45 protein-coding genes (1 of these 45 running past the window's edge) are annotated in these 57671 nt (G+C 64.8%); 21 read left to right on the plus strand and 24 right to left on the minus strand.

Annotated elements, in window-relative coordinates:
* Positions 1–395 precede the first annotated feature (395 nt).
* Both F3H95_RS10680 and F3H95_RS10685 read right to left on the minus strand, forming a co-directional pair.
* On the minus strand, positions 396–1601 hold the full coding sequence (locus F3H95_RS10680; RefSeq protein WP_149745957.1) for an MFS transporter: 1206 nt from the start codon (positions 1599–1601) through the stop codon (positions 396–398).
* A gap of 31 nt (positions 1602–1632) precedes the next feature.
* The gene (locus F3H95_RS10685; RefSeq protein ID WP_149745958.1) at positions 1633–3114 is read right to left on the minus strand and encodes a carboxylesterase family protein; all 1482 of its coding nucleotides are present in this window, start codon (positions 3112–3114) and stop codon (positions 1633–1635) included.
* 99 nt (positions 3115–3213) lie between these two features.
* On the opposite strand from F3H95_RS10685, the gene F3H95_RS10690 reads away from it, so the two are divergent.
* Positions 3214–4116 (plus strand): LysR substrate-binding domain-containing protein, encoded by a 903-nt coding sequence (locus tag F3H95_RS10690; RefSeq protein WP_149745959.1) that lies wholly within the window; start codon positions 3214–3216, stop codon positions 4114–4116.
* Between the two features lie 25 nt (positions 4117–4141).
* Here F3H95_RS10690 and F3H95_RS10695 read toward each other — a convergent pair whose 3' ends face one another.
* The 9 genes from F3H95_RS10695 to F3H95_RS10735 all read right to left on the minus strand — a co-directional run bounded on the left by F3H95_RS10695 (position 4142) and on the right by F3H95_RS10735 (position 15950).
* Positions 4142–5986: a heavy metal translocating P-type ATPase gene (locus tag F3H95_RS10695; protein ID WP_244617973.1), complete on the minus strand. Its 1845-nt coding sequence runs from the start codon at positions 5984–5986 to the stop codon at positions 4142–4144.
* A gap of 537 nt (positions 5987–6523) precedes the next feature.
* The gene (locus tag F3H95_RS10700; RefSeq protein ID WP_142880638.1) at positions 6524–8251 is read right to left on the minus strand and encodes an ABC transporter substrate-binding protein; all 1728 of its coding nucleotides are present in this window, start codon (positions 8249–8251) and stop codon (positions 6524–6526) included.
* A 65-nt stretch (positions 8252–8316) separates the two neighbouring features.
* Positions 8317–8601 carry a DUF2160 domain-containing protein gene (locus F3H95_RS10705; RefSeq protein ID WP_142880639.1) on the minus strand — a complete coding sequence of 95 codons (285 nt, stop codon included), beginning with the start codon at positions 8599–8601 and terminating at the stop codon, positions 8317–8319.
* 21 nt (positions 8602–8622) lie between these two features.
* Complete coding sequence (locus F3H95_RS10710; protein WP_142880681.1) at positions 8623–9459, minus strand: carbohydrate ABC transporter permease; 837 nt, start codon at positions 9457–9459, stop codon at positions 8623–8625.
* 55 nt (positions 9460–9514) lie between these two features.
* On the minus strand, positions 9515–10384 hold the full coding sequence (locus F3H95_RS10715; protein WP_149745960.1) for a sugar ABC transporter permease: 870 nt from the start codon (positions 10382–10384) through the stop codon (positions 9515–9517).
* Positions 10385–10386: 2 nt separating this feature from the next.
* The gene (locus F3H95_RS10720; RefSeq protein WP_149745961.1) at positions 10387–11457 is read right to left on the minus strand and encodes an ABC transporter ATP-binding protein; all 1071 of its coding nucleotides are present in this window, start codon (positions 11455–11457) and stop codon (positions 10387–10389) included.
* Positions 11458–11469: 12 nt separating this feature from the next.
* The gene (locus F3H95_RS10725; protein ID WP_149745962.1) at positions 11470–12552 is read right to left on the minus strand and encodes an ABC transporter ATP-binding protein; all 1083 of its coding nucleotides are present in this window, start codon (positions 12550–12552) and stop codon (positions 11470–11472) included.
* An 83-nt stretch (positions 12553–12635) separates the two neighbouring features.
* On the minus strand, positions 12636–14405 hold the full coding sequence (locus F3H95_RS10730) for a thiamine pyrophosphate-binding protein (protein ID WP_210248552.1): 1770 nt from the start codon (positions 14403–14405) through the stop codon (positions 12636–12638).
* A 42-nt stretch (positions 14406–14447) separates the two neighbouring features.
* On the minus strand, positions 14448–15950 hold the full coding sequence (locus F3H95_RS10735) for an FGGY-family carbohydrate kinase (RefSeq protein WP_149745963.1): 1503 nt from the start codon (positions 15948–15950) through the stop codon (positions 14448–14450).
* A gap of 215 nt (positions 15951–16165) precedes the next feature.
* On the opposite strand from F3H95_RS10735, the gene F3H95_RS10740 reads away from it, so the two are divergent.
* Together F3H95_RS10740 and F3H95_RS10745 are read left to right on the plus strand one after the other, a co-directional pair.
* Positions 16166–17875: a glycerol-3-phosphate dehydrogenase/oxidase gene (locus F3H95_RS10740; protein ID WP_149745964.1), complete on the plus strand. Its 1710-nt coding sequence runs from the start codon at positions 16166–16168 to the stop codon at positions 17873–17875.
* Between the two features lie 22 nt (positions 17876–17897).
* Positions 17898–18668 carry a GntR family transcriptional regulator gene (locus tag F3H95_RS10745; protein ID WP_149745965.1) on the plus strand — a complete coding sequence of 257 codons (771 nt, stop codon included), beginning with the start codon at positions 17898–17900 and terminating at the stop codon, positions 18666–18668.
* Between the two features lie 66 nt (positions 18669–18734).
* Here F3H95_RS10745 and F3H95_RS10750 read toward each other — a convergent pair whose 3' ends face one another.
* From F3H95_RS10750 to F3H95_RS10785, 8 genes are all read right to left on the minus strand, one after another.
* Entirely contained in the window at positions 18735–20273 is a 1539-nt protein-coding gene (locus F3H95_RS10750; protein WP_149745966.1) for a hydantoinase/oxoprolinase family protein, read from the minus strand.
* Positions 20270–21346: a DUF917 domain-containing protein gene (locus tag F3H95_RS10755; protein ID WP_142880647.1), complete on the minus strand. Its 1077-nt coding sequence runs from the start codon at positions 21344–21346 to the stop codon at positions 20270–20272. The genes F3H95_RS10750 and F3H95_RS10755 overlap by 4 nt, the downstream gene beginning before the upstream one ends.
* Positions 21347–21424: 78 nt before the next feature.
* Complete coding sequence (locus F3H95_RS10760; RefSeq protein WP_149745967.1) at positions 21425–23017, minus strand: ABC transporter substrate-binding protein; 1593 nt, start codon at positions 23015–23017, stop codon at positions 21425–21427.
* Between the two features lie 70 nt (positions 23018–23087).
* Complete coding sequence (locus F3H95_RS10765; protein ID WP_149745968.1) at positions 23088–24209, minus strand: DUF917 domain-containing protein; 1122 nt, start codon at positions 24207–24209, stop codon at positions 23088–23090.
* A complete protein-coding gene (locus tag F3H95_RS10770; RefSeq protein WP_149745969.1) occupies positions 24202–25758 on the minus strand; it encodes a hydantoinase/oxoprolinase family protein in 1557 nt (518 codons plus the stop codon). Before F3H95_RS10770 ends, F3H95_RS10765 begins: the two co-directional genes overlap by 8 nt.
* A gap of 17 nt (positions 25759–25775) precedes the next feature.
* Positions 25776–27422, minus strand: a complete 1647-nt coding sequence (locus tag F3H95_RS10775) for an ABC transporter ATP-binding protein (RefSeq protein WP_149746203.1) — start codon at positions 27420–27422, stop codon at positions 25776–25778.
* Between the two features lie 2 nt (positions 27423–27424).
* The gene (locus tag F3H95_RS10780) at positions 27425–28306 is read right to left on the minus strand and encodes an ABC transporter permease (protein WP_142880652.1); all 882 of its coding nucleotides are present in this window, start codon (positions 28304–28306) and stop codon (positions 27425–27427) included.
* Entirely contained in the window at positions 28306–29334 is a 1029-nt protein-coding gene (locus F3H95_RS10785; RefSeq protein WP_149745970.1) for an ABC transporter permease, read from the minus strand. Before F3H95_RS10785 ends, F3H95_RS10780 begins: the two co-directional genes overlap by 1 nt.
* Positions 29335–29471: 137 nt before the next feature.
* Between F3H95_RS10785 and F3H95_RS10790 the strand changes: the two genes are divergently transcribed.
* The 6 genes from F3H95_RS10790 to F3H95_RS10815 all read left to right on the plus strand — a co-directional run bounded on the left by F3H95_RS10790 (position 29472) and on the right by F3H95_RS10815 (position 39322).
* Entirely contained in the window at positions 29472–31835 is a 2364-nt protein-coding gene (locus tag F3H95_RS10790; protein WP_149746204.1) for a LuxR family transcriptional regulator, read from the plus strand.
* A gap of 150 nt (positions 31836–31985) precedes the next feature.
* Positions 31986–32771: a DUF6683 family protein gene (locus tag F3H95_RS10795; RefSeq protein WP_210248553.1), complete on the plus strand. Its 786-nt coding sequence runs from the start codon at positions 31986–31988 to the stop codon at positions 32769–32771.
* Positions 32772–33220: 449 nt separating this feature from the next.
* On the plus strand, positions 33221–34417 hold the full coding sequence (locus F3H95_RS10800; protein WP_149745971.1) for an efflux RND transporter periplasmic adaptor subunit: 1197 nt from the start codon (positions 33221–33223) through the stop codon (positions 34415–34417).
* A 12-nt stretch (positions 34418–34429) separates the two neighbouring features.
* On the plus strand, positions 34430–37561 hold the full coding sequence (locus F3H95_RS10805; RefSeq protein WP_149745972.1) for a multidrug efflux RND transporter permease subunit: 3132 nt from the start codon (positions 34430–34432) through the stop codon (positions 37559–37561).
* 2 nt (positions 37562–37563) lie between these two features.
* Complete coding sequence (locus tag F3H95_RS10810; RefSeq protein WP_142880656.1) at positions 37564–38274, plus strand: response regulator; 711 nt, start codon at positions 37564–37566, stop codon at positions 38272–38274.
* Positions 38264–39322, plus strand: a complete 1059-nt coding sequence (locus tag F3H95_RS10815; protein ID WP_244617974.1) for an ATP-binding protein — start codon at positions 38264–38266, stop codon at positions 39320–39322. Before F3H95_RS10810 ends, F3H95_RS10815 begins: the two co-directional genes overlap by 11 nt.
* 25 nt (positions 39323–39347) lie before the next feature.
* Here F3H95_RS10815 and F3H95_RS10820 read toward each other — a convergent pair whose 3' ends face one another.
* Positions 39348–40868, minus strand: a complete 1521-nt coding sequence (locus F3H95_RS10820) for an MFS transporter (protein ID WP_149745973.1) — start codon at positions 40866–40868, stop codon at positions 39348–39350.
* Between the two features lie 87 nt (positions 40869–40955).
* Between F3H95_RS10820 and F3H95_RS10825 the strand changes: the two genes are divergently transcribed.
* Positions 40956–41504 (plus strand): TetR/AcrR family transcriptional regulator, encoded by a 549-nt coding sequence (locus tag F3H95_RS10825; protein ID WP_142880658.1) that lies wholly within the window; start codon positions 40956–40958, stop codon positions 41502–41504.
* 15 nt (positions 41505–41519) lie between these two features.
* Here F3H95_RS10825 and F3H95_RS10830 read toward each other — a convergent pair whose 3' ends face one another.
* Positions 41520–43328 carry an SLC13 family permease gene (locus F3H95_RS10830; RefSeq protein ID WP_188134357.1) on the minus strand — a complete coding sequence of 603 codons (1809 nt, stop codon included), beginning with the start codon at positions 43326–43328 and terminating at the stop codon, positions 41520–41522.
* A gap of 291 nt (positions 43329–43619) precedes the next feature.
* On the opposite strand from F3H95_RS10830, the gene F3H95_RS10835 reads away from it, so the two are divergent.
* The 11 genes from F3H95_RS10835 to F3H95_RS10885 all read left to right on the plus strand — a co-directional run bounded on the left by F3H95_RS10835 (position 43620) and on the right by F3H95_RS10885 (position 54780).
* Positions 43620–43904: a hypothetical protein gene (locus F3H95_RS10835; RefSeq protein WP_149745975.1), complete on the plus strand. Its 285-nt coding sequence runs from the start codon at positions 43620–43622 to the stop codon at positions 43902–43904.
* Between the two features lie 47 nt (positions 43905–43951).
* Positions 43952–44410 carry an Rrf2 family transcriptional regulator gene (locus F3H95_RS10840; protein ID WP_142880661.1) on the plus strand — a complete coding sequence of 153 codons (459 nt, stop codon included), beginning with the start codon at positions 43952–43954 and terminating at the stop codon, positions 44408–44410.
* 49 nt (positions 44411–44459) lie between these two features.
* Entirely contained in the window at positions 44460–45833 is a 1374-nt protein-coding gene (locus F3H95_RS10845) for an FAD/NAD(P)-binding protein (RefSeq protein WP_149745976.1), read from the plus strand.
* A 576-nt stretch (positions 45834–46409) separates the two neighbouring features.
* Complete coding sequence (locus F3H95_RS10850; protein ID WP_149745977.1) at positions 46410–48038, plus strand: TIGR04028 family ABC transporter substrate-binding protein; 1629 nt, start codon at positions 46410–46412, stop codon at positions 48036–48038.
* A 58-nt stretch (positions 48039–48096) separates the two neighbouring features.
* Complete coding sequence (locus tag F3H95_RS10855) at positions 48097–49041, plus strand: ABC transporter permease (protein WP_149745978.1); 945 nt, start codon at positions 48097–48099, stop codon at positions 49039–49041.
* Positions 49038–49910, plus strand: coding sequence for an ABC transporter permease (locus F3H95_RS10860; RefSeq protein ID WP_149745979.1), 873 nt, complete (start codon positions 49038–49040; stop codon positions 49908–49910). The genes F3H95_RS10855 and F3H95_RS10860 overlap by 4 nt, the downstream gene beginning before the upstream one ends.
* Entirely contained in the window at positions 49907–51556 is a 1650-nt protein-coding gene (locus F3H95_RS10865) for an ABC transporter ATP-binding protein (protein ID WP_149745980.1), read from the plus strand. Before F3H95_RS10860 ends, F3H95_RS10865 begins: the two co-directional genes overlap by 4 nt.
* The gene (locus F3H95_RS10870; RefSeq protein ID WP_149745981.1) at positions 51553–52590 is read left to right on the plus strand and encodes a putative FMN-dependent luciferase-like monooxygenase; all 1038 of its coding nucleotides are present in this window, start codon (positions 51553–51555) and stop codon (positions 52588–52590) included. Before F3H95_RS10865 ends, F3H95_RS10870 begins: the two co-directional genes overlap by 4 nt.
* Positions 52591–52611: 21 nt before the next feature.
* A complete protein-coding gene (locus tag F3H95_RS10875; protein ID WP_149745982.1) occupies positions 52612–53211 on the plus strand; it encodes a CMD domain protein in 600 nt (199 codons plus the stop codon).
* A 13-nt stretch (positions 53212–53224) separates the two neighbouring features.
* Positions 53225–53827: an alkylhydroperoxidase domain protein gene (locus tag F3H95_RS10880; protein ID WP_149745983.1), complete on the plus strand. Its 603-nt coding sequence runs from the start codon at positions 53225–53227 to the stop codon at positions 53825–53827.
* Between the two features lie 89 nt (positions 53828–53916).
* Positions 53917–54780 carry a VOC family protein gene (locus F3H95_RS10885; protein WP_149745984.1) on the plus strand — a complete coding sequence of 288 codons (864 nt, stop codon included), beginning with the start codon at positions 53917–53919 and terminating at the stop codon, positions 54778–54780.
* A gap of 145 nt (positions 54781–54925) precedes the next feature.
* Here the strand turns inward: F3H95_RS10885 and F3H95_RS10890 are convergent, their stop codons facing one another.
* The 3 genes in view from F3H95_RS10890 to F3H95_RS10900 are tightly spaced (at most 30 nt apart) and all read right to left on the minus strand, a layout consistent with a single transcriptional unit that may run on beyond the window.
* Positions 54926–56188 (minus strand): SfnB family sulfur acquisition oxidoreductase, encoded by a 1263-nt coding sequence (locus F3H95_RS10890; protein ID WP_149745985.1) that lies wholly within the window; start codon positions 56186–56188, stop codon positions 54926–54928.
* A gap of 8 nt (positions 56189–56196) precedes the next feature.
* Complete coding sequence (locus F3H95_RS10895) at positions 56197–57465, minus strand: SfnB family sulfur acquisition oxidoreductase (protein WP_142880672.1); 1269 nt, start codon at positions 57463–57465, stop codon at positions 56197–56199.
* A gap of 30 nt (positions 57466–57495) precedes the next feature.
* Positions 57496–57671: the end of an LLM class flavin-dependent oxidoreductase gene (locus F3H95_RS10900; protein ID WP_149745986.1), read on the minus strand. The gene runs 1231 nt beyond the window's last position; only the last 176 of its 1407 coding nucleotides appear in the window; its start codon lies beyond the right edge, outside the window — the gene reads right to left on this strand; its stop codon occupies positions 57496–57498.

Genomic DNA, 57671 nt, shown 5'->3' on the forward strand with positions numbered 1-57671 from the left:
GCCGCTCAGATCGGGGCTGATCGTGGTGCTGTGTAGTGACTGCTGCGGACATTTCTACTTTGCAGCACAGCGGACATTCCAACTCCTCCGCCACAGGCAAGTGGGAGGGTACATTCTATTTCCAAGTGCGACTTGCGAATGATACCAATGGGTTATCACTCGCAAGAGCGCTGCAATGAATCGCACGATGAGCAATCATCCGATCATCAGCCTGACAGCGACAGGCTGACACATTCCCGGCTCTCTCCGAAAGGCCCGGCGATTGCCAAGCTACACCACACGGCGGGCCACGATCTTTCCGCGTAGGAGGAAAGATCTCTTAGCGGGTACCATAGCAGAGATTGCCGCGCAGCATCGTCAGGCCTCGGTCGGCCCTCAACGGCCCTGATGCGGGGTCAGGTTGTGGCGCGGGCGCTTTTCACGAAGGCCGGAAGCAGCAGGATGGCTGCAACCGCCGGGAGGGCCGCAGTCAGGACGATCTGCTGCGGGGGCCAGCCGGAGGCCAGAACGAGGCCGCCGACACCCGGACCGGCAATCGAGCCGAGCCGTCCCATGGCGGCCGCCCAGCCAATGCCGGTGGTGCGCAACGCGGCCGGATAGAGGGCAACGGCCAGCGCGCTCTGCGCCACACAACAGGGAATGAACCCCATGCCGATCAGGATCACCAGCGGCATGATCGCCGCCTCGGAGACGCCGACCAGACCGAAAAGAAGCACCCCGACAAGACCAAGGGTTGCGGAAACCAGCAGGGTCGTCGCCGTGTGGATGCGGGCCGACAGCAGGATCAGCAGCACGTCGCCGATCAGGCCGCCCATGGCGAAAGCCGCCGCAACGGCCGGTGCCTTTTCCGGGGCGAGCCCGATCTGCAACGCCAATGTCGGCAGCCAGGAGGTCAATGCATAGGCAATCAGGAAGACGAGGAAGGCAAACAGCCAAAGCATTGCCGTGGCACCGCCCAGCCCCTTGCCAAACAGCGCGGAGACGGCGTTGCCGCCCGAGGCGTGCCGTAGGCGCGCTCCGTCATCGCGAATGGCGATGGCAATCCAAGGCAGCAGCAGAAGCGGCAGGACACCGCCGACGATGAAAATCGAGGTCCAGCCGGCATGCGCCATCAGTGGACCACCGGCAATGCCGGCGAGGACACCCCCTGCGGAAATGCCGGTCGCGATAATCATAGCGGCCGTTGCGCTCCTGCGTCCCGGCATCAGGTCGGCGGCTCTGGAAATTGCAACGGGCAAAGCGCCGCCGAGACCGAGCGCCGTAATGAAGCGCAGGGCGGTGAGACTGACAATGTCGCCTGCCAGCACCGTGGCAAGCGAGCCCAACCCGAACAGAAGCACGCTGCCGAGCGCCAGGGAGCGCGTACCGAAACGCAAGGCCAGCGGCCCGCAGGCCATATAGCCGATGACGGCCCCGACACTGGTGGCCAGAAACACCGGAACCATGGCTGCGGGCGCCATGCCCCAATCCCTTGCAAGGATCGGGGCAACGAAGGTGATTGAGATCGTGTCGAAGCCGTCAAGTGTCACGATCAGGAAGCAGAGGAGCATCGTGGCAAGCACGGGCTCCTTGCCGATGGCAGTCCTGTCATTGTCTCTCATGTCATTCCCCTCTCTGTTTTTATGAATGACGTCAGATGCTTGCGTAGGCTTGCACCCTCCTGTCGAAGTGCAGTCGCGTACCGTTTGCCCCATAGGGCGGCCAGGCCGGATGGTCTTCGGCTTCAGGCGAACCGGTGCGCACAAAGCGCATCAGGGCACCCTGGAAGATGCGCGACAGGTCCTCCAGTTCGGCAGGGTCCGCACCGATCACCGAAGCCGCCTGCGCGCCGGTCCAGGTCTCGACATTGCCGAACAGGAAAGGAAGGTCGAGGCAGTGGCAGGCGCCCAGGTCCGCCAGGGGCGCCTGCCAGTCGAATTGATACATGTAGGAGCGCGCACCGTGACGGGCCTGGGCATCGGCAAAGGCAGCGCTCGGTGCACTGAAGGATTCGTCGGCGCGCAGGTCTGCCAGGATGGCGCCAGGCCGGGAAGGCGCGCGGCGGGCACGCGCCGCAGCCAGTGCCTGACCGGCCCCCTCCCCGAACACGCGGACAAACTCGGCCTGCAGGTTTTCCTCGGTGAAACCCGCAAACAGCGGGTTGCCCAGTGCGAAGGAGCCATATTCCTCGCGGGTGATGCCGATGATCGTGTCGCACCATGCCCCCTCCCCGTCGAGGATCGCATCGATCGGGTCACGTGCGATCACGTCACCATCAATGACCGGCATGAAGGGCGGCGCGACATCACCGGGCACCGGCGAGGCCGGCAGGTTCTGCTGCAGCAGCCGCAATGCCTCAAGGAAGCGCTCTGCCGGCAGCGTGCGCAGTTGCTCGAGATCGGTGGGATCGAGCCCTAGCGCCTGCAGCATGGCACGGGCGACCGGAGGCGCCTCCTGCGCCCTGCGCAACTTCAGCCCCAGCGGTGCGCTCATCAGGATCGCCCGCTGGAAAAGGCCCTTGCAGACGGGATTGGCGAGCATCGCGGCGATGCTGTAGGCGCCCGCGGACTGGCCGGCCACCGTGACAGCCTGCGGATCGCCGCCGAAGGACGCAATGGCCTGCCGGACCCAGCGCAGCGCAGCGATCTGGTCGCGAATGCCGAGATTGGTCGGCGCAAAGCCCGGCTGGGACAGAAAGCCGAGCGGACCCAGCCGATAGGTGACGGTGACGACGACACAGCCGCTGTTCTTCGCCAGCAGCGCCCCATCATAACAGGGCAGCGACCCGCCGCCGGTCATGAAGGCGCCACCATGCAGGAAAACCAGAACAGGTGCAGAGGCACCCGGTGCTACGGGCGACCAGATGTCGAGATGCAGGCAATCCTCATCCATCTGCATCGGATAGACACCCATCACCGCATCGAGCCGGGACGGCAGCTGCGGGGCAACATGTCCGATATCGAAAGCATCGCGCACGCCCTCCCAGCGCATGGGTTCGCCAGGCAGCGCATAGCGGCGCTCGCCGGTGGCGGGGCTTGCATAGGGAACGCGATGGAAACTGGCGATGTCGTTCTGCCGGATCCCCCTCAGGGAGCCGAAGGGTGTTTCAAGAGTGATATGGTTTGTCGTCAGCATGGGCGTGATCCATCCATTTGGGTTATTGGATAATAGCCACGACTTTCTCGTCCGTGTGTTCTATATTCAGGATCTTATCGTCCCGAAAAAGAGACAGAAATGAATGGCCTTGATGACATGTATCTGTTTCGAAAGGTTGTGGAATGCGGCGGCATATCCGCTGCGGCGCGGCGTCTCGGCGTTGCCAAGTCAACGCTGGCACGGCGGGTGGGTGAGCTGGAGACCCGGCTTGGCCTGCCGCTCTATCATCGAGACAGCCGCCGCTTCGGGCTGACGAATTTCGGTGCCGAGTGCTATCAGCACTGCGTGCGTCTCGCCAACGAGGCGGACAAGGTTCTCGCGCTGGCCGAGCGGGCGCGGGCCTATCCGACCGGCGTGCTGCATGTGGTCTGCCCACCCGTCATCGGCACGGCCATCGTTGATGCGCTCGCCGTGGAATTCGCCGCCTCCGTTCCGGATGTCCGCCTGCATCTGGAGGAGACCATGGGCATTTTCGACCCGCGCGAAACCATGGCCGATTTTGCCATCTATCCGAGCTTTAGCCCGCTTGCCGATACCAGTCTCGTGGCACGCAAGATCATGACCGCACCCTATATCCTGGCGGCGCGCCCGGATGTTCTGGAAGGGCGTGCCATTCCAAAGAGCCCGGACGAGTTGCAGGGTCTTCGCTGCATCGGGCTTGGCAGTCGGGGCACCGAATGGAAATGGCGGTTTCGCAAGGGAAGACACGTGCAGACGCATCGCTTTGCACCGGTATTCACCACGACGCTTCCGAGCGCGCTGCTGAGTGCAGCACGCCAAGGCCTCGGCATCGCCTCCCTGCCAGTCGCGCTCTGCCGTCGTCCCTTCGATGAAAAGCAGCTGATCCCGCTGCTGGAAGACTGGGCGCCAGACCCCGTCACGATCTACGCGGTCTATCCGAGCTCGAATGCGCTTTCGAACGCTGCCCGGCAGTTTCTCAATCTGCTTCTGGAGCGCCTTCCGAAACTGATGTCGGCATGACAATGGCGGAAACACGGAGATGGCATCATCGAAGCGCGCGCAGGGCGTTCAGGATCACCGCCACATCGATCGCCTCCTGCGTGAGAGCACCCTCCACGGGGGGAAGATAGCCGAAGCCTGCCAGCGCCATGGCGGCCAACGACAGGCCGAGGCCTGCGACCACGCTTTGCAGCGCAATCGCCCGGCTGCGGCGGGCAATTGCCATGGCCTTCACCAGCGGCGCGAGTTCATCCACCAGCAGCACGACACCGGCAGCCTCGGAGGAGGAGGCCGTGCCATGCGCGCCCATGGCCACACCGACGTCAGCGGCGGCAAGGGCGGGTGCGTCATTGACGCCATCGCCCACCATCATCACCGGGCCGTTGGGGATTTCATCGCGCACGGCGAGCACCTTGGCTTCGGGCGAGAGATCGCCAAGCACGCGGTCAAACCCCAGTTGCTCACCAACCGAGCGCACGATGTCGCCACGGTCGCCTGACGCAAGCACGAGGCGCCGACAGCCCGTCTGCCGCAAGGCATCGAGCATCGGCCGAGCATCGGCGCGGATCTGGTCCTGCAGCAGGATGAGGCCCGCAAGCCTGCCCTCGATCGCCACAGCCACCGTCAGCGCGCCGGGGTCGATGCCTTCGAGAAGGTCATCCGGCGCGGCCTCTGCGGTATGCCCGGTCACAAAATCAATGCCGCCGAGGGCAACACGCCGTCCCTCCACCCGCCCCGCAAGGCCGCTGCCAGGCGTTTCCACCACATCGGCCGGTGCAGACAGGGCAAGGCCCCGTGCCTCGGCCGCCTTGACCAGCGCTGCCGCGACCACATGGCCCGATGCCTGGTCGAGACTGGCGGCCGCTGTGAGGATCTCCGCTGCCTCGAAGTCCTTGCGTGCGCGGATGTCGGTGATGACCGCCTGCCCGTGCGTCACCGTTCCGGTCTTGTCGAGGATCACCGTTCTGACCCGCGACAACGCCTCCAGCACGCCACCCCCTTTGACCAGCACCCCCATGCGCGCCGTGCGCGACATGCCCGAGATCAGCGCGACGGGCACTGCAAGGATCAGCGGACAGGGCGTGGCCACGACGAGAACGGAGAGTACGCGGATGACATCCCCGCTCAGAAGCCAGGTCACCGCGGCAATCGCGAGCGTCAGCGCAAGGAAGCCGATGGCATAGCGGTCGGCCATGCGCACCATCGGCGCCTTGCTGACCTGCGCCGCCTCGACCAGCCGCACGATGCCGGCATAGGTGCTTTCGGCGGCCGGGCGGATCGCCACAAGCTGGAAGGCCGCACCGGTACAGGCCGAACCGCTCAGCACCTCAGCCCCCTCCTGAAACGTCTGCGGCAGGGATTCGCCCGTCAGCGCCGAGAGGTCGAGGACGGCCACCGCGCTGCCCACGCGCCCGTCGACCGGCAGCACATCGCCCTGGCGGATCAGCAGGCGGTCGCCCGGACAGATCGCGGCGATCGCCACCTGTCGCAGCCCCTCCCCCTCGAAACGCATCGCGGTCTGCGCCACCCGGCCCATCAGCGCCGTCATCTCCCGGCGGGCGCGCCCCTGTGCAAAATCCTCCAGCACCTGTCCACCGGCATACATCATTGCCACCACGTTGGCCGCAAGCGGCTCGCCGAAGGCAAGGGCTGCCGACATCGACAGCGCCGCCACGATATCGAGGCCGACATCGCCCCGACGCAGCGAGAGGATGATCTGAACGAACAGGCCGGCAAGCACGGGCGCGGTCGCCGCAGACCAGGCCCAGCCTGCGGCAATCGCCTGCCCGTTCGAGACCAGGAAGCCACCAGCCACCAGCCCCGCTGCAGCGCTGCCGATCAGGATCCGCGATTGCTGGCGACGCATCAATTCCGCGACATGCAAGGACATTGGCACCTTCCTGCGCCCCCCTCGGCGGCATCCGTGAATCGGAGCGATCGCGCCTGACATTTGTCCGGAAAAGGAGGATCGCTGTCCCGACAAGACAAATGAAACCAAGGCAATCTGGCGTCTATCGGGCCCAATGCGAACCCGGCAGAGTCCAAGCATAGCGCCAATCCATCGCGTCCGTTCGAACCCATGTCAAACGCCAGATGAATGTGCTGCAGGTGTCCGATCAGGCGAAAAGGCTATTTCCACGGAGAGAGGGGATGGCCTCCCCCGACAGACAGGCTTCGGCAAGCGAAGGAGCCCCGGCACGCGGCAGGCGAGCCACCGATACCGGTCATGGCGTCCCGACGAGGGAAGATCTTCGGCGCAAAATGGTACCGAAGGACGGCCCGCGCGCCCGGGCGCACGACATCAACCAGAATGCGGGGTCAGGGTCGGCAGACCGCCGTCACGTCATGCCTGTTGCGCCCGCATTTTGGGACAGCCCGCGGACAGGTGGCCGGCACCAGAATGCCGACCACCCGCGTCCTGGGCGACTTACTTCTTAGTCCAGCTCTTCACCAGCTCGTCATAGTTGACGGTGATCGGCTTTTCCTTCTCGTTCTTGATGGCAAGCTGCGGGGCAAGGTTACCCTTCTTCACCGCGTCGTCATGCCAGTATTGCAGGTCGTGCTCCTTCTCGAGCTTGGGGCCCAGATCGCCCTGAACCTTGGCACGCTCGATGCGGGCCATGACCTTTTCCTGCTCGGCGCAGAGCGAATCCATCGCCTGCTGCGGGGTCTTGGTCCCGGCCGCCGCATCGCCGATCGCCTGCCACCACAGCTGGGCAAGCTTCGGATAATCCGGCACGTTGGTGCCGGTCGGCGACCACTGCAGGCGGGCGGGCGAGCGGTAGAATTCCACCAGACCGCCAAGCTCCGGCGCACGCTTGGTGAAGCTCGGATGGTCGAGCGTCGACTGGCGCACGAAGCTGATCGCTGTATGGCTCTTCTTCAGGTCGACCGTCTTCGATACGACGAACTGGGCATAGAGCCAGGCGGCCTTGGAGCGGTCGAGCGGCGTCGACTTCAGGATCGTCCACGAGCCGACGTCCTGGTAGCCAAGCTTCATGCCCTCCTTCCAGTAGACGCCGTGCGGCGACGGCGCCATGCGCCACTTCGGCGAATTGTCCGCGTTGACGACGGGCAGGCCGGGCTTGACCATGTCGGCGGTGAAGACGGTGTACCAGAAGATCTGCTGGGCCACCTCACCCTGCGCCGGAATGGGGCCGGCTTCGGAGAAGGTCATGGACTGGGCCTGCGGAGGGGCGTATTTCTTCAGCCATTCCAAATATTTGGCGATGGAGTAGACGGCCGCCGGGCCATTCGTGTCACCGCCACGGGCAACGCAGGAGCCGACAGGGCGTGACTTCTCGTCAACCTTGATGCCCCATTCGTCCACCGGCTTGCCGTTCGGGATGCCCTTGTCGCCATTGCCGGCCATGGAAAGCCAGGCATCGGTGAAGCGCCAGCCGAGCGAGGGATCCTTCTTGCCATAGTCCATGTGGCCAAAGACTTTCTTGCCGCCGATCTCGCGGCCGGTGAAGAATTCGGCGATATCCTCATAGGCCGACCAGTTGACGGGAACACCGAGGTCATAGCCGTACTTGGCCTTGAAATCGGCCTTGTTCTTCGGGTCATTGAACCAGTCGTAACGGAACCAGTAGAGGTTGGCGAACTGCTGGTCCGGCAGCTGGTAGAGATCGCCATCCGGTGCTGTCGTAAACGACGTGCCGATGAAATCCTTCAGGTCGAGGCCGGGATTGGTGACGTCCTTGCCTTCGCCTGCCATCCATTTCGTGAGGTTGCGCACCTGCTGATAGCGCCAGTGCGTGCCGATCAAATCGGAATCGTTGACATAGGCATCATAGACGTTCTCGCCGGACTGCATCTGCGTCTGCAGCTTCTCGATGACATCGCCTTCACCGATCAGGTCATGGGTGACCTTGATGCCGGTGATCTTTTCGAAGGCCGGCGCCAGCACCTTCGATTCGTAGTCATGCGCGGTGATGGTTTCCGAAACGACGCGCAGCGACATGCCCTGGAAGGGCTTTGCCGCGTCCACGAACCACTGCAATTCCTTTTCCTGCGCGGCTCGGTCCAGGACGGACATGTCCTTGATCTCGCTGTCTAGGAACTTCCTGGCCTCCTCCATGCCGGCGAAGGCGGATCCCGCCGCCAGAACCAGCGCAATCATGCTTGCTGATGCCATTATGTGCTTCCGCATGTTTTCCTCCCATTGCGTTGCACGACTACCCCTCCCCGGCGACGTCCCGCCGCCGGCATACCTCGCTACACGAAGCGGAAAACGCCGATGGCGTAGACAACCGAGAGAGCGAGGGCCCACCACAGGCTCGGACCCACGAGACCGAGCCATGCGATATTGATGAACGCGCTGCCGAGCAGCGAAATGAACAGGCGGTCGCCGCGCGTCGTGGTCATGCGCAGGATGCCGTAGCGCGGGCTGCCGCCGGGCGAGACATATTCCCACACGCCCATGCCAACCAGCAGCACCGCTATCGAGATGAAGAAGGCCGCCGTCTCCCAGGTCCAGGCCATCCAGCTGAGATCGATCATGGTCTTGATCCTCCCCGTTTCCTAAACGCGGCCCAGGGCAAAGCCCTTGGCGATGTGATTGCGCACGAACCAGATGACGAGCGCGCCTGGAATGATGGTCAGCACGCCGGCCGCCGCCAGCACGCCGTAATCGAAGCCGGTGGCAGACGAGGTGCGCGTCATCGCGGCGGCAATCGGCTTGGCATCTGTCGTTGTCAGCGTCCGGGCGATCAGCAGTTCCACCCAGGAGAACATGAAACAGAAGAAGGCGGTGACCCCGACCCCGGAGGCGATCAGCGGCATGAAGATCCGACCGAAAAAGCGCGGGAAGGAATAGCCGTCGATATAGGCGGTCTCGTCGATTTCCTTCGGCACGCCCGACATGAAGCCTTCGAGGATCCACACCGCCAGGGGCACGTTGAACAGGCAGTGGGCGATGGCGACCGCGATATGCGTATCGATCAGCGCGAAGGCCGAATAGAGCTGGAAGAAGGGCAGGATGAACACGGCCGGCGGCGCCATGCGGTTGGTCAGCAGCCAGAAGAACAGGTGCTTGTCGCCGAGGAAGCGGTAGCGCGAGAAGGCATAGGCCGCCGGTAGCGCCACCACGATGCAGATCACCGTGTTCATGACCACATAGGTCATGGAATTGAAGTAGGTCTCGTACCAGGAGGGATCGGTGAAGATCACCATGTAGTTTCGCAGCGTCGGCTGTTCCGGCCAGAGGCTGAGCCCGCTCAGGATCTCGTTGGTCGTCTTGAAAGACAGATTGACCAGCCAGTAGATCGGGATGATCAGGAACAGCACATAAGCCGTCGGAATGAGCCAGCGGAACGACCGGCGGGCGCGGCGGCTGTGAATGCTGTGTGCCTTCGCCATTGCATCGACCGGAAAGGGAGCCATCGTCTGGGTGTCATGCGTCATGCGGAACTCCTCAGGCGCGATCTTCATCGGGCTGCGTGGTGACGGTGTAAAACACCCAGGACACCAGCAGGACGATCAGGAAGTAGATGATGGACATGGCCGAGGCCGGACCGAGGTCGAACTGGCCGACGGCCATCTTGACGAGGTCGATGGACAGGAAGGTCGTGACGCTGCCCGGACCGCCGCCGGTGACGACGAAGGGCTCGGTGTAGATCATGAAGGAGTCCATGAAGCGCAACAGGATGGCAATCTGCAGCACGCGATTGAGCTTGGGCAGCTGGATGAAGCGGAAGACGCTCCAGCGCGAGGCGCCGTCGATCTTGGCGGCCTGATAATAGGCATCCGGGATCGACATCAGGCCCGCATAGCAGAGCAGCACGACAAGGCTCGTCCAGTGCCAGACATCCATCAGCACGATGGTGAACCAGGCATCCAGCGTGTCGCGGCCGTAATTGTAGTCGAAGCCCAGCCAGGTCACGACAGAACCGAAAAGGCCGACATCGGTGCGGGCAAACAGCTGCCAGATCGTGCCGACCACGTTCCACGGAATAAGCAGCGGCAACGACATCAGCACGAGGCAGACGGGAACGCCGATGCCGCGCTTGGGCATGTTGAGCGCAATCACGATACCGAGCGGGATCTCGATGGCCAGCACGATGGCCGAAAGCAGCAGGTTGCGCGCCATGGATTCCCAGAAGCGGTCCGAAGCGAGCACCTGCTGGAACCATTCCGTTCCGGCCCAGAAGAACTCGTTGTTGCCGAAGGTATCCTGAACCGAATAGTTGACGACCGTCATCAGGGGGATGACGGCAGAGAAGGCCACCAGCAGAAGCACCGGCAGCACGAAGAACCACGCCTTGTTGTTCCAGGTCTTGTCCATCGTCAGGCTCCGAGTTCGACGCGCCACGAATTGGCATAGAGGTTGATGCCGCCGGGCAAGAACTGCACATGCGGCGTGGCCGGCAGCGGTTCGCTTTCGTCGGCAAGTGCCGCGATTTCCCGGCCCTCCAGGAGCGCGCGCACGATGCGGTGGCGGCCGACATCCTCGACCTTGCGGATCTGCACGGGAATGCCGGTCTCGCTGATCCGGGTATATTCGGGCCGCACACCGAGATCCGTGCGGCCGGCCGGCAGGCTGCGGGCAGACCCCGGCAGCGTGACGGCGTGCGGACCGATATGCGCGATCTCGCCACTGACCTCCACCGGCATGAGATTCATGCCGGGCGAGCCGATGAAATAGCCGACGAAGGTGTGCATGGGCCGTTCGAACAGTTCGGCCGGCGTGCCGATCTGCACCACCTGCCCCTCATACATCACCACCACCTCGTCGGCGAAGGTCAGCGCCTCGGTCTGGTCGTGGGTGACGTAGATCATCGTATAGCCGAAGCGGCGGTGCAGCTTCTTCAGCTGCGAGCGCAGCTCCCATTTCATATGCGGATCGATGACTGTCAGTGGCTCGTCGAACAGGATGGCGTTGACATCCGCCCGCACCAGCCCGCGCCCCAGCGAGATCTTCTGCTTCTGGTCGGCGGTGAGACGGCGCGCCTTGCGGTGCGCGCGTTCCGAGAGCCCGATCATGTCCAGCGTCTCGCGCACCTTCACGTCGATCTCGGCCGGATTGACACCGCGATTGCGCAGCGGAAAGGCCAGGTTCTCATAAACGCTCATGGTGTCGTAGACGACCGGGAACTGGAACACCTGGGCGATGTTGCGGTCCTGCGTCGACAGGTGCGTCACGTCGCGCCCGCCGAACATCAGTCGCCCGTGCGAGGGCTCGAGGAGGCCGGAGATGATGTTGAGCAGCGTGGTCTTGCCACAGCCGGAGGGGCCGAGCAGCGCATAGGCACCGCCGTCCCGAAAGGCATGGTTGATCTCGCGGAGGGCGAAATCCTCGGGCTTTTGCGGATTGGGGCGATAGGCGTGGCGAAGTCGGTCGAAGCTTATTTCTGCCATGTCCCGTCTCCTTTACGCAGCCTTGGCGGTCCGGTGTTCCACGGCATGGCCGTCAGCACCGAAGATCAGCAGGTTCCTCAGGTCGAAGCCGAGCCGGATCACCTGCTCGGGATCGTATTCCCGCACGCCGGCGGCAAGGATGACCCAGCGGGCATCGGCAAAGGCCACGTGGATGAAGCTTTCCGAGCCGGTAATCTCGGTCACGTCGACCCTGGCATCCAGCGCCACCAGGGCCGCCCCCTCTGGTTCGACGACGAGGTGATGCGGCTGCAGCGCGATCGTGTAGGCGCCGTCCGGCAGATGGGCGAGCGTGTCGGGTACTGGCACCGAAAGCAGCCCGCCATGGGCGAAAAGATCACCGGTCTTGTGCACGCTCAGCGTATTCAGGGGCGGATCGGCAAAGGTTCTGGCGCTTGTCAGATTGACCGGGTGGCGGAAGACCTCGATCGTGCGGCCGAACTGCGCGATCCGCCCTTCATGCATCACCGCCGTGTTGCCGCCCAGAAGCAGGGCCTCCTGCGGCTCGGTGGTGGCATAGACGAAGATCGCCCCGGTCTCGGCAAAGATCTTCGGCAGTTCCTCGCGCAGTTCCTCGCGCAGCTTGTAATCAAGATTGGCGAGCGGCTCGTCGAGCAGCACCAGCCTTGCCTGCTTGACCATGGCCCGGGCAAGCGCCGTTCGCTGCTGCTGGCCGCCGGACAGGCTGAGAGGGGTACGGTCGAGATAGGGCGTCAGCCGCATCAGCTCGGCGGCCCGCTTCACGTCCCGATCGATCGTTGCCCTGTCGACACCCTTCACCCGCAGCGGTGAGGCGATGTTCTCATAGACCGTCAGAGACGGGTAGTTGATGAATTGCTGATAGACCATCGCCACGTTGCGCCGCTGAACCGGCACGCCCGTGACATCCTGGCCATCCACGTGGATCGTTCCGGCCGTCGGCACATCCAGTCCCGCCATCAGGCGCATCAGCGATGTCTTTCCTGCCAGCGTCGGCCCGAGCAGGACGTTCAGCGATCCGCTTTCGAGCGTCAGCGAAACATCGGTGATGTGTCTGGACACACCCACGGACTTGGAAACATTCCGCAGTTCAAGCATGCCATCCTCCTCCCAAAGGTGCCGGCGAACCGGCGGCAAGCGAATCTGGCCCCTCCTCCTCCCGAAGGAGCCAGAGCCCTACGTTAGAGATCTGGCGAAATCTTCCAATCCCTTAATTTGTAAACCGTGCCCGGACGCGGACGAATTTCGCCGCCCTCCTTCATCCGCCGCTTGAAGCTGTGGATCGGCGTGGCAAGGTCGTTGATGCGGAACTCCACCACCGAGGGACCGTCATGGGCAAAGGCACGGTCGAGCGCGGGCTCGATCTCGTCGGGCGTCTCGACGGCAATGCCGAGCAGGCCGAGGCCGGCACTGGCCGCGGCAAAGCTCGGTCTTGCGCTCTGCGTTTCCAGAAGCGCCGACTGGACATTGCCGAAATAGAGCTGCTGCCAGAGCTGGATCCAGCCGAGACGGCCATTGTTGAGGACGATGTTGACGACACGCTGGTTCTGCTGCAGCTGCGTGGCAAGCTCGCCGATCGTGTAGGAGAAGGCCCCGTCGCCCGACACCGTCACCACCCGTGCATCGGGCCGCGTGGCGGCGGCCCCGATCGCGCCGGGAACGGAGTAGCCGAGCCCCCCCTGCCCGCGGGCATAGAGAAACTGGCGGCCGGGCTTGCGGGCCGGAATATAGCCGCCGATCCAGCCGGCCGAGAAGCTGGCATCGGAGACGACGATATCGTCCTCCTCCAGCCGCTTCGCGACCGCCGCCATGATGCGCGGCGGCGAAAGCGGGATTTCCTCGGACTCGATCTCCGCCTGTTTCGCCCGTTCGCCCGCGGCCTTCACCTCGGTGATGCGCGCCCGCCAGTCGGCATTCTCGTTTGGCCTCAGGCCCGCAGCCAGAAGCTTCACCGTCTCGCGAATGTCGCCATAGAGCGAGACCGTCGGGCGGAAGGTGCGACCATGTTCCAGCGGATCGGCGTCGATTACGATCGTCGCCTGCTCGGGAAGCGGCAGGGTCCAGTTCATCGCGGTGTTCTGGCTGGCCTTGGAACCGCACCAGATGACAAGATCGGCCTCCTTGATCAGTTCGATGGCAGCCCAGGAGCCCAGCGGATTGAGGATGCCGGCGGCATAATCACGCGTCTCCGGCACCGAGCCCTTGCCGGAGAGCGAGGTGACGACCACCCCGTTCAGCCGGTCGGCAAGTGCGGTCACGTCCAGGGCCGCATCCGAACCGTGCACGCCGCCGCCACACACGAGCGCCGGCCGCTTGGCCCTGGCGATGAGATCGAGCGCCTTCGACACCTCGGAAGCGACCGGCACCGAGCGCAGATAGGGAATGTGGATCGAGCGGTCGTCCACCAGCGGCTTCAGCAGGTTCTCGTCCCATTCGGCATCAAAGACATCGTGCGGAATGATGACGGCGACCGGCCCCGGCCGGGGCGCGACCGCCGTACGGAAGGCGGTGCGCAGGATCTCCGGCAGCGCGGTCACCGAGGGCACCAGCCAGGCATTCTTGGAGATGGACTGGAAGAATTTCAGCTGGTCGAAGCCCTGGCTCGCAATGCCCTTTTCCTTCAGCGTCAGCCAGTCGAGCGGCAGTTCGCCGATGATGCCGACCATCGGGATCGAGGCATTGAGGGCTTCCAGAAAGCCGGCGGAGAGCAGGTTGGCGCCGGGACCGACGGTTACGTCGCAGACCCCCGGCTTTCCCGTCAGCCGGGCATAGGCATCCGCCGCGTAGGCGGCATTGCGCTCGTCGCGCATCAGCACGTGGCGGATCCGGTCCGTGCGCCGCGAGATGCCGTCATGGAGAGCGGTGGTCTGGCCGCCGGGCATGCCGAACACAAGTTCGACCCCGGACTGCGCCAGCATTTCAGAAATGAGATCGCCGATATGCGCCATCATGGTGTCCAATCGTCATGGGAAGATCAGGTTGCGCGGCCCGCGTCAGTGAAGGGCCGCCAGGTTTTCGACCACGGACTTGTAGGCCGTGAGTTTGCGAGCCATGGCCCGGTTGCGCTCCAGGCGCGGCTCGTAATGGCGGGACACGCGCACCATGCGCCGCGCCGCTTCGCCAAGATCCGGGTGATGCCCAAGAGCCACGGCAGCACAGATGGCGCCGGCCTTGGCGCCGAATTCGCTGCCGTCGGCCACCTCCACCCGCATGTCCAGCGCATCGGCGAACATCTGGCACCATTGCGCGGATTTCGACGCGCCGCCCGCCATGCGGGCCACCGTCGGCCGGCGGTTGGCCTCCGGCGGCAGCAGGCGGTCGATATCGGTCTTGTGGGCGAAGACCACACCCTCGAAGGCGACGCGCAGCACGTCGCCCAGCGTGTGGCGGGCGCAAAGCCCGAGGATACCGCCCGGCACATGCGAGGGGCCGCCATAGAGAAAGGGCAGAAACAGGATGTCGTTGTCCCGGTCCAGCGCTTCCGCCACCAGCCGGTTGCCCACCTCGTAGATGGAGGAACCCATGGCCCTGGCCCGGGCGCCCTCGGCTTCCAGCAGCGTGGAGAAGATCCACTCGACATTGCTGGCCGAGGTGGCCGCCCCTTCGGTTGCGATGAAGCGGTTGCCAATCGGAAACGAAGACTGGATGAAGGGCGGTGGCGCCGTCAGCGGCTCGTCGAGGATGATCGAATTGATGCTGAAGGTGCCGGCGACCACCGAAATGGAGTTCGGATCGGTCACGCCGGAGGCAAGCGCCGAGCCCGTGACATCCACCACGCCGCGGATGACGGGCGTGCCGGCCTTCAGGCCCGTTACCTCCGCCGCCTGCTCCGTTACATAGCCGGCGACCGCGACGGAAGGTCCGACCTCCGGCAGCTTTGCCAGCCAGCGCGACACCCCACCGACATGGAGCGCCTGATCCGCATAGCGATGGTTGACGAGGTCGAAGATGCCGGCAATGCCGCCATCGGTGGGGTCGGTCGACACCTTGCCCGTCAGCCGCGCCCGGATGAAATCCTTGCAGAACAGCACCGTGTGCGTGCGGTCGAACAGATCCGGCTCATTGTCGTCGAACCAGCGCAGCAGCGGAATGGCGTGCGTGGCAAACATGCGCGCCCCGATCAGCCGGTCGATCTCGGCCACCTCCCCCGTCAGGCGCATGGCCTCGATCAGGTCCAGCGTGCGGGTATCCGTCGAGACAAGCCCCGGCCGCACCGGATTGAGATCGCGATCGACGAAATAGGCCCCTGCCCCGTAGCCCGACGGCGTGACGCCGGCAATATCCTCCGGCGGCGTGCCGGTGATCTCGAGCAGTTCGCGGATGGCGGTGCAGGCGGCTGCCCACATCGCGTCCGGATCCCGTTCGGTAAAGCCCGGGCGGGGAAACTGCATCCGGTTGGGGCTGCTGCGGCAGGCCAGTTCATTGCCGCTGAGGTCGAACAGTGCCGCTTTGGTCATAGTTCCACCGGCGTCGATGCCGATGAGGCGCTCGCGCATGGCATTCTCCTCCCATGTTCCGGAGTGGCTCCTCTCCGCCCCGGTCGTCCCTCTGATGACGAAATTTGTTTCCGTCAGATCCCTTGCTTGAGGCAAGGTTGTTATAATAAGTTGAGGCTAGGCGAGTTGATCTGAGCTGTCAATACGTCTCGCATCACTTGTTGAAGGAGGTCGACAGGCGGTGCTGCAACGGGAATGCCAGAGGGAGGATGAGCATGAGAACACGGGCGCAAGCGCTGGACGCACTGGAACGGGGAGAGAGCGGCGACATCCTGATCATCGGCGGCGGCATCAACGGGGTCGGCGTGTTTCGCGATCTCGCCGCGCAGGGGGTCGGGGCAACGCTTGTCGAGATGGGAGATTTCTGCAGCGGCACGTCGGCCGCCCCCTCGCGTCTCATCCATGGCGGCCTGCGCTATCTGGAGCAGGGCGAGTTCAAGCTGGTGCGGGAATCGGTGGAGGAGCGCGACCGGCTGCTGAAGAACGCGCCGCATCAGGTGCGGCCGATCCGCGTATGGGTGCCGGCCCTGTCCTGGGCGGGTGGCACGCTGCAGGCGGCCTTGCGCTTCCTGCGGCTGATGAAGGATCCCGGCCCCAAGGGCGCGCTGATCCTGAAGCTTGGCCTTACCATCTTCGACGGCTTCAGCATCCGCGATCGCTCGATGCCGCGCCACAGGCTGGTGCCAAGACGCCAGGCGTTTGCCAAAGTGCGCGGACTGGCAAACGAGATCCGCATCGTCGCGGAATATTTCGACGCCCGCATCGACAGCCCGGAGCGGCTGACGCTTGAACTGGTGGACGATGCCGAGGCCGCCTGCCCGGAAAGCCTTGCCATTCCCTATCTGAAGCTCGTCGGCGTCGAGGGCGATACCGCACTTCTTCAGGATGTGCTGTCAGGCCGCATCATTCGCAAGCGCTGCCGCTTCATCATCAACTGCGCTGGCGCCTGGATTGACCATGTCGACCGGGATCTCGGCATCGGCGAAGGGCTGGTGGGCGGCACGCGCGGCTCGCATCTCGTACTGAAGCGACCCGATCTCGCCGCTGATCTCGGTGATGTCATGCTGTATTTCGAGACACCCGATTTCCGCGCCTGCCTGATCTACCGACTCGATGCCGATCACGTGCTGCTCGGCACCACCGACATTCGCACCGAACATGCCGGCGACAAGGAAACCTCCGAGGCGGAGATCGACTATCTGTTCGATGTGATCAGGACCGTGCTGCCCAAAGCCCGCCCCCGGCGGGAGGACATCGCCTTTGCCTATTCGGGCGTGCGCCCCCTGCCCCGCCAGGCCGCAGGCGCGGCTGGTTCGATCAGCCGCGACCACACGTTTCGCACCTTCGAGCCGACGGGCACGCGCACGGTGCCAGTGCTGACGCTGATCGGCGGCAAGTGGACCACCTACCGGGCCTGCGCCGAACAGATCGTCGATCTCGTCCTGCCACGGCTTGGGCAAGACCGGAGGGTGACGACGGCCGACCTGCCGATCGGCGGCGGAACGCGCTTTCCGCGCGATCCCGCCGGTCTTTCGGCACTCGCCACGGAACTGATGCGGACAGGCGCGCTTGGTGCCGGGCGGGCCGAAAGACTGCTGAAGCGCTACGGCACGCGGGCAGTCCGCATGGCGGCCAGCCTGCGTGGCGAAACCCCGCTCCGGTCGGCCGCTTGCTATTCGCGGGAGGAGATCCTATGGATCGCGCAGAACGAGCGCGTCACCCGTCTCGACGACATGATCCTCCGGCGAACCCTTATGGCCTTCGAGGGCGTGGCGAGTGAAGCCTGCCTCATGGAGCTGGCGGATCTTCTGGCCCCCGCCCTGTCCTGGTCGCCGGAGCGATGCCAGGCCGAGGTGGACGCAACGCGCCTGCTGCTGGAAAACCGGCATCGCGCCCGTCGGCAGGTCAGCCTGGAGGACGCCTGATCGCCAAACAAGGGGTACGCCCGTGTCCGACCCGTCCGTCGAAGATCCCGTCGTTCACGACCGCGCCCCCAAAGTGCCGCTCTGGCTGCAGCTGAAGACCGCCATTGCCGACATGATCGTCAAGGGCGGCATGCGCCCGGACGACAAGCTGCCGAGCGAAACGGAACTCTGCAACCAGTTCGGCGTCTCGCGCATCGTGGTGCGCCAGGCGATGAGCCGTCTGGTGACGGAAGGGCTGGTGTATCGCCATCAGGGCCGGGGCGCCTTTGTGGCCAAACAGAGCGAGGACAGCGATTTCGTCGGTCGCATCATCGGCTTTTCCGGCGATATCGAGCTGCGCAACCATACCGTCAGCCGTTTCATCCTGACGGCCGACATCCGCGACCCCGATCCCCGGGCCGCCAAGGCGCTGGGCCTTGGTCCCGGCGAGCGGGTCGTCTTCCTGAGGCGTACGATGAGCGTCGATGGCGTGCCGCGCATTCTGGTGGAAAGCTCGCTGGTGGAAAGCCGCGTGCCCGGCCTGCTGCATCATCCGCTGGAAAACCGCTCGCTCTATGCGATGCTGCTCGAACATTATGGCATCCAGTTCGAGGGCGCCGAACGCTGGATCGAGGCAGCCAGCGCCAGCAAGGAAGAAGCGCAACACCTGAAGATCAGCAAGGGAACGCCACTCATCAAGATCGAGTCGCGCTCCAGCGATCGTACCGGCCGCCATATCGAATATTTCTCCGCCCTCTACCGCACGGACAGCGCCCGCCTGCACTTCACCATCCGGCCGGAACAGGGACGCTGAAAAGCAATTGGCGGGTTTGCGCGGAGAACGCCGATCTGCCGGCGCCGCCCGCAAGGCACACGAGGATCAGTCGAAGGCGATATCGCCGATGACGCGCACACGCACGCGCCGCGCGCCGCCCGGCAGATAGGCGATCGGGATATCCTCGATCTCCAGCGTTTTCAGGCTGTCCAGCGCCGCACCGGAGGCAACCGCGGCATTGCGGGCGCCGGTTTCGGCCGCCGCCAGCGCCGCCTCGCGGCTCATGCCGGAAAACACCTGATCGACCTCGCCCGAGACCTGCGCCATGGCTGCGCCCAGCGCATTGGCGACACCGGCATTCTCCACCCGGACAACTTCCGAGGCACCCGGCACCTTGTCCGGGATCAGGAAGGCGCCGCCGCCGACGGCGATCAATGGCACATCCTCGGCAGAGGTCTTCATGCGATCGAAATTGTCGGCCACCATCTCGCTGATCCTTGCGAGCGTGGCCCGCACGAGATCCGGATCGAGCCCTTTCACCCGATCCCGGTCACCCATCTCGACAATGCCGGCGGCGACCGCGATATCGGAGGTGGTGAGCGTCGAACCGCCGAACACCTTCGCTTCGGTGAGAATGCGGTAGCCGACGGAGCGCGGGCCGATTGCGCCGGTGTCCGGGTTGATGATGGTGCCGCCGCCAAGCGCGATCGGCAGCAGATCCGGCATGCGGAACAGCGTGCGCACGCCGCCGATATGCACGATGTTGTTCGCTTCGCGCGGAAAGCCGCCGATGAGGCAGCCGATATCGGAGGTGGTGCCGCCGACATCCACCACCATGGCATTCTCGAGCCCGGTGAGGAAGGCGGCGCCGCGCATGGAATTGGTCGGGCCGGAGGCAAAGCTGTGCACCGGATTGGCCGCCGCGACATCCGCCAGCGCCACCGTGCCGTCGTTCTGCGTGAGATAGAAGGGGGCGGTCACGCCGATCTCCGACAGTGCATCGGCAAAGGCCTGCACCGTCGTCTTGCCCAGCGATTGCAGGGCGGCATTCAGGATCGCGACGTTTTCCCGCTCCAGAAGCCCGATGCGGCCGAGCGTGTGGGAAAGCGTTATCTTCGCATCCGGAATGACGGAGCGGACGATTTCTGCAGCCCGCACCTCGCATTCGGTGGTCAGCGGCGAGAAGGTGGCGGAGATCGCAATCGAGGTGATGCCGGCATCGCGGATGCGCATCGCCGCCTCGCGGATTTCATCCGGGTTCATCGGCACCAGCGGGCTGCCGTCATATTCATGCCCGCCATGCACCATGACGATCATCGGATCGACAGCGTCGTAGAGGTCGCGGGGCCAGTCGCACATCGGCGGCAGCGAGCGGCCGGTTGGCAGCGCCACGCGGATTGCCGCCACCCGTTCCAGGCGGGCACGCTCCACCACGGCATTGGTGAAATGCGTGGTGCCGATCATCACCGCATCAACGGCGATACCGGCCGCGGCGGGCGCGTTGATCACATGCGAGAGAGCAGCCTTCACGCCCGACAGCACGTCCTGGGTGGTCGGAACCTTGATGGAGGCCAAAATGCGCTCGCCATCGACAAGAACAGCGTCCGTGTTCGTGCCGCCAACGTCAATACCGATGCGTTTCATGGAAATACCGATCTGAAGTCAATGTCATAGCCGAAGGCGCGGGGGCCCACGGCGGCAATGCCGGCAGGCGTGGTGAGAAGGGCCGGCGCCGGCAGCGCCACCACGGTGACGCGCTGGCCGTAGCGGACGGATTCCGTGCCGATCGCGCTGCCCGAGATGGTGTCGAGAAGGCAGAGCAGATCCGGCGTCATCGCCACCGGTTCGCCATCGCGGAAGGCAACCGCCCACTCGTTCTGGAAGGCAAGCTCCAGCCGTGATCCTCGATCGCCATCGATCCCTTCGATGATCGTGCGGCCGCGCAGGAAGCCACCGGTCGTTTCGCGAGCAACATCGATCACCTTGCCGCGGAACAGCTGCTTGCCGCCCTCGTGGTCAAGAATGGCATCCACCGGGTCGGCATGCCGGCGGCGGGCATCAAGCACCGCCTTGCCGAGTTCGACGGCCTTGGTGACGGTGTCGTGAATGCCCCATTCCTTCACCTCGCGGCCGGTGCGGGGCGCCTTGCAGGTGGCAGCCGTCGAGCCGACTTCGGTGCAGACCTTGCGCGAGATGCGCTCCATCCATTTCCACGAGGCGGCCCGCGTCACGATCACCTCATTGTCGCGCACGTCGACCAGCGACAGCGGGAACATCGGCAGGTTGCCGATGGCGAAGGATGTCATCTGCGCTTCCGGATAGGCGCGGCCCATGGCATCGGCATTCACGACAGGGCGATCGAGAACGGCCGCGGCAAGGAAGGAGGAGAGCGCATTCGAACCACCGATCTCCACGCTCATGATGGCGCGAAAACGCTTGCCGATATAATCCTCCATCACCTCGACGGCGCGGGCCAGATGCACGGGATCGCCGAGCCGTTCCTGGCCGACCAGCGGCGCACCCATCTTGGAGACGACGGCGACCATATCGTCATCGTCGAGGGCCATCGGGTCCATCAGATCGACGCGGGCGCCCTCGGCATAGAGCCGCCGGAGGTTCAGCGTGGAGATATAGGGGTCGCCGCCGCCGCCGGTGCCGAGAATCCAGGCGCCGATGGCCAGCGGTTCGATGTGTTCTTCTGCGAATTCTTCAAGCATGTCCGACCTTCGGCAGGGCAAGGAGGGGGTATGCCGGCCCCGCAGGCGGGGCCGGTTGTCATCATGATGGGGGAAGGATCACTTCGCCTTGCAATCCCAGGTGAAGTTGGCAAAGTTCAGGTCCCAGCTCTGCATGGGAATGAACTGGTAGCCTTGCAGGCACTTGTTGGCGGCATAGCGCCGGTTGGGTGCCACGGCCCAGACATCGGGCTGCAGGTCGGCGATCTTCGCCTGCAGGTCCTTGTAGACGGCGTTCTGCTCGGCCACGTCGGTCGTTCCGCGCGTCTTGTCGATCAGCGCGTCGATCTCCGGGTTCTGCAGCCATTCCATCGACATCCAGGTACCGGCGGCCTTGGAGTGGTACTGGTTGTAGAACATCGAGTCCGGCGAGGGATAGGTCGGCGAGATGTTGACCTGCGTGGAGGCGGGCGTCGTGTCCGGCTTGGAGGAAAGCTCTACGATGCGGTTCCACGGCTCCGGCTTGATGTCGAGCGTGATGCCGATCTGCTCCAGATTGGCCTGCAGCAAAAGCGCCACTTCCGCCTCGAAGGCGAGCGAGGCGACATAGCTGTTCACCAGCGTGATCTTCTGGCCTGCATATTTCGACTTCGCCAGTTCCTCCTTCGCCTTTTCCAGATCGAAGGTACCGGGCTTGATGTCGCCGTTATGGGCATCCTTGAAGGCGGTCGAGAGCGGGCCCTGCATGTCGGTGCCGGGATAGATGATCTCCTGGATCGTCTTGTAGTCGGTGGCATAGGCGATGGCGCGGCGCACATGCACGTCGTCGGTCGGATAGACCTTGGTGTTCAGCTTGATGACGAAGCCGCCGGAGGTGCGGGTCTGGATCAGCTTGTAATTCGCCATCTTGCCGATGGCTTCGTAGGTATCGTTGCCGAGACCGTGGGAGGAAAGACCCAGTTCGCCCTTCTCCGCCAGCGCCTTGACTGTGGCATCGTCGCTGGTCTGCACGAAGCGGACCTCGTCGACCGGCGTGCCCTTGGTCCAGCCGAGGAAGTAATCGGCATTGCGGGCGATCACCATGTCGGCGGAGCGGTTGTAGCTGACGAGCTTGTAGGGGCCGGAGCCGGCGGAATGTTCGCCGACATAGGCCTCGCCCCACTTGTCGTCCGGCTTGGCATTGGCGGTGATCAGCGTCTTGTTGAGCGCCATCATCAGCGGCGTTGCCGCAAGGAACGGCGAGAACTGCCGGTCGATCTTCAGAACGAGCGTCTTCTCGTCCGGAGCCGTGACGTTTTCCGGCTTCAGCACGCCGGTGATGAGGTTGGAAGGGCCCTTGTTGATGCCGAGCAGGCGCTGGATGGACCAGACCATGTCGGCGGCCTTCACCGGCGTTCCGTCCTGGAATTTCGCATCGTCGCGGAGCTGGAAGGTATAGGTCAGACCATCGCCCGAGACATCCCAGGACTTTGCCAGATGCGGCACGATCTCGCCGGAGGGGCTGACGGTGGTCAGGCCGTCATACATGTTCACCACGGCCATATAGCCGGTATAGTCGGTGACCTTGGCCGGATCGAGCGAGCTGAAGATCTGCTGCACATTGACGACGGTCGAGATCTTGTCGGCGGCAGAGGCTGCCGGAAGACCTGCCGCGAGGGTAAGCGCCGTACCGAGCGCAAGTGCGGCGAGACGCTTGTAAGTCATGGATTTCATGCCGGAAGTTCTCCTCTTTTATGCGGCGGGACCTGTCCCGCCTGTTGTTTGCGGATGGGACGCGAAAGGATCAGGCCGCCTTTGGCAGCGGCGAGAAGGCGATGTCCGGATAGCCGAAGGCCGAGGGCCCCACGACCTCGAGCGCGGCTGCCGAGCGCAGCAGGTCGTGGCAGGGGATTGCGATCACCGCGACGCGCTGGCCGTAGCGCAGCATTTCGGTGGTGATCGGATAGCCGGTATCCACATCGAGCAGCACGATCAGATCGGGCACCGTCACCTCGACCACGCCATTGCGGCGGAAGATCAGGAATTCGTTCTGGATCGCGACGCTTGCGGTTTCGCCGGTCCAGCCGTCAAACCCTGCAAGCTCCAGATCGCCGACCGCAAAGCCGCCGCGCAGATGGCGCTTCAGATCGGTGATCTTGCCGTTGAAGATGCGGCGCCCGCCTTCGAGGTCGCAGACGGCAGCAATCGGATCGTCCTGCTGGCGGCGGGCGCGGATGACCGCTTCGCCAAGCGCGATCGCCTTGGTGTAGCTGCGCGGAATGGCGAACTGGTGGACGAAGTGTGCCTGCATCGGCGCCGTCGCCAGCATCGCCCCGCCGCCCTGGGCGACGACGCAGGCGCGCGCCATGCGCTCGTGCCAGACTTCCGAGACCGCATGGCTGAAGATGACCGCATTGCCGTGAAGGTCGCACATCACGGACGGCGTGGAGCTGTGGCCGTAGATCGAAAAGGTGGTCATCTGCATTTCCGGGAAGGCGCGGCCCATGCCGTCGCAATCGAGGATGGGCAGGCCGCCGAGTGCCGCCGTCACCAGCGGACTCATGGAATTGGCGCCGCCGATCTCCTCACAGACGATGGCATCGACCGGCGTGCGGATCAGTTCCTCCATGGCGGTGAGGCAGCGCAGACCCTCGCGGCCCTCGCGGATGCGCTCGACGCCGACGACCGGTGCGCCGATGCCGCCGATCGACATGCACAGCGCATCCGCCTCGATGGCATCGGTGGCGAGGATCTTCATCTCGTAGCCGGCCTTCAGCGCCTCGAGCGCCAGAAGCTTGCCCTGGTAGGGATTGCCGCCGCCGCCGGTGCCCAAAATGCCGGCGCCGATTTCCAGCGCTTCCAGGTCGTCGCGCGTCAGGGTGCGCAGGGCGGCCTCGTCATATTTGCGTTTGCGGCTCTCAGCCATGATAGGCTCCCATCTCTCCGACGACCTTGACGTGAATGCGGGTGGCGTTGCCCGGCAGGTAGGCGAGCGGTGTATCCTCCCGCTCGATGACTTCGAGCGTTTCGGGGATGGCGCCGGCGGCGATCGCCTTGTCGCGCGCCTCAGCCTCCGCCTCGGCAAGCGCGGCCTCGCGCGTCTTGCCGTCGATCAGGGAAAACACCCGGTCCGTCTCGCCGCTGATCTGAGCGATCGCAGCGCCGACGGCATTGGCGACCGCAAAGTTTTCGGGACGCAGGACCTCCAGCTCGCCGATCCGGTCCGGCATCAGGATTGAGCCGCCGCCAACGGCAATGACAGGTACCGGGGTGGATGAAATGCGGCTGCGCTCCACGCAGGCTTCCAGCATGGCATTGATGCGGGCGACGGCCGCCTCGACCAGGGGAGCGGCGAGGCTGTCGACCAGCGCCTTGTCACCGACATCCGCCTTGCCCGCCGCAACGGCGATATCGGTTGCCGTGAGCGTCGAGCCGCCGAAGCACAAGGCCTCGCGGCGCACGCGGTAGCCGACGGATTTCGGGCCGATGGTGATGCCCTTCTCGCCGTTCACAACCAGGGAGCCGCCGCCGAGGCCGATGGAGAACACGTCCGGCATGCGGAAATTGGTCTTCACGCCGCCGATATCGACGGTGGTCGAGGCCTGCCGCGGAAAGCCGTGCGAGAGCGAGCCGACATCGGTGGTGGTGCCGCCGACATCCACCACCACGGCGTCCTTCAGACCGGTGAGGAAGGCAGCTCCCCGCATGGAATTCGTCGGACCGGAGGCGAAGGTCAGCACCGGGAAGGCGCGCACCACATCGGCCGCCATCAGCGTGCCGTCGTTCTGGGTGATATAGAAGGGGCAGGTGAGGCCCGCCTGAACCAGCGCCTTCTGGAAGGCGGCAACCGTGCGGTCGGCAAGCGACAGCAGGCTGGCATTCATGATGGCCGCGCTTTCGCGCGCCAGAAGCCCGTGACGCCCGATATCCTTCGACATTACCACCGGCACGCCGGGGCAGTGGCGGTAGAGAAGCTCACGCGTGCGCAGCTCCATCGCATCGTTGATGCCGCTGAACACGCAGGTGACGGCCGCCGCCTTCAGGCCCTTGGCCCGGATCTCGCCGGCAATGCGGACGATCTCATCCTCATCGAGCGGTGAGAGGATGCGACCGTCGAACTCGTAGCCGCCCTTCACCTGATAGCCGTGATTGCCGACGATCTCGCGGATGTCGTCCGGCCAGTCGACCATTGGCGGCAGGCCGGCGCCGGATGGCAGGCCGAGCCGGATGGCTGCGACTTCATCCATGTGGCGACGCTCGATCACCGCATTGGTGAAATGCGTGGTGCCGATCATCACGGCGTCGATCGCCTTGCGGTCGATGCCTGAGGCCGCGATCACGTTTTCCAGAGCCTCGATGACGCCCGTCGTCACGTCTTCCGTGGTCGAGGCCTTCACCCCGGCCAGAACCGTCTTGTCCTGCAATATGACGGCATCCGTATTGGTGCCGCCGACGTCGATCCCTACGCGATACACGTGAGGCTCCTCTTGCGTCAGTCTGTTGATTTGACGAGGAAGCGCATGCGTTCCTCTTCGGTTACGACGGGCTTTTCGCGCTCTTCCACGTCGGAAACGACGGGAATGGCCGCAATCAGCGCCCGGGTGTAGGGATGGGAGGGGGCGGCGAACACCGCCGGCGTCGCGCCCTCCTCGACGATCTCGCCGCGCAGCATGACGGCGATGCGCGAGCAGAAATTGCGCATCAGCGACAGGTCGTGGCTGATCATCAGATAGGTGAGCCCCAGTTCTTCGCGAAGCTGCACCAGAAGCTCGATGACCGTCTTCTGCACCGAGACGTCAAGGGCTGCGGTCGGTTCGTCGAGGATCAGGATTTTGGGCTCGGCTGCAAGCGCGCGGGCAATCGCCACGCGCTGCTTCTGGCCGCCGGAGAGTTCGTGCGGATACTTGGCGAGATAGGATTGCGGCAGCCGCACCAGGGCCATCAGTTCGACCAGACGCGCTTCCCGCGCATCCCCCTGCATGCCAATCGATTTCAGCGGCAGGGTCAGCGTTTGGCGCACGGTGCGCTTCGGATTGAGCGAGGTGCCGGGGTTCTGGTAGACGATCTGGGTCAGGCGGCGGCCTTTCGCGGGTGCCGGGGCATCGATCACCAGTTCGCCGGAGGTCGGCCGCAGAAGCCCCATGATCATCCGCGCGACCGTCGTCTTGCCCGAGCCGGATTCGCCGGCGAGCCCGAAAATCTCGCCTTCACGCAGCGTCAGGTTGACGTCACGCACGGCGTGATAGCCGTTGCGGCGGCCATAGATCTTGTTGAGGTTGCTGATGCGGACGATCGGCGCGCGGTCGCTCTGGGCCATATCGGTGACGCGGGGGCCGTAAAGGGCCGGCACGGCATCGAGCAGCGCGCGGGTATAATCCTTCGCCGGCTCGCTGAGGATCGTCCGGCACGGACCGGTCTCGACGATATCGCCGTGATGCATCACCACTACGCGGTCGGAGACCTTGCGGACCACGCCGAGATTGTGGGTGATCATCAGCAGCGCCATGTTTTCCTCGCTGACCAGGCTGTTGATCAGGTTGAGGATCTCGTCCTGCGTGGTGACGTCGAGCGCGGTTCCCGGTTCGTCGGCGATCAGCAGTTTCGGCTGGTGCAGCAAGGCAAGGCCGATCAGCACGCGCTGTCGCATGCCGCCCGAGAGCTCGAACGGATAGGCATTCATCACCCGCTCGGCATCGGCAAGCTGCACCCGGCGCAGCGCGGCGGCAATGCGGCTGCGGCGTTCGGCGCGCGAGGTCGCGATGCCGTTGCGGCGATCGGCAAAGCGCATCACGTCGTCGAGATGGGTGCCGATGCGGAACACCGGATTGAAGGAGGAAAGCGGGTCCTGCATGATCAGCGAGAAGGCCGTGCCCTTCAGCGCCTCGCGCCCGGCGCGCGGCAGGTCCAGCACATTGCGGCCTTCGACAAGGATCCGGCCTGTGCGGATGGTCGCGTTGCGCGGCAGCGTCCCGATGATCGCCTTGGCGGTGACCGACTTGCCGGAGCCCGTCTCGCCGATCAGGGCGACGCGTTCGCCGGCAGCAACCGAGAAGCTGACATCGCGCAGCACCTGGCGCGTGCGGCCATAGGAGGTGAAGTCGACGGAGAGGTTTTCGACGCTGAGAAGGGTGTCGCGCATCATCAGCCCTCCACGTCGAACATGTCGCGCAGGCCGTCGCCCAGCAGGTTGAAGCCGAGGGTGACGTAAAGCACCGCTGCCCCCGGGCAGAGAACCTCCCACCAGAAATCCGGCATGAACTGGCGTCCGTCCGCCACCATCGAGCCGAGATCCGGCGTCGGCGGCTTCACGCCGAAGCCGAGGAAGCTCAGCGTCGCGCCGAACAGGATGACGAAGGCGGCATCGAGCGTCGTCTTGACAGAAATGACGGCGACGCAATTGGGCAGGATTTCGCGGAAGAGGATGTGGAAGGGGCCGGCGCCGGCCAGCCGCGCCGCCTCGATATAGTCTTCCGAGGCGATCGACTTCGACACCGAATAGATGAGCCGCGCATGCCAGGTCCACCAGAGCAGCGTGATGGCAATCATCGCATTCATCAGCGTCGGTTCGAGCAGGTTCGAGACGGCAAGCGCCATCACGAGCGGCGGCATGGCGAGCATTACATTGGTGAGCCCGCTGATCAGCCGCTCCGTCCAGCCGCCGACATAGCCGGCGATCAGGCCAAGCACGGTGCCGACGGGCACGGAAATGCCGAGCACGCCGAGAACGAGCAGCAGCGAGACCCGAAGGCCGAAGACGGTGCGCGAGAAGATGTCGCGGCCGGCCTTGTCGGTGCCGAACCAGTGGCCGGCATCCGGCGGCAGATGGCGCGCCTTGAAATCGACGATGCTGCCGACATGCTTCGGATAGGGCGTGAGCCACGGCGCAAAGACCGCGAGAATGACGACCGACAGCAGGATCAGCGTGCCGATGACGGCAGCCGGATTGCGGCTGAAGCGGTACCACATCATGTAACCGGCGCTCAGGCCACGGTCGGCCGGATCCAACATCTTGATGTCGGCCATCAGAGTGCCTCCTTGCGGCGCATGCGCGGATCGATGATGGAAATCAGGACATCGACGACGAGGTTTGCGACGATGAAGAACAGGCCCGCCACCAGCACCACGGCGGTGACCGCGTTGAGATCCTTCTGCAGGATGGCGTTGAGGCCGTAGGAGGCGAACCCGCCCCAGGCGAAGATCATTTCGATGACGAAGGCATTGCCGATCAGCGAGGCGAATTCGAGCCCCATGATGGTGAGCGGCGCGATGGAGGAGAGCTTCAGCAGATAGCGGAATATGATGACGCGCTCGGGCACGCCGAAGCTCTGCAGTGTGAGCACATGGTCCTTGCGCTGGTTCTCGATCATCGAGGAGCGGGTGATGCGGGTGATCTGGCCGATGCCGGCCATCGACAGCGCAAAGGCGGGCAGCGCGATGTGCTGCAGCGCGCTGCCGACGACATCGAGCCGCCCGGCAAGAAGGCCGTCGAGGATCAGGAAGCCGGTCGGGCCGCCCTGCCAGCCAAGCCCATGATCAAGGCGCCCGATGATCGGCCATCCTCCCGGCACCCGCGCCGCCAGCAATTGCAGGGTGATCGCGAAGAGGAAGCTCGGGATCGTCACCCCCGTCAGCGACAGGATGCGACCCCCATGGTCCAGCGCACGGTCGCGGTAATGGGCGGTGATCACGCCGAGTGGAATGGCGACGAGAAACATGAAGACGACGGAGACGAGAACGAGTTCCACCGTGGCCGGCACCGTCTGGGCAAGATCGGTCGTCACCGGGCGCTGCGAGACGAGCGAGGCGCCGAGATCGCCGTGCAGCGCCTTGGTGATATAAGCGAGATACTGCACGACAATAGGCTGATCGAGCCCCATCTGCAGGCGCAGAGCCTGCACCTGTTCCGGCGTTGCCGCCGGTCCGAGCGCCATGCGGGCCGGATCGCCGGGCACCACGCGGGCAAGTGTGAAAATCATCAGGGACAGCACGACCATCACCAGCAGGAAGGTGCCGAGCCGGGCCAGGATGGCTGTCAACGGGTGATGCCGCATCGTCGTGAAAGATCCCCTTGCCAGGAAACATGCGCCGGCAATCTCTCTTGTCGCCTTCCCACGAACAAGCGCGGCCCGGTATAGTTTTTTACTCCAAAGGTATAGGTTTTGGAGTTCGGATGCCCTATCCCCTTGCCATGGACATGCTTCTCGACAGGCCCCGCCTCCGCCGTCTGATGACAGACGGCAATCACCGCGTCCTCCTTCTCCAGGCAGGGGCAGGCGCGGGAAAAAGCGTACTGCTGCGGCAGATGGCAGAGGATGCCGGGGCACGCGTCTGCACCGCGCTCCATCCGCAGCAGGCGGATGTCTTGGGCGGCATGCTGTTCTGGGACCTGCCGCGCAAGGCCCGGTCGCTCAGGCTTTCCGACACCGTCATCGACAACGCCGAGCGGATCGTCATCGCCTGCCGGCCGCAACAGAAGGTCACGGGCCTTGCCCGCGCCAAGCTGCATGGTGGCTGCCGTGTCCTTCTGGCCGAAGACCTGTCCTTCGCCGACGAGGACCTGATCACGCTGCCGCCGCAGACGCAGCACGCGGCACTCGAAACCTATGCCGGCTGGCCGGCCTTCCTGCGGCTTGCCCTTGGCGACGGAGAGGATGATGGCAGCCTCGTTGATTACTGCCGGGAAGCGCTGTTTGACCATCTGACGCCGGGCGACATGGCGGCCCTGTCTTTGTGGCTGAAGGCACCCGACCAGCCGGTGCCGGCGATTGCTGCCACCCTCATGCCACCTCGTCTCCTTGCGGAACCGGATCGCTACCCTGTGCTGGTCGAGACCCTGCGGCGGGCAAGCGGGGAGAGCCTTGCGGCCTATGTCAGCCCGACCGCCCTCAAAGATATCGCGTCCACGCTCGAACAGTCCGGGCAGGTGCTTGCCGCCATGAACCTGCTGCTGGACCATGGTCTGGAGGCGCAGGCCGCCGCCATCCTGGAGCGGGCGGACGGACGCGACCTGATCTATCGCAGCAGTTTGGCCGAGTTCCAGGATATCGTCCTGCGCTTCTCGCACGAGAGCGTGGCGGAGAACGAGACGATCCTGTTTGCCATCTGCCGGGCGCTGATGAAGCAGGGCGAGTTGCACCGCGTGCGCCATCTTCTGTCGAAACATCTGGGTCTCGACTACCTCGACCCCATGAAGGTGCTGGTCAAGGGCTCGCGCTTCTCATTTGCCGCGCGCACCTTCCGCCTCAACCTGATGATTTCCGAGGACCTGACGCCGAATGACGCGATGATCGAGCGGCTGGCCGAATTCATGGCGGATTATCCGCTGGGCGAGCATGGGAAATGGGCGGCCTATTACAATGCGCTGCTGGAATTCGAGATCCGCCGCCGCAATTTTCGCGAGGCCGAGGCCGCCGCCGCGCGGGCGCTGATCTATCTGAAAAAGATGGGCGGCCAGCCGCTTCTGGAATTCTTCATACATCTGCACCAGACCGTGCTGCGACTGATGAGCGGCGATGCACTTCTGGCCCGCAAGGCCGCACAGGATGCCCGCGCACGCCTTGAACAGGTGCCGCATCCGGCGGACGCTGAGTTTCGCATGCTGCGCCTGGCGGAGGCCTGCCTCGATTACGAGGTGGGCCGCCACCAGGCCCTGCTGCAATTCGTGCAAAACGAGTTCGAGGAGTTCGCCGCCGCCGAAATCTGGCCGAGCCTGATGCAGTTCGCCCTGCATTATGCCGCGCAGGCGCTGATCGACCATTTTCCGATGGGCGTGCGGCCGGGCTTTCTCGACGGGCTGTGGATCCACCTGTCGGATGGCCTGCAGTTCCATGCGATGATGGAGATCCGCACGGCGATCGCCTACCAGAATGCCGGGCGCTGGCGCGAGGCGGCGGCCACCCTGTCCGCCATCCGCATGCCGATGGGCAAGCACTGGATCGACAGCGCGGTGGAGGACCTCACGCGCCTCAGCCGTCGTGACGAGATCGCCTATGTGATGGCCTGGTTTCGCGAGGCGGTCCATCTGTGGACGCCCCGCCCCTATCTCGCCCGGCAGCTGGGGGCGCTGATCGCCAATCCGAAGGTGACCCATCGCGAGCGCGTGGCGCTGGAGATCTGGCTGGGCTACACAGCCCACCAGCGCCGCGAGACGGCCGCCGCCCGCAGTCACCTGCTGTCGGCGCTCGAAAGTGCCCACCGGCTCGGTTGCCACGGCGTTCTGTCCGAAGAGCGCCTGTTTCTCTCGCCGCTTCTGGAAAGCCGCACGCTCCGCGCCTTCGTGGAAACCTCCGTCGGCGTGCGCAGCGCGCTTGCGATCTTCACGTCCTCGCTCAACTCGCCGCATGCCCGCGCGCTGAAGGGCGGACTATCGCAGCGTGAAGCCCAGATGCTGCAGCTGGCAGCCGGCGGCCTCTCCAACAAACGCATCGCCGCAACGCTCAACATTTCCGAGGTCACCGTGAAATACCACCTCGGCAATCTCTACCGGAAACTCGGCTGCAACCGTCGCGCCGAAGCGCTGCGCGCCGCAACGGCGCTCGGCTGGATCAGCTGATGATCGCCGGGCTTCCGCTCCCTTCGCCCTGTGGGAACATGTTGCCCGTTCCCGCGTTGACAGGCGTTTGTCATGCGACGTTTCGCGAACAGCGAGGGGGCGCAGCGGGGCAAGCGGGCTGGACAACGAGGGAGCAGGATGAGGGTACGGGTGGCGATAGCGGTTGCAATGCTCCTCGGCGGGAGCGTCGGTGCACGGGCCGAAGTGGGCGATATCTGGGTCTGGAGCACGCTTGTTCCCTCGATCGCGCGCACCGATACGCTCGGCCTGCTGCTGCAGGACCGGCTGAACCAGGAAGCGGAAGCGCGCAACCGCGCCGGCGGCAGCCAGCCCGGTGCAGGCACCCCGAATGCAGATGACGGGAACCTGCAGCCGGTACGGGAGGTGACACCGGCCGATCTTGCCGCGCTCCGCTACACACCCTCGCCGGCCCGCCGCAGCGCCAATCTCGCCCGTTTCATTGAAAGAACGCGGGCAGCCGACCCGGCCGGCGCGGCAGACCTGCAGCGCCTGTTTGCCGATGGCGACATCATTTCCAGGATCGACGCACTGATCCGCCCGCAAGGTCTGCGCATCGACAATCTTGCCGATGCCTATACGCTCTGGCTCCTGACAGTCTGGCAGGCGGCACACGGACGAAACGACACGCCCGAAAGCGCGACGCTCCTGGCCGTGCGCGCGCAGATGGCGCTGGCGCTGCGCGATGCCGGCGGCATGACCCGGGCCTCGAGCGCCGATAAGCAGGAACTCGCCGAGGCGCTGCTGGTGCAGGCCATGCTGATCGATGGCGCCGTGGAACAGGCGAAGGGCACCCCCACCCGCCTTGAACAGGTCCGCGCTGCCGCCCGCAAGAATGCAGGCAGCCTCGGCATCGATGTGGACAGGTTCGATCTCACGCCGCAGGGTTTTGCCGCGGCAGATCAGGCCAGGCGGTAAGCGACCCCGAGCGAAAACACCCCCGAGCGACGGTAGCCGGCCCGTAAGCCGCGGGCGGCTGAACAGCCTGCGCCTGCGCCGCCACTCCGTTTGCCCGCCGGCCCTCTTTGCCTCCGGGCGGGTGAGCTGTCTGGCTGCAACCACAGGCGCCACCCCCATTAGCCTCTCAGCCTTGGAAAACGGCGATGTCGTCATTGAAATGAGCGTCACGGCGTCCAAACCGCCGCAGCGGCTTGCGTCTCCACCAAATCTCCACACAATCTCGGCGCGATATTCACGGGCCCATGAGAACGGGATCACCAGGGAAAGCGTTTCCGGTGAAGACGGATTGCCCGAACGAATTTGCCGGAAGCGCTCTCCCTGCCTTCATGCAGTGCCGAAGGCGATACCCGGGGGTGAAGAACCGCAGGATCGCCGGAACTGCTCATTCGGCAACCCGGAAAGTTCAGATGTCATCCTCCCGCCTTTTCCTTCTCGCCCTGTTCGGCACGGCCGTGACGGCAGCCGTCCTGCTGGTCCGTTTCGATGGTTCGGCGGACGAGGCAGCGTCATCCGCGCGCCTTCAGCCGGTGCAGGTCGTCGTGCAGACGCTCGTTCCCGAAACCGTGATCCTCTCCGACGAGTTGACCGGCCGCGTGGCGGCGGAGCGGCGGGTGGAGATCCGGCCTCAGGTCGGCGGCGTGATCACGCAGCGCCTGGTCCACGAGGGCATGGCTGTCACACGCGGACAGGTTCTGTTCGAGATCGACACCGCCATCCTCAAGGCGGAGCTTGCCACAGCGGAAGCCGGGCTGCAGCGAGCCGTTTCGGCGGAAGCGCATGCAAACCGTGCCGCCGAACGGGCCGCGGCGCTTCTCTCGGGCAATGCCACGAGCCTCGAGAAGAGCGAAAGCGCCCGCAACGATCTCTTGACCGCCCGCGCCAACCTCGCCGAGGCAAAGGCGGTGGTGGAGCGCCGCCGGCTGGATCTTGCCTTTGCTACCATACGCGCGCCCATCAGCGGCTATGTCGGCGCAACGCTCGCCGACGAGGGGGCGCTTGCCAACCCGCAATCGGATCGTCCACTTGCCGTGCTGCAGGCGGTCGATCGGGTCTATGTGGATCTGCGCCTTCCCGCCGGCCAACTGGAGGCGCTGGCAGCGGCCGATGCAACCGGACTCGGGCCCGTCACCATCGCCGTCGGAAAAGAGGGGGCCCGCCCCCTCAAGGCCGGAACGTTGCGGTTTGCGGATGTCGTCGTCGACCCCGGCACCGGCAGCGCCCCGGTGCGTGTCGCAGTGGACAATCCTGATCTGTCGCTGCTGCCCGGCATGTATGTACGGGCGCGCGTCCCGCGGGCACGACTGGAGAAGGCGCTTCTGGTGCCGGCCGATGCCGTGCTGCGCGCCGGCCCCGGCACCCGGCCGGAGATCGTGGTGGTGGCAAGCGACGGACAGGCGAGCCGCCGCTCCGTCACGCTCGGCGAAACCGTCGGCGAACGGATCATCGTCACCGACGGGCTTGCAGCGGGAGAGCGTGTGGTCATTCGCGGCCAGGACCGGATCCAGGACGGCCTCCCCGTCACGCCCCTTGACGCCGACGCCACCACCGCCCCTCAACCGGCATCGGGCAACGATGCCACATCGGCCGGCGCCGTACAGCCGTAAAGGTCATTTCCCATGTCAAGGATCTTCATCGAACGCCCGGTTCTTGCCTGGGTGATCGCCATTTTCATCACGCTTGCCGGCCTGGTGGCGCTGCCGCAATTGCCGGTGGCGCGCTTTCCCGACATCGCCCCGCCCAGCATCAGCATTTCCGCAAGCTATACCGGCGCGAGCGCCGAGACCGTGCGCGACAGCGTGGTCGCCCCTATCGAGAAGGAACTGTCGAGCGTCCGCAACGTGCTCTACTACGACACGACGATGGACGCGACCGGCAATGCCAGCGTGACCGTCACCTTCCGGCCGGGCACTGATCCGGAACTGGCGCAGGTGGATGTGCAGAACCGGCTGAAGAATGCAGAACCACGGCTTCCCGAAGCGGTGCGCCGCGGCGGGCTCAGCGTGGAGGCGGCCGAATCCGGCTTCCTGATGGTCATCACGCTGAAGTCGAAGAGCGGAAAAACCGACGAACTGACGCTTGGCGACTATATGGTGCGCAATCTCGGCGAGGAGCTGAAGCGCCTGCCGGGCGTCGGCCGCGTGCAGCAGTTCGGCGCGGAACGAGCCATGCGGATCTGGGTCGATCCGGCGAAGCTTGCCGCTCATGGGCTTGGCATGTCCGATGTCACCGAGGCGATCGCGCGCGAAAACGTCCAGATCGCCCCCGGTCGGGTGGGCGACGAACCGACCGTGCCGGGCACGCGGCTTTCCACACCGCTGACGGTGCAGGGGCAACTGACGACGCCGGAGGCCTTCGCGGGCATTGCGCTGCTGAGCCGCGCCGATGGCAGCCGCCTGCTGCTCTCGGATGTGGCACGCGTCGAGCTTGGCGCCCAATCGCTCGCCTTCAGCGTCAGCAGCAATGGACGGCCGGCCGCCGCTGCCGCCATCCAGATGACGCCGGGCGCCAATGCGGTGCTGACTTCCAATGCCATCGAGCGGCGTCTTGCCGAGCTTGAGGCGACCATGCCCGCCGACATGCAGGCCTCGATTTCCTACAACACGGCCCCCTTCGTCAAAGTCTCCATCGCCAAGGTGGTGCAGACGCTCGCGGAAGCCATGGTGCTGGTCTTCCTGGTGATGCTGCTCTTCCTGCAGAACATCCGCTACACGCTGATCCCGGCCATCGTCGCGCCGATCGCCCTGCTCGGCACCTTCGCGGTGATGCTGGCGGCGGGCTATTCCATCAACGTGCTCACCATGTTCGGCATGGTTCTGGCGATCGGCATCATCGTCGATGATGCCATCGTGGTGGTGGAGAATGTCGAACGCATCATGCGCCAGCAGGGTCTATCGCCAAAGGCGGCCACCCGGCAGGCCATGCAGGAGATTTCCGGCGCGATCATCGGCATCACCCTGGTGCTGGCGGCGGTCTTCCTGCCGATCGGTTTTGCCGCCGGCTCGGTTGGCGCCATCTATCGGCAGTTCACCCTGTCGATGTCGGTCTCCATCCTGCTATCGGCCTTCCTGGCGCTGACGCTGACGCCGGCACTCTGCGCCACGCTGCTGAAGCCCCATGCATCACATGCCCCCGAAGGTCTTCCGGGGAGCCTGTTCGGCCGTTTCAACCGCGGCTTCGAGCGGTTGACCGCCCGCTATACCGGCTGGGTGGGCGCACTGCTCAGACGCGGCGGGCGCATGGCGGTGATCTATCTCGCGCTCGTCGCCGTCACGGGCCTCGGTTACGGGATGATCCCCTCTTCCTTCGTGCCGGAGGAGGACCAGGGCAGCTTCATGGCGATGTTCGAACTGCCGGCGGGCGCCACGGCGGAGCGCACGCGTGCGGTGGTTGCCACCTATCAGGCCCATGTCGAAACCCGGCCCGACATCATCGAAAATACCGTGATCTATGGCTTTGGCATGTCCGGTTCCGGCCCCAATGCCGCGCAGGCCTTTACCAGCATGCGGCCGTGGGGCGCCCGCAGCACAGGCGCCGACGAGGAGGTTGCCCGGGCGCAGGCCGCCGTTTCCGGCATCGCCGAGGGCACGGCGCTCATCCTGAAGCCGCCGGCGATCGAATCGCTCGGCAGTACCTCGGGCTTTTCGCTGCGGCTGCAGGACAGAGCGGGCCGCGGACTTGCAGCGCTGAAAGCCGCCGAACGGCAGCTGATCGCGCTGGCCGCCGCAAGCCCGCGCCTTACCGACGTGCGCAGCGACAGCCTGCCGGATGGAGAAAGCCTTGCCCTGTCCATCGACCGCCGCAAGGCGCAGGCGCTCGGCGTCGCCTTCCCCGCCATCAATGCCACGCTGTCGACGGCGATCGGCTCGACCTATGTCAACGATTTCCCGAATGCGGGCCGCCTGCAGCAGGTGATCGTGCAGGCAGATGCGCCGGCTCGCATGCGCATCGAGGACGTGCTGAAGCTGGAGGTGCGCAACGACGCCGGCGGCATGGTGCCGCTCTCCGAACTCGTCCAGCCGACCTGGGACGCAGCCCCCCTGCAGCTGTCGCGCTACAACGGCTATCCAGCCGCCCGCCTCTCCGGCGCGGCGGCGCCCGGTATCGCAAGCGGCGCGGCCATGACGGAGATGGAACTGCTGGCGAAACAGCTGCCGCCGGGTTTTGCGCTCGAATGGACAGGCCAGTCGTTGCAGGAAAAGCAGTCGGCCTCGCAGGCGCCCCTGCTGCTAGCAGCCTCCATGCTGGTGGTGTTCCTGGTGCTGGCCGCACTTTACGAAAGCTGGTCGATCCCGCTGGCGGTGATGCTGATCGTGCCGCTTGGCGTCCTTGGCGCCGTCACCGCCGTGCTCATGCGCGGGCTGGACAATGACGTCTTCTTCAAGGTCGGCCTCGTCACGATCATCGGACTTGCCGCGAAGAATGCCATCCTGCTCGTCGAATATGCACGCCACCTGCAACAGGGCGGGATGGGTCTTCACCGCGCGGTGCTGACGGCTGCGCGGCTTAGGCTGCGACCGATCCTGATGACCTCGCTCGCCTTCCTTCTCGGCGTCGTGCCACTGATGATTGCCCGCGGTGCAGGCGCCGAAATCCAGAATGCCATCGGCACCGGCGTGTTCGGCGGCATGTTGACCGCAACGGCGCTGGCTGTTTTCTTCGTGCCGGTCCTGTATGTGGCAATCAGCCACCTGACCGGATCGGGCGCCCGACCCCGCCAGCCGCAAGGGCATGCAGCCACGAGAGAGTGACGATGAACAATGCCCTGATCCTCATCATCGAAGACGAGCCGGAAATTGCCGAGATCATCGAGACCTATTTCGCGCGCGAGGGGTTCCGCACGATCAGCGCCGGCAATGGTACGCTCGGCCTTGCCCACCACCAACGACTGCGGCCGGATCTCGTGGTGCTCGACATCAAGCTGCCCGGCCAGGACGGCTACGAGGTGCTGGCGGCCATCCGCCGGCGTGGCGACACACCGGTGATCATGGTCACCGCACTGGCCGAGGATCTGGACAAGCTGCAGGCGCTGCGGATCGGCGCGGACGATTATGTGGTGAAGCCCTTCAACCCGCTGGAGGTCGTCGCCCGCGCGAAGGCCGTGCTGCGCCGCACACTCGGCAAGGGCTCCGGCGAGCGCACCGGCCACCTGCTCAGGATCGGGCCGCTGACGGTCGATCGCGAGGCACATCGCGCCACCATCGACATCGGCAACGGCCCCGTGGCGCTCGATCTGACGCGCACGGAATTCCGCATTCTCGCGCACATGGCCGCCTCGCCCGCCCGCGCCTTCGAGCGCTCGGAACTGGTAGATGCCTGCCTGCCGGAAAGCGAGGCGCTGGATCGCACTGTCGACAGCCATGTCAGCAATCTGCGCCGCAAGCTCGCGGCGGCCGGCGCCGATGGCCTTCTGAGCGGCGTGCGCGGCGTCGGCTACCGGCTGGATGCTCCCGATGCGCGATAACCTGAACACGCGCATCGTGCGGGCCATGATCGGCCTGACGCTGCTTGCCTGCGCGGTGGTCTATTTCGGCCTTCTCGCTTATTTCTTCTTCATCTATGACTGGCTCTATCCGGACGCCCCGCCCTATGATGACAGCTGGCGTCTCGGTGACGCCGTCATGCTGGGTCTGCTGCTCGGAATCGCCATCCTCGCCGCCCTGCTGTTCGGCTGGCGGTTGGCTCGCCCGATGATCGTGCCGCTGAAATCGGTCGCAGCGGCAGCCCGCCGGCTGGCGGAGGGCGATTTTTCCGCCCGCGCCGACCTTCCGCCCCGCACCTTCAAGGAAGCCGGTGATCTGGTGGCGGACTTCAACCAGATGGCAGAGCGTCTGCAGCGCGCCGAGGCCGAGCTCAGCTATTCCAATTCCGCCATCGCACACGAGCTGCGCACGCCTCTCACCATCCTGCGCGGCCGGCTGCAGGGCCTGCTGGACGGCGTCTTTGCGCCGAGCCCCGAGCTTTACGGCCGGCTGATCGAGCATGTCGACGATCTCTCGGGGATCGTCGAGGAGCTGCGCACGCTGGCGCTCGGCAATGCCGGGCAGCTGGATCTGCAGTATGCGCGCCTCGATCTGGCGCAGGAGGCAGAGGCCGCGCTCGGCGGTATCGATCACCAGCTGGCTGCGGCCGGCATCACCGTCAGTCGTTCGCTCGCCAGCGTGGCGATCCGGGGCGACCGGGCGAGGCTGCGCCAGGCCATGATCGCGGTGCTGGACAATTGCCGCCGCTATGCCCCGCAGGCGAGCGTGCATGTGGAAACCGCCGTGACGGGCGATTTTGCGGTGTTCCGCTGCATCGATACCGGCCCCGGCCTGTCGGCGGAGGGCCGCACTCATGCCTTCGAGCGATTCTGGCGCGCAGACGATTCGCGCGGCCGAAGCCTTGGCGGTTCGGGTCTCGGCCTGCCGATCGTGCGCACCATCGCCCGCGCCCATGGCGGCGAGGCGCTGCTTTTGCCTCCCGACGGCACCGGGCTCGGCGTGGAAATCCGCTTCCCGCGTCAGATCTGACGGGCATTACCATCGGCTCTACCCCTCACCCGTGCCCGCCCGACACGGGGCGATAGCTCTTCAGCATGGCAAGGACGAGCAGGGACAGCGCGCCGATCAGGGCTGCGGCCGTGGTCAGCAGCACCGAGTGGGTCGCCGTGAAGGCCTGCCGGCCGGCATCGATCAGGCTTTGCGCTTCCGCCGGCGGCAGCTGGCGCGCGACCAGATAGGTATCCCCGATCGAGCGCGCCGCGGTCTCCGCCAGCGCCGGCGCAAGGTCCGGTGGCAGCACGATAGTGTGGCTGAAGACCGCCGACATGAAGACGCCGAACAGCGTGATGCCAAGCCCCGTGCCCAGCTCGTAGCCAGTCGCTTCCAGTGAGCCGGCGGCGCCTGCCCGCTCCGCTTCCACCGCCCCCATGATGGCGATCGAAGACGCGGTGAGGCCGATGCTCAGCATCAGGCCGAGCAGGGCGAGCAGGCCCGGCACCAGCACGCCCGGCCTGCCGAAATCCGTGAAGGCGAGTGCGGCCAGCGCAAGGGCCGAGACCAGCAGCGAAAGACCCGCCACCAGCCGCAGCCCGAACAGGCCGGACAGCCGCCCGGCGACAGGGCCGCCGCAGGCGGCGGCCGCCATGATCGGGATCATGAAGAGGCCGGCCTCGATCGGCGTCTTGCCCAGCACATATTGCAGTTCCTGCGCCAGCGTCAGTTCCACGCCGGCAAGCGCCCCGGTCGCCACGAGGGCCATGATCATGCCGGCCAGGATTGCCGGGCGGGCAAACAGCGACAGATCGAGCATCGGCTGGCGCGAGCGCAACTGCAGGCGGGCGAAGAAACCAAGCATCGCAAGGCCGAAGAGAAGCACCAGCGCCACCACCGGCAGCGGCTGCTTCGCCCCGAAACCGGCCTTGATGGCATAAACGGTGGTTATCATGCCGAGAATCAGCAGCAGCGCCTGGCCGAAGGCCCAGCGGCCAGTGCCCGCAGGCTCGGCGCGCGGCAGAAGCAGGGCTGAGGCCGGCGCGACCACCAGCATGACCGGTACGTTGATCAGGAACACCGACCCCCACCAGAAATGTTCCAGCAGCGCGCCGCCGATCAATGGACCGATCGCGGCACCCGCAGCACCGACCGTGCCCCAGAGGCCGAGCGCCATCGCCCGCTCCGCGTCGTCCTCGAAGGCGCGGCGGATGATGCCGAGCACGCAGGGCATGATCATTGCCCCGCCGAGTGCAAGCACCAGGCGCGCGCCGATCAGCATGCGGGCATCCGGGGCAAAGGCGGCAAGCCCGGAGGCTGCGCCGAACACCACGAGGCCCGTCAGCAGCAGGCGGCGATGGCCCACTTTGTCCGCCAGCGTTCCCATCGGCACGAGCAGGCCGGCCATCACCAGTGGATAGATATCGATGATCCACAGAACCTCGGTGCTGCTGGCGCGGAGCGACTGGGTAAGCGTCGGCACCGCCACATGCAGGATCGTCATGTCGAGAACAACGGGGAGAAAGGCCAGCATCACGGCCAGCAGCACCAGCCAGCGACGGGAATCGGCGGAGGTCTTACGCATGGTTCACCTTGCATGCAGACGGGATCACGTTTATAAATACGTACGTATGGATTTAAATAAACAAGGTCAAGAGGGGCAAGATCGGCCATGGGCAGGCAACCGACCATCAATCGCGACAGGCTGCTGGATCTGGCGGAGGAGATCGTGCGCACGGAAGGCGCCAAGGCGCTGACGATCGATGCGCTTGCGAAGGCAGCAGGCATTTCCAAGGGTGGTGTGCAATATTCCTTCGCCTCGAAGGACCAGCTGGTACAGGCGCTGGTGGAGCGCTGGACGCGCCAGTTCGACGACATGCTGGAGCCGGACGACCAGCTGACCGCTCCCGACCGGGTACATCGCTACATCGGTTCCATGCGCGCCTCGCAGCAGGCGATGAATGCCAAGATGGCGGGACTGATGATCGGCTACCTGCAGGAACCCGGCAATCTCGAGGAGGCGCGCAACTGGTATCGCGGCGTGTTCGCCCGTCTCGGCGGCGATGCCGCAGACCTGCAGGCCGCCCGCGTTGCCTTCCTCGCCGTGGAAGGCCTATTCCTCATGCGCATTGCCGGACTCGACGAGGACGGCAACTGGAAGGCCGGGCTTGACGACGTGGAAGCGGTTCTGCGGCGCATGACGGAGACACCGAAGGACTGAGGGCGTCTGCCCGCCTCACCAGAACAGCAGCAGCGCGATGCCGGCGGCCACCCCGGAACAGAGCGAAACGGGCCAGCCGAAGCGCGGGAAATCCACGAAACGGTAGCTGCCGAGGCTGAAGGCCAGCATGTTGTTGTGGTGGCCGAAGGGGGTGAGAAAATCGAGCGAGGCACCGATGGTGGCGGCCATCAGGAGCATCTGCGGTGACAGCCCGGTGGCGCGGGCCACTTCCAGCGCAATCGGCGCAAGAATGGCCAGCGTCGTGGTGTTGTTGACGAAGGGCGTGATCAGCATGGCGCAGGCAAGCAGCGCAAAGACCGCCATCGGCCCGCTGTCGATGACATGCGCGCCGGTCAGCGCGTGCGCGATGGCCGCGGCCGCCCCGGTGGTGCCAAGCGCGGTGCCAAGCGGCAGCATGGCCACCAGGAGCATGATGATCGACCAGTTGAGATTGCGCAGCGCAAGCCGCAGATCGAGCCAGCCGGCGAGGCAGAACAGCGCAACCACGCCGCCGAGCGCGATCTCGGCTGGAAGGAGGCCGAGCGCGGACACCGCCACCCCCAATCCGAAGGCGAGAAGTGGCAAAAGACCACCTGACCCCGGAGGGCTGACGGGCGGCGAAGGCACCGTGGCAACCTCGATCAGATCGTAATAGCCGATGAAGGCCTTCAGCGCCGGCCCCTCCCCCTCCAGCAGCAGCAGGTTGCCGACCCGCAGCGGCAGTTCCTCGAACGGCCCTTCGAAGCGGGTGGGTTCGCCCTCCACCCTGAGGATCGCAACCCCTGCAGCAATCTGTGGATGGAGGGTCGCCACGCAGGAGCCGACGGCGACACTGTGCGGCATGACGACGGCACCGGCCCGTTGCAGACGCCTGTCGTCTCCCGCCCGCGCATAGACCACAAGGCCGGCGGACAGGCAGAGATCGAGTGCGGCGGGTTCCGCCTCCGCCAGCAGGCGGTCGCCCGGCAGGACCGGCGTGTCAGGCCGCAATGGAAAGAGCCGCCGCCCCTCGCGCACCACATTGCGCAGCCGGCCACGCAGACGCGCTTCCAGGCTGGCAGCGGTCTCGCCTTCTGCGGAGGGGCCGGGCGCCAGTTCGCTCATCACCCGGCGATAGACGGGAGCGACATCCTCCGGGCCGCCCTCCTGTTCTCCCCTGCCGGGCCCGGCCTCCCCCTCCGTCCCGCCCTCAGCGACAGCACGCTGATCGCCTCGGCGGGAAAACAGGCTGAACGGCAGCCACAGCGCCATGGCCGCAAAACCGGCGATGGTGGCCGCAATGCCGGCCGGCGCGAAATCGAGAAAGGCATAGCCCTGCCCCGTCGCCTGCTGCAGAAGCGTGCTGGCCATCAGGTTCGGCGGCGTGCCGATCAGCGTCCACAACCCGCCGAGCAGCGTGGCATAGGAAAGCGGCAGAAAAATCCAGCGGGCGGGAATGCGATCCCTGGCCATCAGGGAGAAGGCGGCCGGCAGCATCAGCGAAAAGGCCGCCACATTGTTCATGACGGTGGAGAGGCAGGCGCCAAGCGCCGACAGCGCCAGAATGAGCGGCAGCGGCCGGTGAAAGCGGCTCTGCAGGCTCTGGCCGAGTCGTTCGAACAGCCGCGTGGGTCCAAGCACCTGCACGATCAGCAGCACCTCGATGACCGTCACCACGGCCGGCGCCGTAAGGCCTGCAAACACGCCGGAAACAGGCACAAGTCCCAGCACGGCGGCCGCGGCAAGCCCGCCGATCGCCACCGTTTCGGCCCGGAAGCGATCCACCGCAAACAGCACGAGCAGAACCAGCAGAAGGACCGTGATGAGGAACTGGTCTGGTGTCACCCTTGCGTTTCCCCGCGCGTCCCGTCTGATTCTGGACGACTATAAAGCCCGGCGCCAGAATAGGCGATCTGTCTGGCAACGCCAGCCCTTGACCCGCCTTCCGGGCCGATCCTGCCTCAACCGGCCCTTGCCCCGGCCTTCTGGCCCTTCCGGCTGCTTGCGCCCAACAGTCTATTTGAGCAGTAGACATTCCATTAATTTGCGTTAACCTGCGTGATGTCGGCATCGGCTGGACTGGCCCTCGGGAGGAGTGCCCCGTCCGATGCGCGACCTGCTTGCGGAGGTCATCCCATGCGTGACGGCAGACAGCTGAAGACCGGTCCCCGCCTGCTTGCATGGGCCGCCTTCATCGCGGCCTATCTGGCCATTGCCCTGATGATCACCCTCTCGCCCGTCCCTGCCCGTGCTGCGGCGAGCGGCATTCGCGGGCACGATCATCCCCTTTTCGAGACAGGCCCCGGCGTCCAGCGCCGGGAACAGAGCAAGGCAAATCCCGTTGCCGGTCAAGGCCCCGAACCAGAGGAGTGCTGCGATGCCCGGAAGGAATGGCAAGGCCGCGCCGAGCGCGCTATATAGCGGAAAGAGATGTTTTCTTGCTGACGTCCGAAAGGAAAACGCATTCCATGTTGTCGATGAAGGGCAAGTACGGGCTCAAGGCGCTCTATCACCTTGCCGGCCTGCCCGAAGGTGCGGTGGCGCAATCCGTGGAGATTGCCGAGACGCATGCGATTTCCAAGAAGTTTCTCGACGCTATCCTGGCGGACCTGCGCCACAGCGGTTTCGTTGTGGCCCGCAAGGGGCGAGGTGGTGGCTACTGCCTCAGCCGCTCACCGGACGAGATCATGGTCGGCCATGTGCTGCGCGTTCTCGACGGGCCGCTGGCCCCCATCCTGTGTGCCAGTCGCACGGCCTATTCCCGCTGCCACGACTGCAGGGACGAGACGGCCTGCGCCGTACGCCTGACCATGCTGGAAGTGCGCGAGGCGATCGCCGCCGTGCTGGACAACAAGTCGCTGAGTGCCATGCGCCAGATGGTGGACGACGAGACATCCGATCTCGCCGCCGCACTGGCATCATCCTGACGGGACAGGGTCGCTTTCCGTCCCGGCCCCAGCTTGCGGAGGACATGCGATGACCCTTCATATCGTCATTATCGGCGGCGGCGCCAGCGGAACGCTCGCGGCGGCCCATCTGCTCAGACAGCGCGAAACGCCCCGGCAACTGCGCCTTACCCTGGTGGAAGCCCATCACGAGATCGGCTGCGGCATTGCCTATTCCACGCCGGACAGCTGCCATATCCTCAACACGCGCGTGCAGAACATGAGCGCCTTTCCGGACGAGCCGGATCATTTTTCCCGCTATCTGGCGCGCGAGGGGCTGGGCTCCGGCGAACCGATGAGCTTCGTGTCGCGCAAGGTCTATGGCCGCTATCTCCAGGAGCTGCTTGCCGACGGCAGCGGCCAGTCCGCCGTGCCCCGCCTTGCCTTCCTGCGGCAGGAATGCGTGGGGCTGGCCGAGCATGCGCATGGCGTGGAGGTAAAGCTCGCCGATGGCAGCGTCGTGCCCTGCCACCATGCCATTCTCGCCACCGGCTATGCCCGCGACGGCCGCTCTCAGACGGCACTTGAAGATCCCTGGTGTCCCACAACCAAGCATGATCCGGACAGGCCCGTGATCCTCATCGGCACGGGACTGACCATGGTGGACATGGTGCTGTCGCTGCTGGGGCGCGGTCATCGCGCGCCGATTTATGCCCTGTCGCGGCGGGGGCTTTTGCCGCAGCCACATCGGGTGACCCGGCCGCTGAAGCTTTCGGCAGCCGATATTCCCTTTGGCACCAGCCTTGCCTATCTGCTGCGCTGGATGCGCGCCACCATTCACGATCACGTGGCGATCGGCGGCGACTGGCGCGACGTGATCGATGGCTTGCGGCCGCATACGCAGGCGCTCTGGCGCCACCTGCCGGCGGCAAGCCGCGCGCGCTTTCTGCGCCATGTTTCCAGCCTCTGGGACACGCACCGCCACCGCATGCCGCCGGAATCGGAGACGAGGATCCGGGCGCTGCTCGCCAACGGCCAGCTGTCCATCCTGCGCGGCGCCTTCCAGGGGGCGGCCCGCGAGGACGGCGAAACCCGCATCACCTATCGTGCTGCCGGCAGCGGGACGCTGGAAACACTTTCCGCGCAGTATGCCATCGATTGCCGTGGCTTTCGCCGGCTGCAGCCGCCGATCACAACACCGCTGCTTGCCTCGCTGATCGGTGAAGGACAGGCGGCGATCGATCCGCTCGGTCTCGGCCTTGTCTTCGATCGCGACGATCGACTGGTGGATCAGACCGGACGAAGCCATGCCCGCATCTTCGGACTTGGCCCCCTCACCCGCGCCACGCATTGGGAAATCACGGCCGTTCCCGACATTCGTGAACAGGCGGCACGACTGGCCGCCCGCCTGCTCGACCACGACCAGCCGCAGGCGATCGAGACGCCCGTCAGCCACCGCCGTTAGAATTTGTCAGGAAAGCAAAAGAATAGCCCGTCCGTCAGGTTCACGTTGAACCGGACGGACGGACGCTTCAGGTGACCAGCGCCCCACACGCTCCATCTTCGTGCTTTCATGCAGTCCGGACGCAATTCCGGCAGCATTTTCGTGGCAATGTCTCATGAAAGTGAAGCATGCCAAATCCAGATCGAATAGCCCATCGAACCAGTCTGGGCAGCGCTTCAGCAGGTCGAGAGATTATGCCCCATGGAGTGGTGCAAGCCGGTGCACCATTGAGCCTCCTCCCGCCGGTCTCTCCCGCCTGCCGGGCGACTTATGTGACGGGTTTGACTCCGATGAAGGTTGGTGAGCCAGCTCTATGCCCCCGACTCCATCAGCACCAACCTCAACCTCATACCCCATATCCTGAAAGGGACAGTTGGCGAAAAGGGCGCGGCACATCTTTTCGGCGAGGACCATCCAGGGAGGAGGAACTTGCCTCGTTCAGGAGCGAAAATAGAATACTAAATCACTAGAAATTATTGAAGATACTGCGCAAAACTGTACCCTTGTTTCCAGTCCAACACCGCTGGAAAATCCGAAATGACCCTCCGCAAACATTTGCTTGCTCCCGTCTTCGCGCTGGCTGCCGCCGTCAGCCTCTCCGCCATCGCGGCCGCCGCCGATACACCCGTCAAGGGTGGCACGCTCGTCTACCTCGAGCAGCAGGCCCATACCAACCTGTATCCTCCGGCGGGCGGCTTCTATCCGAACGGCGGTATCCTCAACCAGATCACCGACAAGCTGACCTACCAGAACCCGCAGACACTCGAGATCGAGCCGTGGCTTGCACAATCCTGGGAGGTCAATGCGGATGCAACGCAATATACCTTCAAGCTGCGTCCCGGCGTAACCTTCTCAGACGGCTCGCCACTTGATGCGGCGGCGGTCGCGAAGAACTTCGACATTTTCGGCCTTGGCGACAAGACGCTGAAATATCCGGTGTCCGAGGTGGTCAACAATTACGACCGCAGCGAAGTGATCGATCCGCTGACCGTGAAATTCTATTTCAAGAAGCCTTCGCCGGGCTTCCTGCAAGGCACCGCCGTCATCGGCTCGGGCCTCGTGTCCTTGAAGACGCTGGCCCTGCCGTTCGATCAGCTGGGCGATGCCACCAAGATCATCGGCTCGGGCCCCTTCGTGGTGGCAAGTGAAACGCTTGGCAAGGAACTGACGCTGAAGGCCAGGCCGGATTACAACTGGGGACCGGCGAAATTCGAGCATCAGGGCCGCGCCTATCTCGACGGCATCAAATACATCGTGACCGGCGAAGACAGCGTGCGCATCGGCGCGCTGCTGGCGGGACAGGCCGATTTCATCCGCCAAGTTCAGGCCTATGACGAACCGCAGGTCGAGGGCCAGGGCTTCAAGATCTATGCGCCCAGCACGCGCGGCGTGAACAACAGCATCGTCTTCCGCCCGGACAACCAGCTGGTGGCGGATGTGCGGGTGCGCAAGGCGCTCAGCCTCGCGACCAATCGCAAGGAAATCGTTTCCACGCTGTTTTCCAAGAACTACCCGGTGGCGACCTCTGTCATCGCCTCCACGGCGATCGGCTACAAGGACCATTCCGCCGATCTCGGCTTCGATCTCGACAAGGCAAAGCAACTGCTGGACGAGGCAGGTTACGTGGCGGGACCGGACGGGACGCGGGCCAAGGACGGCAAGAAGCTGGTGCTGACGGCCTACGAATCCCTGCCGCAGCCGCAAAATCGCGCGACGCTCCAGCTGATCGCCCAGCAATGGGCGAAAGTCGGCGTGAAGCTCAACGTACTGGCCGGGGATGCCGGCAGCCGCACCGTCGATGATCTCGATCCGCAGAAGACACCGGTATCGCCCGCCATGGTCGGCCGCGCCGATCCGGACGTCATCAAGAGCCAGTTCTATCCGAAGAACCGCGACGCACTGCGCCAGAAGGGCGGCGGCAGCGATAAGATCCAGTCCTTCGTCGATGACAAGCTGAACGGTATTCTGGAAGAGATCGCCTCTCAGCCCGACAAACAGAAACGTCTGCAGGCCGTTGCCGATGCGCAGGCCTATCTGCTGGAGCAGGCCTATGCGATCCCGATCTTCGAGGAACCGCAGGCCTTTGCCGGCGCACCCTATGTGAAGGGCATTGCCTTCGAGGCCGTCGGCCGCCCGAGCTTCTACAACGTCTGGCTGGCCAAGTAATGGCCCGGGCGACGGCGCGGAGACACGCCGTCGCTGACCTTTCGAGGGAGACCCGCGGATGACGCGCTATATACTGAGCCGGATCGGACAGGCATTGCTGGTGCTGTGGGCAGCGTTCACGCTCTCCTTCCTCCTGCTGCAGGCCATGCCGGGCGATGCCGTTCTCATCAAGTTCCTCAATCCGGACTACGGCTTGAGCCCGGAACAGATCCAGGCCATTCGGGAAGCCTATGCCGTCGACGGCACGCTGCTCACGCAGTATCTGAAGACGCTCGCCAATTTCCTGAAGGGTGACTTCGGCTACTCCATCCAGGCGGGCGTACCAGTTTCGGCCCAGCTTGCTGTCAATCTGCCGCCCACCTTGATGCTCGCCGCGCTCGGTTTTGCCGCCGCCGTCGGCCTTGCGGTGTTGATCGCGGCGTTGTCGTCCCTCGCGCCCTTTGCCTGGCTGCGCAACCTCGTTCAATCGATCCCCTCGCTGTTCGTCTCGGTGCCCGTCTTCTGGCTCGGCATCATGCTGATCCAGATCTTCTCCTTCCGCCTGAAGCTGGTGTCGGTCATCAATCCCGGCCCCTGGGAAAGCCTCGTTCTCCCGGTCGCGACCCTGTCGGTCCCGATCGCAGCACCACTGGCGCAGATCCTGATCCGCAGCATCGATGAAATCCGCACACGGCCGTTCATTGCCGTTGCCGTTGCAAAGGGAGCGACGCAGAGACGGATCCTGTGGCGTCACGTGGCGGGCAACGCGATCCTGCCGGCGCTCACCATCGCCGGCGTGCTGTTCGGCGAGCTGATCGCCGGTGCGGTGGTCACGGAGACGGTCTTCGGCCTCAACGGCATCGGCGTGCTGACGGAAAAGGCCGTCGGCAACCAGGACCTTTCCGTCCTGCAGGCCATCGTGGTGATCTCGGCCGCCGCCTTCGTCACGATCAACCTGCTGGTCGATCTGCTCTACCCCATCCTCGACCCGCGCCTGAGAACACCAAGCGGAGCCACAGCATGACCACCCTTGAAACCTCCGCCGGTCTTTTGCCCGCACGCACCGCTGCGAAAGAACCAGCAAGACGGACTTTCCGGCTCAGCCGTATCTCCTTCGGACTGGTGCTGGCCTGGCTGATCCTCGGCACGGCGCTGCTCTGGGCCATCGCTCCCGGTCTGTTCACCATCTACAATCCGATCGAAGGCGTACCGGGCGGGCAGTTGAAGCCGCCCTCCGCGCTGCATCTGCTGGGCACGGATTCGCTCGGCCGCGACCTGTTTGCCCGCATCGTTCACGGCGCGGTGCATTCGCTGTCCGGGGCCGTCGCAGCGGTCGCCGTCGGCCTCGTGGTCGGAACCGGACTTGGCCTGTTCGCTGGTGCGATCGGCGGACGGATCGACGCCGTCATCATGCGTTTCGTCGATGTGCTGCTGTCGGTTCCGACGCTGCTGCTCTCGCTCAGCATCATTATCCTGCTGGGCTTTGGAACGCTGAACGCCGCCATCGCGGTCGGTGCAACGGCGATTGCCGGCTTTGCCCGCCTGATGCGTTCGGAGGTGGTGCGGGTACGCAGGGCGGATTACGTCGAAGCCGCCTTCGGCAGCGGCGGCACATTCTGGAACGTGCTGCGGCGGCATATCCTGCCGAATTCGCTGACGTCGGTGATTGCCTACACGGCCGTGCAGTTTGGGTGGGCGATCCTGCAGCTCTCGACGCTCGGCTTCCTGGGTTATGGCGCGCCCCCGCCCACACCGGAATGGGGTCTGCTGATCGCCGAGGGCCGCAACTATCTCGCCACGGCCTGGTGGCTGACAGCCGCCCCCGGCTTCGTGGTCGTCGCCGTCGTGCTTTCCGCCAACCGCATCAGCCAGTCGATCGGGAGGGGCCGATGAGCGCGAACACGACACCCATTCTGGAGATCCGCAATCTCAGCATTTCCTATGGCGAGGGCGAGGCGCGGACACGTGTGGTCCATGATGTCTCCTTTTCGGTCGCGCCCGGCGAGGTGCTGGCGCTTGTGGGAGAAAGCGGTTCCGGCAAGACCACGACGGCGCAATCCGTCCTCGGGCTTCTGGCAGGCTCTGGGCACATCGATGCCGGCTCGATCCATCTCAATGGAGAGGATATCTCCCGCTGGACCGAAAAGCGCCTGCGCGGCATCCGTGGCCCGGTGGTCAGCCTTATTCCGCAGGATCCGTCGAATTCCCTCAATCCGGTGCTCTCGGTCGGCGCTCAGGTGCGCGAAATCCTGGAGATCCATGGCCGCCTCAACCGGACAGAGGCAGATCGGCGGGTGATCGAATTGCTCACGCAGGTGGGTCTGTCCGAACCGGAGCTGCGGGCGAAGCAGTATCCGCACGAACTGTCAGGCGGCATGAAGCAGCGTGTGCTGATCGCCATCGCCATTGCGCTGAAACCGGCGCTCATCATCGCCGACGAGCCGACCTCGGCTCTTGATGTGACCGTGCAGCGTCGCATCCTCGACCTGATCGACGACCTGCGGCGCGCATACGGCACCTCGCTTCTTCTGGTGACCCACGACCTCGGCGTGGCGGCAGACCGTTCGGATCGCCTGGTGGTGCTGCAGAACGGCCGCATTCAGGAGCAGGGACCGACCGCCGAGGTGCTCGCCACGCCGCAAAGCGCCTATACCCGCAAGCTGCTCTCCGACGCGCCCTCGCTGGCCGTCAGGTCAACCCGCCCGGCGATTGATGCCGATAGCAAGCCTCTGGTCACGGTCGAAGGGCTGAGCCTGGATTTCGGCCTGCCCGGCGGACGTCGCTTCCGCGCGGTGGACAATGTCTCCTTTACCGTGCGCAAAGGCACCACGCATGCCATCGTCGGCGAAAGCGGCTCGGGCAAGACGACGACGATCCGGGCGATCGCCGGCTTCCAGAAGGCAACCGGCGGGACGATCCATGTCGGCGACACCGATGTGGCCGGCTTGAGCTCTCGCACGCTTCGGCCGTTCCGCCGCAAGATCCAGCTGGTCTACCAGAACCCCTGGGGGTCGCTCGATCCGAGGCAGACGATCTTTTCCATCGTGGAAGAGCCGCTTCTGAATTTCGATCCGCTGCCAAAGACGGAGCGCGCGCAGCGTGTCGAGGCCATTATCGAGCGGGTCGGCCTGCCGACATCCGTGCTTTCCCGCCTGCCCCATGCGCTGTCCGGCGGCCAGCGACAGCGGGTCGCGATTGCGCGGGCGCTTATTCTGGAGCCGGAGGTCGTGGTGCTGGATGAAGCCGTCTCCGCCCTCGATGTCACCGTGCAGGCGCAGATCCTTGCGCTGCTTGGTGAATTGCAGCGGGATCTCGGCCTGACCTACATCTTCGTCTCGCACGATCTCGCCGTCGTGCGCCAGATCGCCGACACCGTCTCCGTCCTGCAGAACGGCCGACAGGTGGATTACGGCCCGGTGGCGCAGATCTTCGAGAGCCCCGCCAGCGACTATACCCGCGAACTGATCGAGGCCGTGCCCGGTCGCACGTTTCCGCATCACCTCCACCTCGCAGCACAGACAGCCGGACAGGGATCATGAGCGAACATCCGACGAAAAAACGACTTGGCTTCTTTACCCGGCTTCTGGATGATACGGGGCCAGGCGAGCGATACCGTCTGGCGGAGGCGCAGATCGTCCACGCCGAAGCCCATGGCTTCGACAGCGCCTGGATCGCCCAGCACCATTTCCATGCCGATGAAGGCGGCCTCCCCTCCCCGGCCGTGTTTCTGGCGCATGTGGCGGCAAACACCTCCCGCATCCGCCTGGGGACCGGCGTCATCACGCTCCCTATGGAAAATCCGCTGCGCGTCGCGGAGGATACGGCGGTTGTCGATCTCCTCTCCGGCGGCCGCCTGGACGTCGGCTTCGGCACTGGCGGGACGCGCGAATCCTTCGAGGCCTTCGGCATTTCACCGGAGAGGCGCGGCGAGGTTTGTGCCGAATATCTCGGCATCGTCCGCAGGGCCTGGGCCGGAGAGGATCTCGGCGCCGGCAACCGGCTCTATCCCAAGGCGCCGCATCTTCTCGATCGCATCTGGCTTGCGACCTTCTCGGCCAATGGCGCGAAGCTTGCGGGCGAAAAGGGGGACGGCCTGATGCTGTCACGCACGCAGCCGCGCCCGGCTGACAATCACGATGCACGGCTGGACGCGCTTCAGAACCCGATGATCGATGCCTATCTCGCCGCTCTTCCCGCCGGCCGCGCGCCCCGCATTCTCGGCTCGCGCAGCCTCTTCGTGGCCGATGACCGCAAGCAGGCGCTGAAGCTGGCCGAAGCGGGATTGACCCGCGTGGCCGATCGCTTCGCCGCGGCCGGGCACCGCATCCCGGGCCGCAGCCTGGAGGATCTGATCAAGGCGCTCGACAGCCATGTGGGAACGCCGGACGACGTGATCGCCACCCTGAAGGCCGATAGCGCCCTTGCGCGCACCACCGACCTTGTTTTCCAGGTCCATTCGATCGATCCGCCGCACGAATACATCCTGCGCTCCATCGAACTGATCGCGGCAGAGGTCGCGCCGGCTCTCGGCTGGACCCCGGACACGGCGCCCGCCCGGATTGCGGCAGAGTAAGCAGCGAAGAAAGCAACAGGCATGACCACGACCATTCCCGATATCATCGACCATCTGGCAGGGATCGCATCCGGCTCGGCAGGTGCCGTCCTCCGCGCGCGGCGCCCGGTGACCAGAGAAGGCGCACAGGCAAGCTGGGTCGCGCTTTTTGCGCCCGCCGATGCTGGCGATTTTCCCGTGTCCGATCGCTTCGCGCTTGCCGCCTTTGTCTCGATCCTGCACGGGCAGGCAGCGATTTCCGCTTTCTATGCGGACCACCTCAATGAGCAGGCGAACGGAACGGCGCTTCGGGTCGCGGTGGAACAGGCCGCTGCCGCTGGCCTGACGAACGGACCCTACGGGCATTATCCAGCCGGGCCGCTCTTGCGCGAAAACCGGGATGGCCTGATCTACCAGGTGGCAGATGCGGAACGCGCCGTGCTCGGTGAAAAGCTTTCCACACTCCTGGAACACGCCCATCTGCTGGTGCTCCACCCGCGCGATGCTAAGCCCGAGGCACTGTCAAAGCTGCTGGCGGCCGGATGGAACACGACATCCATCGTCACCGCGTCGCAACTCGTCGCCTTCCTTGCCTTCCAGATCCGCGTGATCGCGGGTCTGAAGGTCCTCAATGCCGCCTGACCGGAGAGACATCATGACCGAAACGATCATCGAGCCGCAGGTAGAGAATGTTCCGAACGTGTTCACCCAGGCCCAGATCGGCTGGACGCCCTGGCTTCAGCCGCTGACGGCGGACGAACTGACCGAGCGCCATTATGAGGCGCTGGTGGACAGAGCCCGCGCGCAATCTCCCTACTTCGCGCTTCTGGTGCGCGATCCGGACATTCTGGAAGCCCGCACGAAGACAGACAAGGACATCTTCTACAACGTGGCGGATGGCCTGCCGCGGGCGGAACGCGAGTTGGCGGCGACTGCGGCCTCCCGCGCCAATGGCTGTATCTTCTGCGCCTCGGTGCATTCACGCTTCGCCTCGCACCATTCGGACCACAAGGCCGAAGTGCAGAAACTGCTGGATGACGGCGTATCCGCCGATCTTGGCGAGCGCTGGAATGCCATTGTTGCGGCCACGGTGGCATTGACCGCGACGCCGCCGTCCTTCGGATCTGACCATGTGGAGCGACTGCGCACGGCCGGCCTTTCGAACGAGGAGATTTCCGACGTCATCCACGGGGCCGCCTTCTTCAACTGGGCCAACCGTCTGATGCTGTCGCTGGGCGAGCCGACGCCGGCACAGTAATCTCTCACAGCCCGAAAAAGAATTGCCAGCTTGCAGGCACAAGCCGCAAGCTGGTGGGCGCCATTCTGTACCCAATGAAGGAGTTCACCGTGACCCATCCGGTTCTTGGCATCGACCACACGTTCCTGCTGGTCAACGATCTTGATCAGAGCGCCGAAGCCTATCGCCGGCTGGGCTTTACGCTCTCCCCGCGCGGCCTGCACAGTGCAGAGAAGGGAACAGCCAACCACACCATCATCTTCCGGCATGACTATCTCGAACTGCTCGGCGTGGTCGCCGAAACGCCTGCCAACGTTGCGCAACGCCAGCGTCTTGCCCAACAGGGCGAGGGTCTGCTGGCGGTCGCCAACCGCACGCTGAGCGCCGATGCGGCGAAGCCGGCCCTGAGGGCATTGGGCATCGAAACCGGCGACGTCAGCGCCTTCTCGCGCCCCCTCCCCCTGCCAGATGGCGGCTCCGGCATCGCCGCCTTCCGGACGCTGGTGTTCGATGCCGCACAGGTACCCGTCGGCCATTTCTTCCTCTGCGAGCAGCAGACCCCGGACATGGTCTGGCGGCCGGAACTGCAGGACCATGCCAATGGCGCACAGGGGCTTTCCGCCATCATTGCGGTCGTGGCCGATCCGCAGGCCACGGCGCAGGCTTATGCACGCTTCTACGCAAAGGGAGCCGTCGACGCACTGGACGGCGGCCAGAGGGTTACCACCGGCGATCAGTCCGCCTCGCTTGAATTCTACGATCTCCAGGCCTTTTCCAGCCTTTTTCCCAGTCTGGACGTGATCGTCCAGCCAAACGGCGGCTATGCCGCGCTTCGCCTTCTCTCCCGTCATCTCGATGACACGAAGTCGGCGCTTGCGGCGGGCGATATTCCCTTTGTGACAACCGAACGCGGCAGCATCCTTGTGAAACCACAGTATACGAGTGGCGTCGTTCTGGAATTCGTTCACGGCTGAGACGCGCCGCAATGATAGCGCATACCGCCTGTCGCGCCTTGCCTGTGATCGGTTCCTCGGGCGACGGGCGGGATGCATCAAAGGATGCCCTGCCACCGCAGTAGCACACAGGCAAGGGTGAGCAGCTTACGCCCCAGCGGCCGCCTCAAATGGCTCCATGCCTCGGGGGCAGCAGCCCATTGAGATAGTAGTTGCCGATATGGTGATACTTCCATCGCACCGGATCGTGCAGCGAATGGGTGCGGGCATTGCGCCAGAACCTGTCGAGCCCGTAGGCCTCCAGCGTGGAACGGGCTCCGCCGAGTTCGATCAGCTTGTTGGCGGCAAGCTGCGCGGCCTCTGTGCCATAAGCCTTCACCTCTGCAACGGCAATGGAAGCCGCGGCGACGGTCCGGTCATTGGGCTCTGCCGTCGCCGCATCCAGCAGATGACCAGCCCGGACGAGCAGTGCATTTGCGGCATGCACGCGGATCGAGACGTCGCCGACGGCGTGAATGCTGTGCGGATCCTCATAACCATGCTCGATGTCGAGTTCGAAGAACGGACGCGCATAGGCCCTGACATAGGAAATCGTCTCGGCCAACGCTCCGCGTGCGATCCCCACCTGCACGGCCGCATGGACGATCTGCGCGAGCGGCCCCATCGGCGTCGGGCGCTCGAAGACAACATCATGATCCACCACCTGAAAGGGTGAGACCTCGACATCGTCAAAGGTCACCGTACCGCTTCCGGTTGACCTCTGGCCGAACGAGCTCCAGTCATCGATCAGCGCCAGACCCGGCGTGGCGCGATCGATGAAGACGATCTGCACGCGTTCCCGGTCATCCTTCGCGACAGCCACGACAATATGCGCAAAGAGCGATCCGGTGGCATAGAACTTCTGCCCGTTCAGCAGCAGTTTTCCATCCCGTGCGACGATCCGCGTCTTGAAATCCACGGGCGTCCGGGTGCCGATCTCGGTGAAGGCATTGCCCAGCCGGTCACCATCCAGAATGCGGCCGAAGTAATGCGCCTTCTGCTCTTCCGTTCCGGCCAGCCGCAGGGCCTCGACCATGTAGAAATGGTTCTGCGGGATCTGGCCGATGGAGGAATCGGCCGCCGAAATGATCGCGGTCACCTCGGCAAGGGTAGCGGTGGAAACACCTGCGCCACCATAGTCCTTCGGCACGGTGATCGCCCAAAGACCGGACTGGGAAAAGCGTTCGATCTCGGCAATCGGCAGCTTTCGCTCCCGATCGCGCGCCACCGCACCAGCAGCAAAATCCTTGGCCAGATCATGCGCAATGGCTATGGCTTCGGCATCGCTGGAAATGCGGTGGGCCGGCTGGCGGCGTGGGGCGATGTGAGGTGCCGGGCGTCCCGCAACCAGGGCCGCCTGACGGTGCAGTGTGCGATCATCGCTGGTCATGGCGGGCCTCAATTCCAGGCGTGACGCGGCGGATGCACGCCGTTGAGATAATAATTACCGACATGGAAGAACTTCCAGCGCACCGGATCATGCAGCGTATGGACGCGGGCATTGCGCCAGTGGCGATCGAGATTGTGCTCGGCAAGCGTGGAGCGCGTGCCTGCCAGCTCGAACAGCTTGTTGGCCGCCAGAATGGCGATTTCCGTCGTCAGCACCTTGGATTCACCGGTCTTGATGGTGGCTTCTGACACGGTCTCCAGCGTCGTGTTGGCGCGTGCCGCATCAATCGCGCGACCGGCGATCTCCAGCAGGGCTTCGGCGGCGTGCAGCCGGATTTTCAGATCGCCAACTGCTGCGATGGTGAAAAGATCCTCGCCGGCCGTTTCCTTGCCACTGTCGATCCAAGGGCGGCTATAGGTTTTGATGAAGGCGATCGTATCCTCGATCGTGCCTCTGGCGATCCCTGCATCAATGGCCGACTGGATGATCTGCGAGACCGGGCCGCCCACGGTCGGGTGGTCGAAGGAGGTCACCGTCAGTGCCCGCACGCGCGGCAAACGCACCTCATCGATCTTGACCGATCCGGATGCCGTGGTGCGCTGACCAAAGCTCGACCAGTTGTTGGTAACCGTCAGGCCAGGAGCATCCCGTTCGGCAAAGACGAGATGGCCCTGGCCGGTTTCGTCGACACCAACGATCGGAACGAAATGCGAGAGAAGGGCGCCGGTGGTGTAAAATTTCTCGCCACTGACGATCACGTCATCGCCTTCAAAACGCACCTTGGTCTCGAAGGTCGCGACGTTCTTGCTCTTCAATTCGGAGAAGGCGTTGCCGTATCGCAGGCCGGCCAGCGCCCAGCCGAAGAAGAGTTGCTTCTGTTCCTCGGTGCCGTCGAGATCGACGGTGGCAACGATCGCCAGGTGGTTCTGGGTGATCTGCGCAATGGCCGGATCCGCGGCGGCGATGATGGAGATGACCTTCGCCAGCGTCGCATAGGAAACCTCCGGCCCGCCATAGGCCTTCGGTACATTGATGCTCCAGAGGCCGCTTTGCGAATACTCATCCAGCTCCGCAATCGGCAGCAGGCCTTCCCTGTCCCTGAGGGCGGCGCCCAGCTTGAACCGTTCGGCCAGTCTTTCGGCAATCTCGATCGCCTCCGCATCACTGCGGATAACATGAGCCGGCTCAGAGGGCCGTGGCCGCGGTGGAATGGGATCGGTGGAATTGACGCGGGGATGGACCGAATAGTCGATCTTCGTCTCGGGAAGCGTGCCCATGGTCGAAATCCTGTTGTTGTGATGTGATCGTCAGCTGCCGGTGGGAAGCAGTGCCTGCGCACGCTTCACCGCTTCAATGTCGCGATAGCGGTTGGCGGGATGGGATTCGGAGAGGTAAGGCCCCTTGCCGAACAGCTTTTCCCGCAGGGTGCCCGGCCTGTAAGCCTTGGGGTAGACGCCGCGCTGCTGCAGTTCGGGCACAAGGA

Origin of the sequence: Rhizobium sp. RU35A, assembly GCF_900156005.1 — a bacterium.
GTDB lineage: Bacteria > Pseudomonadota > Alphaproteobacteria > Rhizobiales > Rhizobiaceae > Neorhizobium > Neorhizobium straminoryzae.

Coding starts and splice junctions, on each gene's coding strand:
- F3H95_RS10855 (WP_149745978.1), top strand. CDS start 48,097: ATGACGCGCTATATACTGAGCCGGATCGGACAGGCATTGCTGGTGCTG.
- F3H95_RS10710 (WP_142880681.1), bottom strand. CDS start 9,459: ATGGCGAAGGCACACAGCATTCACAGCCGCCGCGCCCGCCGGTCGTTC.
- F3H95_RS10685 (WP_149745958.1), bottom strand. CDS start 3,114: ATGCTGACGACAAACCATATCACTCTTGAAACACCCTTCGGCTCCCTG.
- F3H95_RS10875 (WP_149745982.1), top strand. CDS start 52,612: ATGACCACGACCATTCCCGATATCATCGACCATCTGGCAGGGATCGCA.
- F3H95_RS10695 (WP_244617973.1), bottom strand. CDS start 5,986: ATGTCCTTGCATGTCGCGGAATTGATGCGTCGCCAGCAATCGCGGATC.
- F3H95_RS10790 (WP_149746204.1), top strand. CDS start 29,472: ATGGACATGCTTCTCGACAGGCCCCGCCTCCGCCGTCTGATGACAGAC.
- F3H95_RS10730 (WP_210248552.1), bottom strand. CDS start 14,405: ATGATGGCGCATATCGGCGATCTCATTTCTGAAATGCTGGCGCAGTCC.
- F3H95_RS10760 (WP_149745967.1), bottom strand. CDS start 23,017: ATGAAATCCATGACTTACAAGCGTCTCGCCGCACTTGCGCTCGGTACG.
- F3H95_RS10840 (WP_142880661.1), top strand. CDS start 43,952: ATGTTGTCGATGAAGGGCAAGTACGGGCTCAAGGCGCTCTATCACCTT.
- F3H95_RS10780 (WP_142880652.1), bottom strand. CDS start 28,306: ATGGCCGACATCAAGATGTTGGATCCGGCCGACCGTGGCCTGAGCGCC.
- F3H95_RS10825 (WP_142880658.1), top strand. CDS start 40,956: ATGGGCAGGCAACCGACCATCAATCGCGACAGGCTGCTGGATCTGGCG.
- F3H95_RS10870 (WP_149745981.1), top strand. CDS start 51,553: ATGAGCGAACATCCGACGAAAAAACGACTTGGCTTCTTTACCCGGCTT.
- F3H95_RS10740 (WP_149745964.1), top strand. CDS start 16,166: ATGAGAACACGGGCGCAAGCGCTGGACGCACTGGAACGGGGAGAGAGC.
- F3H95_RS10715 (WP_149745960.1), bottom strand. CDS start 10,384: ATGGACAAGACCTGGAACAACAAGGCGTGGTTCTTCGTGCTGCCGGTG.
- F3H95_RS10860 (WP_149745979.1), top strand. CDS start 49,038: ATGACCACCCTTGAAACCTCCGCCGGTCTTTTGCCCGCACGCACCGCT.
- F3H95_RS10700 (WP_142880638.1), bottom strand. CDS start 8,251: ATGCGGAAGCACATAATGGCATCAGCAAGCATGATTGCGCTGGTTCTG.
- F3H95_RS10820 (WP_149745973.1), bottom strand. CDS start 40,868: ATGCGTAAGACCTCCGCCGATTCCCGTCGCTGGCTGGTGCTGCTGGCC.
- F3H95_RS10750 (WP_149745966.1), bottom strand. CDS start 20,273: ATGAAACGCATCGGTATTGACGTTGGCGGCACGAACACGGACGCTGTT.
- F3H95_RS10880 (WP_149745983.1), top strand. CDS start 53,225: ATGACCGAAACGATCATCGAGCCGCAGGTAGAGAATGTTCCGAACGTG.
- F3H95_RS10800 (WP_149745971.1), top strand. CDS start 33,221: ATGTCATCCTCCCGCCTTTTCCTTCTCGCCCTGTTCGGCACGGCCGTG.
- F3H95_RS10735 (WP_149745963.1), bottom strand. CDS start 15,950: ATGCGCGAGCGCCTCATCGGCATCGACGCCGGTGGAACTATGACCAAA.
- F3H95_RS10785 (WP_149745970.1), bottom strand. CDS start 29,334: ATGCGGCATCACCCGTTGACAGCCATCCTGGCCCGGCTCGGCACCTTC.
- F3H95_RS10850 (WP_149745977.1), top strand. CDS start 46,410: ATGACCCTCCGCAAACATTTGCTTGCTCCCGTCTTCGCGCTGGCTGCC.
- F3H95_RS10815 (WP_244617974.1), top strand. CDS start 38,264: ATGCGCGATAACCTGAACACGCGCATCGTGCGGGCCATGATCGGCCTG.
- F3H95_RS10690 (WP_149745959.1), top strand. CDS start 3,214: ATGAATGGCCTTGATGACATGTATCTGTTTCGAAAGGTTGTGGAATGC.
- F3H95_RS10725 (WP_149745962.1), bottom strand. CDS start 12,552: ATGCTTGAACTGCGGAATGTTTCCAAGTCCGTGGGTGTGTCCAGACAC.
- F3H95_RS10805 (WP_149745972.1), top strand. CDS start 34,430: ATGTCAAGGATCTTCATCGAACGCCCGGTTCTTGCCTGGGTGATCGCC.
- F3H95_RS10775 (WP_149746203.1), bottom strand. CDS start 27,422: ATGCGCGACACCCTTCTCAGCGTCGAAAACCTCTCCGTCGACTTCACC.
- F3H95_RS10865 (WP_149745980.1), top strand. CDS start 49,907: ATGAGCGCGAACACGACACCCATTCTGGAGATCCGCAATCTCAGCATT.
- F3H95_RS10765 (WP_149745968.1), bottom strand. CDS start 24,209: ATGGCTGAGAGCCGCAAACGCAAATATGACGAGGCCGCCCTGCGCACC.
- F3H95_RS10890 (WP_149745985.1), bottom strand. CDS start 56,188: ATGACCAGCGATGATCGCACACTGCACCGTCAGGCGGCCCTGGTTGCG.
- F3H95_RS10835 (WP_149745975.1), top strand. CDS start 43,620: ATGCGTGACGGCAGACAGCTGAAGACCGGTCCCCGCCTGCTTGCATGG.
- F3H95_RS10810 (WP_142880656.1), top strand. CDS start 37,564: ATGAACAATGCCCTGATCCTCATCATCGAAGACGAGCCGGAAATTGCC.
- F3H95_RS10845 (WP_149745976.1), top strand. CDS start 44,460: ATGACCCTTCATATCGTCATTATCGGCGGCGGCGCCAGCGGAACGCTC.
- F3H95_RS10895 (WP_142880672.1), bottom strand. CDS start 57,465: ATGGGCACGCTTCCCGAGACGAAGATCGACTATTCGGTCCATCCCCGC.
- F3H95_RS10755 (WP_142880647.1), bottom strand. CDS start 21,346: ATGCTTGAAGAATTCGCAGAAGAACACATCGAACCGCTGGCCATCGGC.
- F3H95_RS10705 (WP_142880639.1), bottom strand. CDS start 8,601: ATGATCGATCTCAGCTGGATGGCCTGGACCTGGGAGACGGCGGCCTTC.
- F3H95_RS10720 (WP_149745961.1), bottom strand. CDS start 11,457: ATGGCAGAAATAAGCTTCGACCGACTTCGCCACGCCTATCGCCCCAAT.
- F3H95_RS10680 (WP_149745957.1), bottom strand. CDS start 1,601: ATGAGAGACAATGACAGGACTGCCATCGGCAAGGAGCCCGTGCTTGCC.